Genomic DNA, 56,330 nt, shown 5'->3' with positions numbered 1-56,330 from the left:
TCGGGCCGCTGCTGCCCGGTAGCGCCATCTACTTCGGGCTGATCGGCATCGCCCAGGGGGACCTGGACCACGGTCTGCCGAACCTGTCCAGGGCCGCGGCCCTGGCGCTGGCGATCGCGATCGGCGTCAACCTGGGGAACGAACTGGCCCGCCTGTTCATCAAGACGCCGGGCCGGGAGGCCCCGCTGCCGGGGCGGCGCGCGGCCAAGCGGACCCGCGGCTTCTGATCCCGGCCCGTGCGGGCGGGGCACGCCCGCACGACGGGGCACCGCGCCGCGAACGGGCACGTCCCGGAAACGGTCCGTGCCCCGGGGCGTACACGGCACGGCGGCCGCGTACGCCCCGGGGCACGGGGAGCCGGACCGGGTCCGCCCGCGGCGGACCCGGCGGGCTCAGTGGTGGCCGCCGCCCGAGGCCTCCAGGCGCTTGATCGATGCCTCGACCTCGGCCTCGGCGTCGGCACGGCCGACCCAGTCCGCGCCCTCGACGGACTTGCCGGGCTCCAGGTCCTTGTAGACCTCGAAGAAGTGCTGGATCTCCAGCCGGTCGAACTCGCTCACGTGGTGGATGTCGCGCAGGTGCTCCATGCGCGGGTCGGACGCGGGCACGCACAGCAGCTTGTCGTCGCCGCCGGCCTCGTCCGTCATGCGGAACATGCCGATCGCCCGGCACTTGATGATGCAGCCGGGGAAGGTCGGCTCCTCCAGCAGCACCAGCGCGTCCAGCGGGTCTCCGTCCTCACCCAGGGTGTTGTCGACGAAGCCGTAGTCGGCCGGGTACACGGTGGAGGTGAACAGGTGCCGGTCGAGCCGGATGCGACCGGTCTCGTGGTCCACCTCGTACTTGTTCCGCGAACCCTTCGGGATCTCGATGACGACGTCGAACTCCAAGGGAGACTCCTCCGTATGCTTCAGCACTCGTCAGTGGCCCGGGGGCTTCCCCCGGAGAGCGGCGATGTGGTGGTTAAGTGTCCCTCACGCAGGTGTGTGGTCGCGAAAGGGGCTGGTCCGAGGTGCGGGACACATGGCGGGTGGTGGCCGGTTCCGCCGCCGCCGGACTCGCGGTCGCGGTGGCGGCTGTGGCCGTCGCCGGACCCTGGGACTCCGGCCAGCGTACGGCCGAGCGGGCCCGCGCCGCCTCCTGGGACCGCGGCAGTGGCGCGGACCACACGGGAGGGGGCCTCGCCGGCGGCCCCGCCCCGGCGCCCAGCGCCGCCGAGGTGCTCACCGCCCTGGGCGCCACCCCCGCCGGGGAGGGCCGGGACGGCAGGGGCGGCCGGGGAGAGGAGGCCGCCGGCAAGACCGGGCCGGAGCCGGGCGAGGCGCCCGCCCCCGACCCCGCCGCGCTCGCCGAAGCGCTCCGGCCACTGCTGGAGGACGGCGTCCTGGGCACGCTCCGTACCGCCTCGGTGGTGGACGTGGCCACCGGGCGGGAGCTGTACGGCGCCCGGGCCGGCCGGGGCGTCGCGCCCGCCTCCACCGTGAAGATCGCGACGGCGGTCGCCGCCCTGTCGGCCCTCGGGCCGGACCACCGCATCCCCACCCGGGTGGTGTGGGACGCGGACGCAGAGCGGGTCCTCCTGATCGGCGGCGGCGACCCCACGGTCACCCCCGCCGCGCTGCGGCGGCTGGCCGACGCCACCGCCCGGGAGCTGAGGGAGCGCGGTGTGAAGCGGGTCGAGCCGGCCTACGACGTCTCGCTCTACTCCGGGCCCGCCCGCCACCCGATCGGGCCGAACGAGAACATCGCGCCGGTCAGCGCGCTGATGGTGAACGAGGGCCGCCTCGACGACAGCACCCGCGGGCCCGCCCCCCGCTCCGGCGACCCGGCCCGGGACGCCGCCGTGATCTTCGCCGACCGCCTGCGCGAACGCGGCGTCGGAACCGAGGGTCCCGGACACCCCGGCCGCGCCCGCAGGGCGCCGCGGGGCGCCGAGGAGCTGGCCGTCCACCGCTCCGCGCCGCTGGCGGAGCTGGTGGAGCGGATGATGCTCCACAGCGACAACGACATCGCCGAGGCCCTCTTCCGGCAGACCGCCGTCGCGCGCGGCGAGCCCGCGAGCTTCGCCGGAGCCGGACGGGCGGTGCGCGCGCAGCTCGCCGGGTACGACCGGACGCTGCCGCTGAAGGGCGCCCGCTTCGCCGACGGCAGCGGGCTGGACCGGTCCGGCAGGGTCTCGGCCGGCCTGCTGACCCGGCTGCTGGTCCTCGCGGCCGATCCCGCCCGCCCCGAACTGCGGTCCGCGCTGACGGGGCTGCCCGTGGCCCGTTTCAGCGGCACGCTCGGCGGCCGCTACGACGACGGGGCGACCCGCACCGGAGCGGGCCTGGTCCGCGCCAAGACCGGCACGCTGACCGGGATCAACACCCTGGCGGGCACGGTCGTGGACGCCGACGGCAGGCTCCTGGCCTTCGCGTTCACGGCGTCGGGCACCACCGACCGCTACGGCGCCCACGAGGCCCTGGACCGGCTCGCCGCCACCCTGGCCGGCTGCGGCTGCCGCTGACCGGCCCGGCCGCTCCGCCCCGGGCCCCTCCGGAATCCACCCGGCCCGTCACGGCCCCCGCCCCCCGGGCAGGCGTGACGGGCCGCCCGCGCGGGCACCCTTGCCCGGGCACCGGTCCGCTCCCGTTCGGGGGCACCGGCACGTACGGTGAAGTCATGACGAGCCTCGGTGGTGTGGAGATGGTCGACTGGAATCTCGCGGTGGCGACCGCGACCCGGCTCGTGAAGCCCGGGCCCGAAGTGAGCCGCGAGGAGGCACGGGAGGCCGTCGCCGAACTGCGGCGGCACGCCGCGGCGGCCGAGGAGCACGTGCGCGGCTTCACGCGGATGACGCCCGACGGCGCGGCGGACACCCCCGTGCTCGTCGTGGACCGGCCCGGCTGGATCCGGGCGAACGTGGCGGGCTTCCGCGAGCTGCTGTCGCCGCTGCTGGACAAGATGCGGGCGCGGCGCGGCGCCGGCCCCGGCAACGCGGTGCTCGGCGCGGTCGGCGGCAAGGTGACCGGCGTCGAGGTCGGGATGCTGCTGTCGTTCATGGCCTCGCGCGTCCTGGGCCAGTACGAGACCTTCGCCCCGCCCACCCGCGACCTGCCGGGGGCCCCGGGGGAGGGCGGCGGGCGGCTGCTGCTGGTCGCGCCGAACATCGTGCACATCGAGCGGGAGCTGGACGTCGACCCGCACGACTTCCGGCTGTGGGTGTGCCTGCACGAGGAGACGCACCGCACCCAGTTCTCCGCCGTCCCCTGGCTGCGCGACCACATCGAGGGGGAGATCCACGCCTTCCTGGGGGAGACCGACATGGAGCCCTCAGCGCTGCTGGAGCGGCTGCGCGAGGCCGTCCAGTCGCTGGCCGGGAGCGGCCGCCCGGAGCCCGGCGAGGGCGGGGAGCCGGACGGGGGGCACAGCCTCGTCGAGCTGGTGCAGACCCCCGCGCAGCGCGAGGTCCTGGGCCGCATCACCGCGGTGATGTCGCTGCTGGAGGGGCACGCGGACTACGTGATGGACGGCGTCGGCCCCCAGGTGGTGCCGACGGTCGCCGAGATCCGGGAGAAGTTCCAGAAGCGCCGCGCGGCCGGCGCGGGCCGCCTCGACCAGGCGCTGCGCAGGCTGCTGGGGCTCGACGCCAAGCTGCGCCAGTACCGCGACGGCGAGCGGTTCGTGCGGGTGGTGGTCGAGGAGGTCGGGATGGACGGCTTCAACCGTGTGTGGACCTCCCCCAACACGCTGCCCACCAGGGCGGAGATCGCCGAGCCGGCGGAGTGGATCGCGAGGGTGCACCGGAAAGCGGACTGATGACCGCCGGACGCCGGGACAATCACTCTTACGAGGGACCGTGGGCGGCGGGTGCGCGTGCGATGCTCAGGGATACGGCACTTCTCTGTCACCATCGACGCACTCAGCGTAGTCATCGACTGCGCGGCCACGACTCCCCGAGGAAGTGAACGGACATGGGTCCCCACCCCGCGGTCGCCGCGATACGCCTGGCGGTTCGCCGCACACTCCGTGACGTACTCCAGGACGCCCCCGGCGCCCCGGCCGGTCCCTCCGCCCCGCGCCGGCGCCCTCCGCTCGTACTCGTCGCCTGCTCCGGCGGCGCCGACTCGATGGCGCTCGCCTCCGCCCTCGCCTTCGAGGCTCCCCGCCTCGGCCTGCGCGCCGGGGGCCTCACCGTCGACCACGGCCTGCAGCCCGGCTCCGGTGACCGGGCCCGGGAGGTCGTCTGCCGCCTCGCCGAGCTCTCCCTCGAACCGGCCGAGGCCCTCACCGTGGCCGTCGGCCGCGAAGGCGGCCCCGAGGCCGCCGCCCGCACCGCCCGCTACACCGCCCTCGACGAGGCCGCCGACCGCCTCGGCGCCGCCGCGGTCCTCCTCGGGCACACCCGCGACGACCAGGCCGAGACGGTGCTGCTCGGCCTGGCCCGGGGCTCCGGCACCCGCTCGCTGTCCGGAATGGCCGCCGTGTCCGGCTCGCCGGCCGGGCGCCGGGATCTCGGGCACCGCTATCTGCGGCCGTTCCTCACCGTGGACCGGCAGACCACCCGCAAGGCGTGCATGGTGCAGTCGCTGCCGGTCTGGGACGACCCGCACAACGCCGATCCCGCGTTCACCCGCTCCCGGGTGCGCCACGACGCACTGCCGGCCCTGGAGAAGGCGCTCGGCAAGGGCGTGGTCGAGGCCCTGGCCCGCACCGCGCAGCTCTCGCGGGACGACGCCGACGCCCTCGACGCCTGGGCCCGCGACGCCGAGCGGGAGGTCCGTGCGGAGCTTCCGCCCTCCCGGCGGACGCCCCGGCCGGCGGCTCGGACCGGCGGGGGCGGCGATGTCGCGAATGTCGCGGATCTCACAGGGGAGTCCGGATCCGCCCTCGACGCCGCCCGGCTCGGCGCCCTGCCGCCCGCCGTCCGCCGGCGTGTGCTGCGCCGCGCGGCGGTCGCGGCCGGTTCCCCGGCGGGCTCGCTGTTCGCCCGCCACATCGAGGAGATGGACCGGCTGGTCACCGAGTGGCACGGCCAGCGGGCCATCAGCCTGCCCGGCCGGGTGGCCGCCCGGAGGCAGGGTGGCACACTGGTCATCCGGCAAGTGTGATCCCCGACCGAGAGCAGCAGGGTGGACGACAAGGACATGGGCGCCGACCTCAAGTCGGTGCTCATCACCAAGGAAGAGATCGACGCGAAGCTGGCCGAGCTGGCGGAGGCGATCGACGCGGAGTACGAGGGTGAGGACCTGCTCCTGGTCGGGGTCCTCAAGGGCGCGGTGATGGTCATGGCGGACCTCGCCCGGGCCCTGTCCTCGCCGGTCACCATGGACTGGATGGCGGTGTCGTCCTACGGCGCGGGCACCCAGTCCTCCGGCGTGGTCCGCATCCTCAAGGACCTGGACACCGACATCAAGGGGCGGCACGTCCTGATCGTCGAGGACATCATCGACTCCGGCCTGACGCTGTCCTGGCTGCTGTCGAACCTCGGCTCGCGCGAGCCCGCCTCGCTGAACGTCTGCACCCTGCTGCGCAAGCCGGACGCGGCGAAGGTGGCGATCGACGTGAAGTGGGTCGGCTTCGACATCCCCAACGAGTTCGTCGTCGGCTACGGGCTGGACTACGCGGAGAAGTACCGCAACCTGCCGTTCGTGGGGACGCTGGCGCCGCACGTCTACGGAGGCTGACGGGCCGGGACGGGCCCGGGGTGCCGTCCGGGAACGTTCGGGGGGTCCCCCGGCGTTGGAACGGGCGGACGGGGATGTTGCCCACCGTCCGCCGGCGGCACCCGCCTCGGCAGTGCTTCGGGCCGTGATCCTGGGGTACCGTCCGAAGGTCGGTCTGTTGGGGCAATCCGTTCGTAGGCCGAGCAAGCCGGAGTAATACACCGTACGCACAGGCGATCTCACCCGAGGTCGCGGTGCCTCACTGTGGCAGGAGGGACGGGGCGCGCGCCGCCCCGTGTGGATGGACGTGAAGCGCTACTTCCGTGGTCCCGTCATGTGGATCGTGCTGGCAGCCCTCGCCGTGGTCGTGTTGATGAACGTCGTCGGCTCGTCCGGCGGCTACAAGACGGTGGACACCGGCCAGGTCGTGCAGGCGATCAACGAGAACAAGGTCAGGTCCGCCGAGCTGACGACCGGCGACGAGCAGACCGTCAAGGTCGAGCTCACCGAGGGCACGAAGATCGAGGGCAGCGACAAGATCAAGGCCAGCTACATCGACCAGCAGGGCGTCGATCTGGCCAAGCAGTTGCAGTCCAAGTACCAGGACGGGCAGATCAAGGACGGTTACACCGTCTCGCCGCAGAAGCAGAACCCGTTCCTCGGGATGCTGCTCTCGCTGCTGCCGTTCGTACTGATCGTGATCGTCTTCCTGTTCCTGATGAACCAGATGCAGGGCGGCGGCTCCCGGGTGATGAACTTCGGGAAGTCCAAGGCGAAGCTGATCACCAAGGACACCCCCAAGACGACCTTCGCGGACGTCGCCGGCTCGGACGAGGCGGTCGAGGAACTCCACGAGATCAAGGAGTTCCTCCAGGAGCCCGCCAAGTTCCAGGCCGTCGGCGCGAAGATCCCCAAGGGCGTGCTGCTCTACGGCCCGCCCGGCACCGGCAAGACGCTGCTCGCGCGCGCCGTCGCGGGCGAGGCGGGCGTCCCGTTCTATTCGATCTCCGGCTCCGACTTCGTCGAGATGTTCGTCGGCGTCGGCGCCTCGCGGGTGCGCGACCTGTTCGAGCAGGCCAAGGCGAACGCCCCGGCGATCGTCTTCGTCGACGAGATCGACGCCGTCGGCCGCCACCGCGGCGCCGGCATGGGCGGCGGCCACGACGAGCGCGAGCAGACGCTGAACCAGCTGCTGGTCGAGATGGACGGCTTCGACGTCAAGGGCGGCGTCATCCTGATCGCCGCCACCAACCGCCCGGACATCCTCGACCCGGCGCTGCTGCGCCCGGGCCGTTTCGACCGGCAGATCGCCGTGGACCGCCCCGACATGCAGGGCCGTCTGGAGATCCTCAAGGTGCACGCCAAGGGCAAGCCGATGGAGCCCGACGTGGACCTGTCCGCGGTCGCCCGCCGCACCCCCGGCTTCACCGGCGCGGATCTGTCCAACGTGCTCAACGAGGCCGCGCTGCTCACCGCGCGCAGCGACAAGAAGCTGATCGACAACCACTTCCTGGACGAGGCGATCGACCGCGTCGTGGCCGGACCGCAGAAGCGGACCCGGATCATGAGCGACAAGGAGAAGAAGATCACCGCGTACCACGAGGGCGGTCACGCCCTGGTCGCGGCGGCCTCACCGAACTCCGACCCCGTCCACAAGATCACCATTCTCTCCCGCGGCCGGGCGCTGGGCTACACGATGGTCCTGCCCGACGAGGACAAGTACTCCACCACGCGCAACGAGATGCTCGACCAGCTCGCTTACATGCTGGGTGGGCGCGCGGCCGAGGAACTGGTCTTCCACGACCCGACCACCGGCGCCGCCAACGACATCGAGAAGGCGACCGCCACGGCCCGCGCCATGGTCACGCAGTACGGCATGACCGAGCGGCTGGGCGCGATCAAGTTCGGCTCCGACAACTCCGAGCCCTTCCTGGGCAAGGAGATGGGCCACCAGCGCGACTACTCCGAGGAGGTCGCCGGGCTGGTGGACGAGGAGGTCAAGAAACTGATCGAGACCGCCCACAACGAGGCGTGGGAGATCCTCGTCGAGAACCGGGACGTCCTGGACAACCTGGTGCTGGCCCTCCTGGAGAAGGAGACCCTCGGCAAGGAGGAGATCGCCGAGATCTTCCGGCCGATCGTCAAGCGCCCGCCGCGCCCGGCCTGGACGGGCTCCGCGCGCCGGATGCCCTCCACCCGCCCGCCGGTCTCCACCCCCAAGGAGCTGGCCCTGACCAACGGCACGCAGCCCGGTCAGGAGAAGGGCAAGGAGATCGGCCCGACGGACACCGCGCTCTCCAAGGAGACCCGCCTGCCGTCCGACGAGCCCCGGCCGGAGAGCTGACACAGGCTTTCGGCGCCGGCCCCCGGGCCGGTGGTGAACGGACCCCGAGGAATGCCCGCCGCGCCCCTCCGGTTGACTACCGGAGGGGCGCGGCTTTTCGCCATCCGCAATCGAGAAAGAGGACCACATGATCGACCCGGTGACGCTGGAGGGCGAGGGCTCCGTCGGAGAGTTCGACGAGAAGCGTGCCGAGAACGCCATACGGGAGCTGCTCATCGCGGTCGGCGAGGACCCCGACCGCGAGGGCCTGCGCGAGACGCCGGCCCGGGTGGCCCGGGCGTACCGGGAGATATTCGCGGGCCTGCGGCAGCGGCCGGAGGACGTGCTGACCACCACCTTCGACCTCGGTCACGACGAGATGGTGCTGGTCAAGGACATCGAGCTGCTGTCCTCCTGCGAGCACCACCTGCTGCCCTTCCACGGGGTGGCGCACGTCGGCTACATCCCGGCCGACTCCGGCAAGATCACCGGCCTGTCGAAGCTCGCCCGGCTGGTGGAGGTCTTCGCCCGCCGCCCCCAGGTCCAGGAGCGTCTGACGACGCAGATCGCCGACTCCCTGATGGAGATCCTGGAGGCGCGCGGCGTGATCGTCGTCATCGAGTGCGAGCACATGTGCATGACGGTCCGCGGCGTCCGCAAGCCCGGGGCCAAGACCATCACCTCCGCGGTCCGCGGCCAGCTCCGGGACTCCGCCACCCGCGCCGAGGCGATGAGCCTGATCATGGCCCGCTGACCGCTGATCCCGGCTGACCACTGACCCCCCGGCCGGCCGCTGACCGGCCCCGGTCGGCCGCGCGCCGCCCGACGGGGCGGTGGCGGGGAGGCGCCCGCGGAGCGCCTACGCTGGAGCGCATGAGTACCTTGCGCGTCCCCCGCGGGGAAGTGGCCGGACTGCCGGCATGGGACCGGTGCGCGGTCATGGGCGTGGTGAACGTCACGCCGGACTCCTTCTCCGACGGAGGCCGCTGGTTCGACACCGGGGCCGCGGTCAAGCACGGTCTGGCCCTGGTCGCCGAGGGCGCCGACCTGATCGACGTGGGCGGCGAGTCCACCCGGCCCGGCGCGACCCGTGTGGACGAGGCCGAGGAGCTGCGCCGGGTCGTCCCGGTGGTGCGCGAACTGGCCCGGGAGGGCGTGGTCATCAGCGTGGACACCATGCGGGCGTCCGTCGCCGAGCGGGCGGTGGAGGCCGGGGCCCGGCTGGTCAACGACGTCAGCGGCGGGCGCGCGGACCCGCGCATGGTCCCGGTGGTCGCCGCCGCCGGGGTGCCGTACGTGGTGATGCACTGGCGTGGCCAGAGCATCGACATGAACGACCGGGCCGTATACACCGACACCGTGACCGAGGTGATCGGCGAACTGCGCGCCGCTCTGGAGCAGGCGGTGGCCGGCGGGATCGCCTCGGAGCGGATCGTCGTCGACCCCGGGCTGGGCTTCGCCAAGCAGGCCGCCCACGACCTGGCCCTGGTGGACGCCACCGCCCGGCTGCGCCGGGAGCTGGGACGGCCGGTGCTGGTCGCCGCCTCCCGGAAGCGGTTCCTGGGCCGGGTGCTGGCGGGCGAAGGCGGCGAGGTGCCGCCCGCCCGGGAGCGGGACGCGGCCACCGCCGCGGTCTCGGCGCTCGTGGCGCGCGAGGGCGCCTGGGCGGTACGGGTGCACGAGGTGCGGGCGAGCGCGGACGCGGTCCGGGTGGCCCGGGCCCTGGAGGGAGCCAGGTGAGCGGAGAGGCCCGTACGGACGTCGAGGCCGTGGAGGCGGCCAACGCCGCGCTGTACGACGCGGTGGAGCGCGGCGATCTGGACGCCCTGGCCGAGACCTGGCTGCACGACGACGTCAGCGTCGTGCACCCGGGCTGGCCGGTGCTCACCGGACGCGACGAGGTGCTGCGCTCGTACGCGCTGATCATGGCCAACACCGAGTACATCCAGTTCTTCCTGACCGACGTCGGGGTCTCCGTGGCCGGCGACACCGCCCTGGTCACCTGCACCGAGAACATCCTCAGCGGCGGCCCCGCCGAGGAGGACGGCTCGGCCGGGCCCCTGGTCGGCGGGCTGGTGGTCGCCACCAACGTCTTCCGCAGGGCCGAGGACGGCCGGTGGCGGGTGTGGGCGCACCACGGCTCCCCGGTGCTCGTCGAGGACGAGGACGACGACGAGGACGGCGGGGGCGAGGGGATCGACGGCGAGGGCGGGACCCTGCTCTGAGCGCCGGTCTGAGAGAGTGGCTCCCGTGTCCGGCGGGACCGGCGCCGGCAAGGATCCGGCGCCGGTCCCGCCGGACACCGGGGTGCGGGGCGTGGACGCCGCCGGCCCGCCGCCGCATCCGTACGACCGACGGGAGTGAGAGCGCGTGGACCGTGTCGCGCTGCGCGGACTGAGGGTCCGCGGGCATCACGGGGTGTTCGAGCGGGAACGGGAGCAGGGACAGACTTTCGTGGTGGACCTGGCGATGGGCCTGGACACCCGCCCCGCGGCCGCGGACGACGACCTCACGAGGACGGTGCACTACGGCATCGTCGCCGAGGAGGTCGCCGCGATCGTCGGCGGCGAGCCTGTCGACCTGATCGAGACCCTCGCCCAGCGGATCGCCGACCAGTGCCTGACGCACGAGGCGGTGCGCGAGGTGGAGGTCACCGTCCACAAGCCCGAGGCCCCCGTCACCGTCCCGTTCGACGACGTGACCATCACCATCAAGCGGAGCCGCGTATGACGCCGAACAGCGACCCGACCGTACAGCCGGTGCCCGCCTCGGTGGTGCACCAGGTGGACGCCGCCGATGTGACCCTGCACAACCCCAAGCGCGCCGTCGTGGCGCTCGGGAGCAACCTGGGCAACCGCATGGAGACGCTCCAGGGGGCGGTCGACGCGCTGGAGGAGACCCCGGGGGTGCGGGTCAAGGCCGTCTCCCCGGTGTACGAGACCGAGCCGTGGGGCGTGGAGCCGGGCAGCCAGCCCTCCTACCTCAACGCCGTCATCCTGCTCAAGACCACCCTGCCGCCCGGTTCGCTGCTGGAGCGGGCCCACGCCATCGAGGAGGCCTACGCACGGGTCCGCGACGAGCGCTGGGGTCCGCGGACGATCGACGTGGACATCGTGGCGTACCAGGACGTCGTCTCCGACGACCCGGAACTGACCCTGCCGCACCCCCGGTGCCATGAGCGCGCCTTCGTCCTGGCGCCGTGGCACGATGTGGACCCCGGGGCCGAGGTCCCCGGGCGCGGCCCGGTGGCCGGCCTGCTGGACGCCGTGGGCCGGGAGGGCGTGGCACGCCGGGAGGACCTGGAACTGAGCCTGCCGGACTGACCGGCGGGGGCCGCCGGGGCCTGCCGGGGCCGGCGGGTCCGGGAGTGTGGACGGTGCCGTACGGGCAAGGTTCCTCAACGGCCGTAACGGCGGCCGCAACGGCTTCGACGCGGTTTCGACGGTGCTGTTTGGACGGTGCCCCCTCGGGGAGCGCCGAGTGACGTGGGGAGTCCCGTGAGGGAACTACGGATCAGAACGCTGGCCGGCATCTTCGCGCTCGCGCTGGTGCTGTCCTGGGCAGGGGCCCGGATGTGGGACGCGCTGGGCACCCTGCCCGCCGTGCCCGTCGCGGCCCCGATCGTGCTCGCGGTGATCGCCACGGTCCTGACCGCCACCGCGCTGTCGATCCGGGCCCGGCTGCGCGCCCAGCGCGAGCGGCGGCCCGGCGCGAAGGGCGTGGAGCCGATGATGGCCGCCCGCGCCGTCGTCCTCGGGCAGGCCAGTGCGCTGGTGGCCGCCCTGGCCGCGGGCGCGTACGGCGGCGCGGGCGTCTATCTGCTCTTCGGCGCCATGGACGTGCCCGCACGCCGGGACCAGGCGGTCTACGCCGGCCTGTCGGTGCTGGCGGGCGCGGCGGTGGTGGTGGCGGCCGTCTTCCTCCAGCGGGTGTGCAGGCTCCCGGAGGACGACGAGGAGCCCCCGCCCCCGGCGGCCGCGGCGGCCTGAGGGATCCGGAGGGCCCGGGGTCCGGGAGGCTTGGGAGCCGAGGGCCCGGGGTTGAGGATCCGGGAGCCGAGGATCCGGGAGCCGAGGATCCGGGGGCCGGTGATGGACGGGGAGACATACGCGGGGCTGCCGGCGGTGGCGATCGCCGGCGCGGTGGCGCGGCGCGAGGTGTCCGCCGCCGGGGTGGTGGAGGCGGCGCTGGGCCGGATCGCACGGCTGGAGCCGTCGTTGCGCGCCTTCCGCGAGGTGTGGGCCGACCGGGCGCGGGCGCGTGCGGCCGAGGTGGACCGCCGGGTCGCGGCGGGGGAGCGGCTGCCGCTGGCCGGGGTGCCGGTCGGAGTGAAGGCGGGGGCGAAGGACGCCGCCGCCCGACCGGCCCGGGCGTCCGCCGGGCCGGTCGGGCGGCTGCTGGCGGCCGGATGCGTACCGGTCGGGGCGACCTCCGTGCCCGGGCCCGGTACGCCGTGGCGGACCTGGGGCCTGGGCGCGGGCGGCCGTACCGCCAACCCCTGGCGGCCGGACCGGTCGCCGGGCGGGTCGTCCGCCGGTTCGGCGGCGGCGGTCGCGGCCGGGATGGTGCCGGTGGCCACCGGGGTCGACGGCGCCGGTTCGGTGCGCATCCCGGCGGCGTGGTGCGGGGTGCTCGGGCTGAAGACCACCAACGGGCTGCTGCCCGTGGCGGACCGTTCGGGCCTGGCCGCGCCCGGTGTCCTCGTCCGGTGCGCCGCGGACCTCGCGGCATGGCTGGAGTGCGTGGCCGGTGTGCCCGTCCGGAGCGCCGGTGAGAGCGCCGGAGGGCCGGTGGCCGCGGTGTGGTCGCCGGATCTGGGGTTCGCGGAGAGCGACCCGGAGGTCGCCCGGGTGGCGAGGGCGGCGGTGGACGGTCTGATCGAGGCGGGCGCCGTACGCCTGGAGCCGCCGGTGGCTCGGGCCGTGCTGCTGGATCCGGGCCCGGCGTGGTTCGCCCTGCGAAGCTCCGGCGGGGGCCGGACGGCGGCGGGGCGGACGACGGCGGACCGGACGACGGCGGAGCGGACGCGGGCGGAGAACGACGCGCGCCTGGACGCGCTCCTCGCCGGCGGCCGGCTGCTGCTGACCCCGGCCACCCCCAACCGGCCCCACGGCCACGACGGGCCGGGAGACCGGTACAGCACGGCACTGACCTGGGCCTTCAACCTCAGCGGCCACCCGGCGGTCAGCGTTCCGGCGGGTTTCACCGGTGACGGCTGCCCGGCCGGGCTCCAGATCGTGGCCGCCAGGGGAGGGGAGGCGCTGCTCGCCTCGGTGGTGCGGGCGGCCGAGGGCGCGGGTCTGGTGGTACGGGCGCCCGGCAGGGCGTGAACCGGTACCGTGGGCGCCATCTGCCCAACGGCGCGCGCCCCCGGTTATGGTCCGTGTATGGAGGACATCCTGGAACCACCGGACCTGAAGGCCGAGGCCCACCCCAGCCGCCGCTTCCAGGAGCGTCTGCTGGAGAACCCGGAGGACCGGGCCGCGTGGCAGGGCCTGCGCGCCTCCTACGACCGGATGGCCGAGGAGTGGCGGGAGTGGACCGACGAGCAGCGCGGATACGACCTCCCCGTCCGCGAGGGGCTGCGCCGCGTCCGCCCCGCCCAGTGGGCGGTGGAGATCTGCTGCGGCACCGGTGAGGCGACGGCGGCGGTCGCCTCGGCCGTGCCGTCGGTGGTCGCCTGCGACCTGAGCCTGGAGATGCTGCGCCGCCGTGTGGAGGTGCCCGGGGTGCGCTGGGTGGCGGCCGACGTACGGTCACTACCCCTGGGAACGGGGCGTGTTCCCTTGGTAGTGTCGCTCAACGGGGTCTTCAACCCCTCCGAGATCGTGCGGGTGCTCAGGCCCGGCGGCCAGCTGCTGTGGTGCACGTCCTTCCGCGCGGGGACGCCGCTGTACGTGCCGCCCGGGCGGATGCACCGGCTGCTGGGCGAGGGGTGGACGGCCGAGGAGGGCCGCGCCGGGCACGGGGAGTGGACGCTGTTCACCGCACCCGGGTGAGCCCCGGCCGTACGCGCCGGGCATGTCGTACGCGCGGTCCGGACGCGGGCGGGTGACACAGGAGTGACACGGGGGGTCCTGGCGTCGTGCAGGTGGTACTCATCGCACCGTTCCTCATGCGGTTCCGGCTGTGCGCCAACACCTTCGGGGGCGAGGTCGGCAGGGCGCTGAGGGAGGCGGTCACGGCGGCCGTGCCGGGCTTCTCGCCCCAGGCCGACGGGCCGGACTCCCCGCTGCTGTTCGACTACCACATGTCCACCGGCGGCTCCCGGCTCAGCGGCAAGAGGACCGTCGGCACGGTCGACCTGGAGGGCGCCGGGCTGCTGTGGTGCCGCTTCGAGCCCAGCGGCTACTGCTATGTCATGCAGACCGTGGAGGTGCCGGACAAGGAGGAGATGCACCGCCGCGAGCGCGAGCTGGTGGAGCGGGTCAACCCGCACGTGGCGCGGTGGACGGAGAGCGTCTCGGAGCACATGCTCGCCACCGGGCTGGTCGATCCCGTGGACGGGGCGGAGATGGACCCCGGCCGGCTGCTGTGGTGGCACCGGGTCCTGACGGACCCGCCGCGCGGCCAGGAACCGGGCGCCACCCGCGTCTACGGTGTGGAGCGCCGCATCCACGACGACGCGTACGTGCGCTTCGGCGACGGCTTCACCACCCTCGTCCGCCTGCCCCGGCACCGGGTCAACGAGGTGCTGGAGGGCGTGATGGCGGCCACCAGCGAGTGGATCGCGGTGGACGAGGCCAACCGCCTGGTGTCGGCCCGGATGCTCGGGCTCAACGACACCCGCTGGAACCGGGTGGCGGACGTGGACCGGCAGTTCACCGCCTCCCTCAAGCTCAGCAAGGACCTGGCCCTGCGCGACATGGTGCGCCTGGAGGAGAGCCGCTACACCGTCAACGCGGGCGCGGTGGTGGTGGACGCGGCCATGGAGCGGTGGGCGATGGAACGCGAGCGCGGAGTGCTGGAGGTCCAGCTCCAGTCGCTGCGCGACATCCTCGACTTCCACCGCAACATGACGCAGTACCGGCGGGACGAGCGCCGCAACCGGCTGCTGTTCGTCTTCACGGCGATCGCGCTCTTCCAGTCCGTGCTGGTCTGGTACGACTTCGCCCACGAGTCCAACAACACCCTGGGCCCGGCGGAGCGGTTGGCCGTGGTCAGCGCCATCGCCGTGCTCACCGTGGTCGTGGTGGTCTCCTCGCTGGCGGTCCGGCGCCGGGAGTGAACCCGGGCCGTCCGGTGCCCGTCGGCCCCGGGGCGCGGCCGTGACGACCGGTGCCCCTCCGATAACGAATGGGGGACGGACGGTGCCTCGGGAGGCGGCATACAAGGTAAATTCCAGGCCATGCCACGAGGACGCCACCGCCACGCGCCGCCCCTGCACCGGATGCTCGTGCCGTCCGCCGTGGCGGCCGTCGCGCTCGCCAGCGCCGCGGTCTCCTGGCTGATCGGCGACGCGAGTGACCCGGAGGCGGTGGCCCTGCGCCTCCTGGCCGCCGCGGCCGCGGCGGCCGCCGTCACCGGGGCCGTGCTGCTGCGGCGGTGGGACCGCCAGGCCGGCCGGCGGGTCGGCGAGGTCAGGGCGGCCAAGGCCACGGCCGAGTGGCGGGCCGAGGAGCGCCAGGCCGAGCTGGAGACCGAGCTGGAGGAGTCCCTGGAGATCCACCGGAAGGCGGAGGACACGCTCCGGAGCAAGCGCGCCGAGCTGGAGAGGCTGCGCACCGAGCATGCCGCGCTGCTGCGCCGGTACGCCACCGCCGAGACCGAGCGGGCCAGCGCCCTGGAGGGGCGGCGGCAGCTCGCACTGGAGGCCGCCGGGCCCGCGAAGGCGCTCACCACCGGGGCCGCCGACCACCGCAGGGCGTCCGGCGCGCCCACACCGCTCACCTATCTCCAGGCGGACGAGGCGCTCAGGCGGCTGCGGCTCAACGCCGCCCGGCAGCGGGAGCGCGAGGCGGGGGAGGAGCGGGACGGGGCCGCGGCCGTACCGGCTCCTGAGCCGGGCGCTTCCCAGCCGGCACCGCAGACCCGGCAGGCCGGGCAGTCTCAGCAGCCCCAGCTGACCCGGCCGGAGCAGGCGACGCGGCAGGCACCGCGGCCGCCGCGGCAGGGCGGTACGGCGGGGGCGGGGGAGCCGCACGGGCAGGGGCAGAGCCCCGAGAGCCGCGGAAGCGGCGCCCCCAGGCGCGGCGGATTCGACTTCTTCGGCACCCAGGGCACTCAGGGCGCCCGGAAGCGGCGCAGGACGCCGGGGACGCAGGGCCCCGCGGCCGGACCGTCCTCCGACCAGGAGGAGGACCCGGCCAGCCCGGGCGACCCCGGTGACGCCCCCCTTTCCGGCACCGCCCCCGAGGCCCCGGCCCGCACCCCCGCGCCCGCGGTCGCGGGCAAGGTCATCGACCTGGGCGAACCCGGCGACGAGGAGAGCGGGGACGAAGGCTCCGCCCCCACCGCCGGGAACGGCGGTACGGGCGCCGACGGCAAGGGAGCCGAGGGCAGGAGGGCCGGCGGCAGGGGAGCGGGCGGCACGCCGCGGACGGCGGGCCCGCTCAGGGGCCTGCGCCGCGCCCGGTCCGCCTGATCCGCCCGCCGCGTCCCGCGCCTCCCGCGTCTCCTGTGCGCCCGCCCGGCGCGCCTACGTGAGCCAGCGCTCCGGGCGCGCCCGGCGGCGCCCGGTACGGGAGCGCCCCGCCTGGGCGGCCACCACCGCACGGGCCTCCTCCACCGCCCGCAGCCGGGCCGCCACCGTGCCGTTCGCGCCGTGGTCGACGTGGACGTCCGCCAGCCCGAAGGCCCGGTCCCAGGGGCCCTGGGTGAGGCGGACGCTCTGCACCTTGGCGTGCGGGACCAGCGACAGCGTGCGGCACAGCAGCCCCTTGCGGGAGGCGAACACCGTCTGCGTCACCCCGTGGCCGTATCCCCGCCACCACAGCGGGACGACCCAGCGGGCCCGGCGCGGCACCGGCGCCAGTGACGCCGCCGCCTCGGCCGGGTCGAGGCCGGGAAGCACCCGCGCCAGTACGCCCCGGGCCGTCTCACGGGTGGCGACCGGCAGCAGCAGGCCGCCCTCGTTGCCCCCGGCGGCCACGTCCAGCTCCACCCGGACCCAGCCGCGCCGCCGCCACAACCACGGCTCGACGATCCGGACGGCCTGGACGCGGCCGGGCGGGACGGTGGCGTGGGCGCGGTCCAGCAGCCCGTGGTCCAGCCGTATCCCGTCCGGCGACTCGGCGACGGCCCAGTCGAACTCGGTGAGGAAGCGGCCCACACCGCTGCGCCACACACCGCTGAGCAGCGGAACGGCCACCGCCAGGGCGGGCCAGAGGCTGCCGCTCGCCCACCAGATCAGCGCGGGCACGGCCACCGCCGCGGCCAGCGAGCCCCAGACGCTGCCGAGCAGCAGCAGTGAGACCACCAGCATCCGCGTGCCGACCCGCACCAGCTCCCGGGCGGGCGCCTCGCCCGCCTCCGCGGCCGCCTCGGGCGCGATCCCCGCGGCCCGCGCCAGCAGCTCGGCGCGGAGCTCGACGGCCTCCCGCTCGCCCAGGAACGCCAGCTCGTCCTTCTTGTCCGCGCCGACCACGTCCAGCTTGAGCTTGGCCACGCCCACGACGCGGGCCAGCAGGGGACGCCCCACGTCGATCGCCTGGAGGCGGTCCAGGCGGATGTGGGCCACGCGCCGGAACAGCAGGCCGGTGCGGATGCGCAGCTCCGTCTCGGTGACCGTGTAGCTCGTCATCCACCAGGACAGGAAGCCGTACGCGGCCGCCGCGGGCAGCACCAGCGCCAGGGCCGCCAGCAGCCGGCCGGCCGTCAGCGACTCCACGCCCTGCCGGGCCCGCTCCGGGTCCTGCGCGGCGAAGGCGAACAGCGCGGCCAGCGGCGCCCACGCCCGCCGCCACGGGGTGACCGGGTGCAGCCGCCTGCCCTCGGGGCGCTGGAGCAGTGCCATCACAGCCCCCTCGCGGCCGGGCCCGTCACAGCCCCGCCGAACGGGCCTCGCCCAGCTCGGTGAGCCGTTCGCGCAGCCGCTCGGCCTCCTCCGGGGCGAGCCCGGGTATGTGCGCGTCGGTCGTCGCCGCGGCGGTGTGCAACTGCACCCGGGCCAGTCCGAAGTGCCGCTCCAGAGGCCCCGAGGTGACCTCCACCAGCTGCATCCGGCCGTAGGGCACGACGGTCAGTTCGCGCCACACCACCCCGCGTTCGATCAGCAGGTCGTCGTCGCGCTCGGAGTACCGCCAGGAGGCCCAGTTGCGGGCGACGGCCCGCCACCCCCACAGCGCCACCGCCGCCGGCGCCGCGGCGAGTACGGCCCACCACGGACCGGCGGTCAGCCACAGGACCGGGCCCAGCACCACGACGAGCGGCACGGACACGGCCGTCAGCAGCGTCCTGCGCATCCGCAGCAGCCCGCGCTCGACGCCGCGCCACCGCCCGGCGTCCCCGGGCCTTCCGGTCTCCCCGGCCTCCCCGGTGTGTCCGGCCCGCCCGGTCCCCTCGCCGGCCGGTCCCCCTGTCAGCTGACTCATACGGCAAGGGTAGGCGGCGGTGGTGACAGCGCGTATCCACCGCGGGGAGGAGAGGGAGGCAGGAGAGGGGAGAGGGCGGCGCCCCTCCCGGCGGAGCTGCCGGACTGCCAGACTGGTGGCCATGAGCGATCCCGGTACCACCGCCGAGTCCGCCGTGCCCGCCGAGCGCCCCGGGTCCGCCGGGAGCACCGCGGCCGTGACCACCGTCGGCGTCGGCGGCGCGGCGGAGAGCACCGACATGGTGCTCAACATCGGCCCCCAGCACCCCTCCACCCACGGCGTGCTGCGGCTCAGGCTCGTACTGGACGGGGAGCGGATCGGCTCGGCCGAGCCGGTGGTCGGCTACATGCACCGGGGCGCGGAGAAGCTGTTCGAGGCGCGCGACTACCGGCAGATCATCGTCCTGGCCAACCGCCACGACTGGCTGTCGGCCTTCTCCAACGAACTCGGCGTCGTCATGGCCGTCGAGCGGATGCTGGGCATGGAGGTCCCCGAGCGGGCGGTGTGGGCGCGCACCCTGCTGGCGGAGCTGAACCGGGTCCTCAACCACCTGATGTTCCTCGGCTCCTATCCGCTGGAACTGGGCGCCATCACGCCCATGTTCCACGCCTTCACCGAGCGCGAGGACCTCCAGCGCGTCATGGAGGAGGTCTCCGGCGGACGCATCCACTACATGTTCAACCGGGTCGGCGGCCTCAAGGAGGACCTTCCGGCGGGCTGGCTCGGCCGCACCCGGCAGGCGGTGGCCGCCGTCCGCGCGAAGCTGGGCACCTACGACCGGCTCGTCCTGGGCAACGAGATCTTCCGCGGCCGCACCCGCGGCGTGGGCGTGCTCGACCCCGCGGCCGTCCACGCCTACGGGGTGAGCGGTCCCATCGCCCGCGCCTCCGGCGTGGACTTCGACCTGCGCCGCGACGAGCCCTACCTGGCGTACGGGGAGCTGGCGGACGTGCTGCGGGTCGTCACCCGCACCGAGGGGGACTGCCTGGCCCGCTTCGAGGTGCTGCTGGAGCAGACCCGCAACTCCCTCGACCTCGCCGACGCCTGCCTGGACCGCCTCGCCGGGCTGCCGCCCGGCCCGGTCAACCAGCGACTGCCCAAGGTGCTCAAGGCCCCGGAGGGCGCCACCTACGCCTGGACGGAGAACCCGCTGGGCATCAACGGCTACTACCTGGTCTCCAGGGGGGAGAAGACCCCGTACCGGCTCAAGCTCCGCTCGGCCTCGTACAACAACGTCCAAGTGCTCTCCGAGCTGCTGCCGGGCACGCTGGTGTCCGACATGGTGGCGATCCTGGGATCGATGTTCTTCGTCGTCGGCGACATCGACAAGTGAGACGGCAGGCGGCGGGGGCGGCAGGAGGAACGGCGAAAGGCCCGCGACGCTGGCGGGAGGCGGCCGGGGAGGCGCTCTACGGCCCGGAGGGCTTCTTCGTACGCCACGCCCCCGCCGCCCACTTCCGCACCTCCGTGCACGCCTCGCCGCTGTTCGCGGGCGCGGTGGCCGAGCTGCTGCGGCGCGTGGACGAGGCGCTGGGGCACCCCGCCGAACTGGCGCTGATCGACTACGGCGCCGGCCGCGGCGAACTGCTGACCGGCGTACTGGCGGCGCTGTCCGGGCAGCCCGGCGATCTGGCCGCACGGGTGCGCCCCCACGCCGTCGAACGCGCTCCCCGGCCGGAGGGGCTCGACCCGGCCGTCGCCTGGTCCGCCGACCCGCCGCGCGGCGTGAGCGGGCTGCTGTTCGCCAACGAGTGGCTGGACGACGTCCCCCTGGACATCGCCGAGACCGGCGGGGACGGCGTCCCCCGGTACGTCCTGGTGGACGCCGACGGCACCGAGCACCCGGGCGGGCCGGTGCGCGGCGAGGACGCCCGGTGGCTGGCCCGCTGGTGGCCGCTGCCGCCCGAGCCGGGACTGCGCGCGGAGATCGGCCGCCCCCGCGACGCGGCCTGGGCGCGGGCGGTGTCCTGCCTGGAGCGCGGGCTGGCCGTCGCCGTCGACTACGCCCACACCCGCGCCGCCCGCCCCCCGCTGGGCACCCTCACCGGCTACCGGGAGGGCCGCGAGGTGCGGCCCGTCCCCGACGGCCGGTGCGACCTGACCGCCCATGTCGCCCTCGACGCGTGCGCGGCGGAGGCCGAGCGCGCCGGGGCCCCGGCGACCGGCCCGGGTCTGCCGCTGACCCAGCGCGAGGCGCTGCGCGCCCTGGGCGTGAGCGGCGCGCGGCCGCCGCTCGCCCTGGCGTCGAAGGACCCGGCCGCGTACGTACGGCTGCTGGGCCGCGCCGGCGAGGCCGCCGAGCTGACCGATCCGGCGGGCCTGGGCGCCTTCACCTGGCTGCTCCAGCCCCGCGGGATCCCGCTGCCTCCACCCTGGGGAGTACACGGGGAGGCGGGGGATCGGCCGTCCGGTTGACCCCCGCGCGTACCCGGTCTGTTTACGCTGGGTTATGTGCACCGGCTCTACGAGTTCCTACGCAGGCACCCCACCCTCGTCGACGGGGCGTGGGCCGCCGTCCTGCTGGTGCTGTCGGCCGGTTGGCTCGTGGGGATCATGACGCATCCGCCGTCGGCCCGGTCGCTGGGGCAGGGGGACGTGCAGCAGGCCGCCTCCGTCCCGATCGTCCTGGCCCTGTGCGCCGTGGTGGCCCTGCGGCGCCGGGCGCCGGAGAAGATGCTGCTGCTGGCCGCCGGGGCGGGACTGGCGGAGGTGGTGACCGGCGCGTTCCCGGTGCCGGCCAACTTCGCCCTGCTGGTGATCGTCTTCACCAGCGCCTCCCGCAACGTCCGCTGGGCCTCCCGCTTCGCGCTCGCCGGCGCGCTGGCCGCGCCCACCGTCCACACCCTGCGCTGGCCCAACGAGGGCCAGGGCACCGCCGCCGCGGTGCTGGGCACGGTCTTCCTCACCGCCACCTTCCTGCTGGCCTGGGTGATGGGCGACTCGCTGCGCACCCGGCGCGCCTACTACGCGCAGCTGGAGGAGCGGGCCGCCCGCCTGGAGCGCGAGCGCGAGGCACAGGCCAAGGTCGCCGTCGCCGCCGAGCGGGCCCGGATAGCGCGCGAGCTGCACGACGTGGTCGCGCACAACGTCTCGGTGATGGTCGTCCAGGCCGACGGCGCCGCCTACGTCATGGACACCGCGCCCGAGCAGGCCCGGCAGGCGCTGGAGACCATCTCCGGCACCGGGCGCCAGGCGCTGTCGGAGATGCGCAGACTGCTGGGCGTGCTGCGCACCGGGGAGCACTCCGAGGGCGGCGAGTACGTGCCCCAGCCCGGTGTCGAGCAGCTCGCCGACCTGGTGGAGCAGGTGCGCGGCGCGGGCCTGACCGTGGACTTCCGCATCGAGGGCACCCCCCGCCCGCTGCCCAGCAGCGTCGAGCTGACCGCGTACCGCATCGTGCAGGAGGCGCTGACCAACACCCGCAAGCACGGCGGCCCCGACGTCGGCGCGACGGTGCGGCTGACCTACGGCGCCGACGATCTGACCCTGCTGGCCGAGGACGACGGCCGCGGCGCGCAGCGGGAGCTGTACGAGGTCGGCGGGCTGGACGGGCTCGGCCAGGGACTGATCGGCATGCGCGAGCGCGTCGGCATGGTCGGCGGCAGCCTGGACGCCGGGCCCCGGCCCGGCGGCGGCTTCCGGATCAGCGCGGTGCTGCCGCTGAAGAGCACCGCGTGAACGGCCCCGCGCGGAGCGCGCCCCCTGCCACTGCCGCCGTCCCGCCCTCACCCGCCCCGCCCTCACCCGCCCCGCCTCAGGAAACCGCCTCAGGGGAGACCATGACCGTCCGTGTGATGCTCGTCGACGACCAGGCGCTGCTGCGCACCGGCTTCCGCATGGTGCTGGACGCACAGCCGGACATGGAGGTCGTCGCCGAGGCCGGGGACGGCGCCGAGGCGCTGGACAGGCTCCGTGCCACGGCCGTGGACGTGGTGCTGATGGACGTGCGGATGCCCCGCCTCGACGGGGTCGAGGCCACCCGCCGCATCTGCGAGGGGGGCGAGGGCGGGCCCGGCAGCCCCCGGGTGCTGATCCTGACCACCTTCGACCTCGACGAGTACGCCTTCTCCGCCCTGCGGGCCGGAGCCGGGGGGTTCCTGCTCAAGGACGTGCCGCCGGGCGAGCTGCTGGCCGCGATCCGCGCCGTCCACAGCGGCGACGCGGTGGTCGCCCCCTCCACCACCCGCCGCCTTCTCGACCGCTTCGCCTCCCTGCTGCCCGCCGCCGCCGACCGCTCCGCACCCAAGGAGCTGGAGCGGCTGACGGACCGCGAGCACGAGGTGCTGCTGCTGGTCGCCCAGGGGCTGTCGAACGGCGAGATCGCCCGGCGCCTGGTCCTCTCGGAGGCCACCGTCAAGACGCACGTGGGCCGCATCCTCACCAAGCTGGAGCTGCGCGACCGGGTGCAGGCGGTGGTGCTGGCGTACGAGACGGGGCTGGTGCGGGCGGGCGGCAAGGGCGCCTGAGCGGCCGGGGCCTCATTCGGGGATCAGCCCCGTTCCGGGACGCGGGCGAGGAAGCCGTACAGAGCGTCGCGCACGTCCCGCGGCCCCCAGCGCAGCCCCGGAGCGCTCACCGTCACCTCGGCCACGGCCGTTCCGGGCGGGCCGGGCGTACCCGGCGCCTCCCAGACGCGGAACAGCACCGTCCCCTCCTCCTCCGCCTGCCGTACCCCCGCCTCCGTCAGCCCGTCGGCGCCGTACGGCAGCCACACCTGGAACTGGTGGGTGTGCGGCTCGGCCGGATGGACCCGGAACCACGGCACCCCGGCCTCCGCCAGCCCCTCCCGCAGCGCCGCCGCGACCATCTTGGCCTGTGCGACGTACCCCGGCAGCCGGGGCAGCTCCCTATCCAGTCCCACCAGGGCGGACAGCGCGGCGGGCCACTGCTGGAAGAGCTGCCCGCCGTAGCGGTGCCGCCAGGCGCGCGTCTGCGCCACGAAGTCGGCGGGACCGGCCAGGGCGGCGCCCGAGAGGCCGCCCAGGGACTTGTAGAAGGAGACGTACACGCTGTCGGCCAGGGCGGCGATCTCCGGGAGCGTACGCCCGAAGTGCGCGGCGCACTGCCACAGTCGCGCTCCGTCGAAGTGCACCACCGCGTCCCGCTCCCGCGCGGCCTCGGTCACCGCCACCAGCTCGTCCCAGGTGGGCAGCACGAAACCGGCTTCCCGCAGCGGGAGTTCGAGCATCAGCGTGCCGAAGGGCTCCTCCAGCTCCCGCACCTCCCCGGCGGTGGGCGGGCGCGGCTCGGTGGTGGGGTGCACGGTGCTCAGCCCGCTCAGCAGCCCCAGCGCGCCCCGCTCGTGGCGCTCGGGGTGTGCCATCGGGTGCAGGGCGACGACCGGGTTGCCGGTGCGGCCCGCCCAGCAGCGCAGGGCGACCTGCTGGGCCATGGTGCCGGTGGGGAAGAACGCGGCGGCCTCATGACCCAGCACGGCGGCGGTGCGCTCCTCCAGGCGGGCGACGATCCCGTCGCCGTAGATGTCGGGGCTGCCGTCCAGGTCGAAGACCTCGGCGCCCTCCTGCGCGAGCCGGGCCAGCCGGCCGGCGATCGTCCCATCCACCGGGCCGTCGGACAGCTTCCGCCGCGCCGCGGTCCACGCCGCGAGCCTGCGGGCCCGCTCGGCATCGGCGTCCACGGCGGACTCGGCTTCCACGGCAATCCCGGCGGACTCGGCTTCGAAGTCCCCGCGCGCTTCCCCTGCTTCCCCGGTTCCCTCATCGGCTGTCATGCCCCCGATGATCCCGCACCGCGCGGGTCCGGCGCCGGTCTTTTCCCCACCGGTTTGGCGGGGACTTCAGCGCAGCACCGCCTCCAGGAAGTCGCTGCCCAGCCGCGCCACGACGGTGACGTCCAGACGGTGCTGCACGTACCGCCCGTGCCGGCGCGTCGTCAGCAGGCCCGCGTTCCGCAGCACCTTCAGGTGCCGGGAGACCTCCGGAGCGGTGATCCCCAGCCCGCTCGCCAGCTCGCCCGTGGTGTACGGGGCGCGGGCCAGACTGCGGCACAGCCGGACCCGCACCGGGTGGGCCAGGGCCTCCAGCCGGCGCTCCATCACCTCCACCGAGTCCGGGCCCGCGCGCAGCTCGCGCGAGGCGACCGGGTACTCGATCACCGGCCGCCAGCCGGGGGCGTGCAGCACCACCAGATGGGGCCGGCCGAAGGCGGTGGGCACCAGGGTCACCCCCGGCCCGACCGCCGGATCCACGGCCGTCGTCCGGCTCTGCGCCAGCTTGTCGACGACCAGGCGCCGCCCGCCGCCGTCCTCCTCCACGGCGATCGCGGGGGACGCGGCGGCCAGCGCCTCGGCCGGCCCCCTGCGCCGCAGCAGGTCCGTCTTGTGCCGGGCGTCGGCGGCGAGCTGCCCGCGCACCCGCTGCCAGGTGTCGGCGAAGAACGCCCGGTCGCAGTCCTCCAGCAGCCGCCGTATCCAGATCCGCACGGCGGGCGGGTCCGCGAGCAGGTGCCGTACGAAGTCGAGCTGTCCCGGCCCGCGCGCGGCGGCCCGCTCCAGGGCCCGCCGGCGGGCCTCCTCGTCGACCAGTGGGGAAGGCCCGCCCTCGCTGTAGTCGGCGGAGCAGTTGATCTCCAGCGCGGCCCGGACGTACCGCTCGTCGTCCATCGCGTCGACGTGGTCCAGCTCCTCGGCGAGCGTGGCGCCGGGCCGGGGGCGGCTGGGCAGCAGGATGTCGGAGCGGGTGGAGCGCCACAGGATGTCCGCCTCGGAGAGCCGCCCGGCGAGGTCCGGCTCCAGCCCGGCGAGCGTCGTGGTCGTCCAGCCGTGCAGCCAGGGGTGGTGCGAGGGCTCGGAGAGGGCGTGCAGGGCGGCGCTGAGCTCCGCCAGCGGGGAGGGGGAGAAGACGAAGTGCTCGTCGGGCAGGCCGGTGATGTCGATGACCACGCTCATGCGGTCATCCTGCCCTCCGGCGGCGGCCCCGGGCCGTCGATTGACGGCCGGGGTCAATCCGCGTGCCCGGCGGCCGCGGACGGGCGCAGCGTGAGGGCATGAGCCTCCACACCGAGTACGCACTCGCCCAGTACCGCGCCGCCGCGCAGGGGCAGGAGCCGCCGCCCCTGCCCGGCCTGGCCGACCCGCGCGCCGCCCGGGAGTTCCGGGACGCGCTCCTGGACGCCCGGGCCGTCCGCCGCCCCGCCGTACCGCTCCTTGCGCGCCTGCGCCGGGCGCTGCCGGCCCGGCGCAGGCGCGAGCCCTGCTGAACCGGCCGCCGGCCGGCGGGCCCGGGGGCCGCCCCGTCTCGCCCCGTCCCGCCCCGCGGGCGGGCGGAACGGGAAACCGGCGAGTCCGCGTAGCATGGCGGTAATCGTCCGGTACCGGGTCCTGCGGACTGGAACGGAAGGCCGAAACCACGTGAACCAACCCCCCTCCGGCGCCGCCGGGGACCGTCCCGCGCGCCTGACCGTCGGCGTCGTCGGCGCGGGCCGCGTCGGCCCCGCCCTGGCCGCGGCCCTCGCCCTGGCCGGGCACCGCCCGGTGGCCGCCTCCGGCGTCTCCGACGCCTCCCGCCGCCGGGCCGAGGCCCTGCTGCCGGGGGTGCCGCTGGTGGAGCCCGCCGAGGTCCTGGCCCGCGCCGACCTCGTCCTGCTCACCGTCCCCGACGACGCCCTGCCCGGCCTGGCCGCGGGCCTGGCCGAGACCGGCGCCGTACGCCCCGGCCAGCTCCTGGCGCACGCCTCGGGCCGCTACGGCACCGCCGTCCTCGCCCCCGCCACCCGTGCCGGGGCCCTGCCGCTGGCTCTGCACCCGGTGATGACCTTCACCGGCACTCCTGTGGACGTACAGCGGCTGGCGGGCTGCTCCTTCGGCGTCACCGCGCCCGAGGAGCTGCGGCTGGCCGCCGAGGCGCTGGTCATCGAGATGGGAGGGGAGCCCGAGTGGGTCGCCGAGGAGGCCCGCCCGCTCTACCACGCGGCCCTGGCCCTCGGCGCCAACCACCTGGTCACCCTGGTCGCCCAGGCCATGGAGCTGCTGCGCACCGCCGGGGTCTGTGCGCCCGACCGGATGCTCGGCCCGCTGCTCGGCGCGGCCCTGGACAACGCCCTGCGCTCCGGCGACGCCGCGCTGACCGGCCCGGTCGCCCGGGGCGACGCCGGCACGGTCGCCGCCCACATCACCGAGCTGCGCCGCCACGCCCCGCAGACGGTGGCGGGCTACCTCGCGATGGCCCGCACCACCGCCGACCGGGCCCTGGCCGGCGGACTGCTCAGGCCGGAACTGGCCGAGGACCTGCTGGAGGTCCTCTCCGACGGGGACACCCGGTGACCGGACCGACCGCCGACCACAGGAGCCCAGCCGTGCCCGCACCCACGCCCGTGCCCGTCCTGCGCACCGCCGCCGAGCTGCGCGCCCTGCAGCGCCGGGGACGGCGGGCGGTGGTGATGACGATGGGCGCCCTGCACGAGGGCCACGCGGTCCTGGTCCGCGCCGCCCGCGAGAAGGCCGGGCCCGAGGGGCAGGTTGTGGTCACCGTCTTCGTCAACCCGCTGCAGTTCGGCGCGGGCGAGGACCTGGACCGCTACCCGCGCACCCTGGACGCGGACGTCGTGGTGGCCGCGGGCGCGGGCGCCGACGCCGTCTTCGCGCCGCCGGTGGAGGAGGTCTACCCCGGCGGGGAGCCGGAGGTGAGGATCGGCGCGGGCCCGATGGGCGAGCGCCTGGAGGGCGCCAGCCGCCCCGGCCACTTCGACGGGATGCTCACCGTCGTCGCCAAACTGCTCCACCTCACCGCCCCCGACCTGGCGCTCTACGGGGAGAAGGACGCCCAGCAGCTCGCCCTGATCACCCGGATGGTCCGCGACCTGAACTTCCCCGTGGAGATCGAGGGCGTGCCCACCGTGCGCGAACCCGACGGGCTGGCCCTCTCCAGCCGCAACCGCTACCTGTCGGACGCCGAGCGCACCACCGCTCTGGCCCTCTCGCGCGCCCTGTTCGCCGGACGCGACGCGGTGGCCGCGGGCGGGGCGGGCCCGCGCGAGGTACGTCAGGCCGCCGAGGCCGTACTGGCGCAGGCCGGGCGGGCACGGCCTCCGCTGGAGCTGGACTACCTGGCGCTGGTGGACCCGGACCACTTCACGGAGGTCCCGGCCGAGCCCGGCGCGTACGAGGGCGAGGCCGTGCTCGCGGTGGCGGCGCGGGTGGGCACCACACGACTGATCGACAACGTCCGGCTGCGCCTCGGACGCCCCGGAGGGGTTCGGTGAACGGGATGACAGGCCTGCGGCTGGACGCGCCGCGCTCCGGCTGGGCCATCGCGGCGGACGTGGTGGTGGTCGGCTCCGGGGTGGCCGGCCTGACCGCCGCCCTGCGCTGCGCGGCCTCCGGCCGGAAGACGGTGATCGTCACCAAGGCCCGGCTGGACGCCGGCTCCACGCGCTGGGCGCAGGGCGGGATCGCCGCCGCGCTCGGCGAGGGCGACACCCCGGGCCAGCACCTGGACGACACCCTGGTCGCCGGCGCGGGCCTGTGCGACGAGGAGGCGGTGCGCACCCTGGTCACCGAGGGACCGGACGCGGTACGGCGGCTGATCGGCGCCGGGGCGCGGTTCGACACCTCCGCCGAGACCGGCGAGATCGCCCTGACCCGCGAGGGCGGCCACCACCGCCGCCGCATCGCCCACGCGGGCGGCGACGCGACCGGCGCGGAGATATCCCGCGCCCTGGTGGCGGCCGTACGCGACGCCGGGATAGAGACGGTGGAGAACGCCCTCGTCCTGGACCTGCTCAAGGACGCCGGCGGGCACGCCGCGGGCGTCTCCCTCCATGTGATGGGCGAGGGGCGGCACGACGGGGTGGGCGCCGTCCACGCCCCGGCGGTGGTGCTGGCCACCGGCGGAATGGGCCAGGTGTTCTCCGCCACCACCAACCCGCCGGTCTCCACCGGCGACGGCGTAGCCCTGGCGCTGCGGGCGGGCGCGGAGGTCTCCGATCTGGAGTTCGTCCAGTTCCACCCGACCGTGCTCTACCTGGGCCCGGACAGCGAGGGCCAGCAGCCGCTGGTGTCGGAGGCCGTGCGCGGCGAGGGCGCGTACCTCGTCGACGCCGACGGTGAGCGCTTCATGGCCGGGCGGCACGAACTGGCCGAGCTGGCCCCGCGCGACATCGTCGCCAAGGGCATCATGCGGCGGATGCGCGAGCGGGGCGCCGACCACATGTACCTGGACGCCCGGCACTTCGGCGCACGGATGTGGAGCGAGCGGTTCCCCACCATCCTCGCCGCCTGCCGCGCCCACGGCATCGACCCGGTCACCGAGCCGGTCCCGGTCGCGCCCGCCGCGCACTACGCCTCCGGCGGGGTGCGCACCGACCTGGCGGGCCGCACCACCGTGCCCGGCCTGTACGCGTGCGGCGAGGTCGCCTGCACGGGTGTGCACGGCGCCAACCGGCTGGCCTCCAACTCCCTGCTGGAGGGCCTGGTCTTCGCCGAGCGGATCGCCGCCGACATCGCCCGCACCCCCGCGCGCGTCCCGGTGCCCGCCGAACCCGGCGACCCGGCGGACACGCGGACCGTTGCGCTGCCGCCGGCCGAGGCGCGGTACGCGCTCCAGCGCACCATGACCGCCGGGGCCGGGGTGCTGCGCTCCGCGGACAGCCTGGCGCGGGCCGCGCGGGAGCTGGCGGCCCTGGCCCCGGGCGAGGCCGGGGGCAGGGCCGGCAAGCCGGCCGAGCCCGGGGTCGAGACCTGGGAGGCGGCCAACCTCCACCTCGTCGCCGGTGTCCTGGTCGCCGCCGCCCTGCGCCGTACCGAGACCCGCGGCTGCCACTGGCGCGAGGACCACCCCGAACGGGACGACGAGACCTGGCGCCGACATCTGGTCGTCGCCCTGCGCCCCACGGTGGAGGGCTCCGAACTCGTCGTCCGTACGACCGACTCGACGGCGTTTCCCCCGGTCATGGACGGGGGGACCCCGTGAGCGTCGCGCACGCGGCCACCGGGCCGCGGACGACGGGCGGAGCCGCGCCTTCGTGCCGTGTGGGCGGAGAAGCTCACGAGAAGGCGGTGCGCGTCGCGCACGCGGCCACCGGGCCGCATGTCATCACAGAGCCTGCGCTGTGCCGCGTGGGCGGAGAAGCTCACAAGGAGATGCAGTGACCAGCCCCACGCCCGACGAACTTCCGCTGCTCCAGATCGGTTTCGGCCGTCCCGGCGAGGCGGTGAACGGCACCGGCGGGGGCTGCGGCGACGCCTGCGGCTGCGGCGGCGCGGACGACGGACCCGACCTGGACCCGCTGGAGTGCGGTCTGGACCCGGACCTGGCCGCGCTGCTCGCGGACGCCGGCCTGGACCCGGTGCAGGTCGAGGACATCGCGCACATGGCGATCGAGGAGGACCTCGACCAGGGCGTGGACGTCACCACCGTCGCGACCATCCCCGAGGACGCCGTCGCCACCGCCGACTTCACCGCCCGGGAGGCGGGCACCGTCGCGGGGCTGCGGATCGCCGAGGCGGTGCTGTCGGTGGTCTGCACCGAGGAGTTCGAGGTCGAGCGGCACGTCGAGGACGGCGACCGCGTCGAGGCGGGACAGCGGCTGCTGTCGGTGCGTGCCCGCACCCGCGACCTGCTCACCGGTGAGCGCAGCGCGCTCAACATCCTGTGCCGGCTGTCCGGTGTCGCCACCGCCACCCGCGCCTGGGCCGACGTGCTCCAGGGCACCGGCGCGGCCGTCCGCGACACCCGCAAGACCACTCCGGGGCTGCGCGCCCTGGAGAAGTACGCGGTGCGCTGCGGCGGCGGGGTCAACCACCGGATGTCGCTGTCGGACGCCGCGCTGATCAAGGACAACCACGTGATCGCCGCGGGCGGGGTGGCCGAGGCGTTCAAGCGGGTGCGCGAGGAGTTCCCCGGCGTGCCGATCGAGGTGGAGGTGGACCGGCTGGACCAGATCGAGCCCGTCCTCGCCGAGGGCGCCGACCTGATCCTGCTGGACAACTTCACCCCCGAGCGGACGGCCGAGGCGGTCGCGCTGGTCGCCGGCCGGGCGAAGCTGGAGTCCTCCGGCCGCCTCACCCTGGCGAACGCCCGCGCGTACGCGGACACCGGCGTGGACTACCTGGCGGTCGGAGCGCTCACCCACTCCTCCCCGATCCTCGACATCGGCCTTGACCTGCGTGACGAGACCCGCGGCGGTGCGGGCGGACAGGAGCGCGACTGATGCTGCTCACGATCGACGTCGGCAACACCCACACCGTCCTCGGCCTCTTCGACGGCGACGAGATCGTCGAGCACTGGCGGATCTCCACCGAGGCCCGCCGCACCGCCGACGAGTGGGCCGTCCTCCTCCAGGGGCTGATGGGCATGCACCCGCTGCTCGGCGAGGACCTGGGCGACGGCATCGACGGCATCGCCATCTGCTCCACCGTCCCCTCCGTCCTGCACGAGCTGCGCGAGGTGACGCGCCGCCACTACGGCGACATCCCCTCCGTCCTCGTGGAGCCGGGTGTGAAGACCGGGATGCCGGTCGTCACGGACAACCCCAAGGAGGTCGGCGCGGACCGGATCATCAACGCGGTGGCCGCGGTGGAGCTGTACGGCGGGCCGTGCGTCGTCGTGGACTTCGGCACCGCCACCACCTTCGACGCGGTCTCCGCCCGGGGCGAGTACACCGGCGGCGCCATCGCACCGGGCATCGAGATCTCGGTGGAGGCGCTCGGTGTGCGCGGTGCGCAGCTGCGCAAGATCGAGCTGGCCAGGCCGCGCAGCGTCATCGGCAAGAACACCGTCGAGGCGATGCAGTCCGGCATCCTCTACGGCTTCGCCGGACAGGTGGACGGTGTGGTGGAGCGGATGGCCCGCGAACTGGCCGACGACCCGGACGACGTGACCGTCATCGCCACCGGGGGCCTGGCCCCGATGGTGCTGGGCGAGGCCGCGGGGATCGACGAGCACGAGCCGTGGCTGACGCTGATCGGGCTGCGCCTGGTCTACGAGCGGAACATGGCACGGGGATGAGCACAGGCCCGTCCCCGGCGTGCCGCCGGGCGCTCCCGGCCTGAGGTGCGGGCTCCCGCTCTCCCGGCGCGCACGGCCGCGCCCCGGGGCCTCGCGAGGGCCCGGGGGAGCCGCCGGTACGCTGGAGGTCCGGTATCCAAGGAGGCTGATCCGGCATGGAGTACGTCGCCGCACTCACCCCGTCCGTGGTGATGGCCGTGGCCTTCACCGCTCTCATCGTGACGATCGTCAAGAGCCAGGGCGGTGCCAACAAGTCCAAGGAGGACGCCGCGGTGGACAGGGCCCTGGCGCAGGCCGAGGCCGAGGCCGCGCGCGCCGCGTCGCCGGCGGACGGCGCGCCCAGGAGCTAGTGCCGCGTACCGCCGGGCGGCGGATGCCGCGACGGCGCGGGAGCGCACACCGGGAGGCCCACCTCCCCGGTGTGCGCTCCTCTTTGTTTACCGCCCGGCCAAAACAAAGTGCTCAATGCCGTTCAAATGCGGCTATCGTTCTTGGTGTGCCTCGGCCACTGGGAGAGCTGGAAGACGCGGTGATGACGCGGGTATGGCAGTGGAACCGCCCGGTCACGGTGAGAGAAGTGCTCGACGACCTACGGCGTGAACGGCCGATCGCCTACACCACGGTCATGACCGTAATGGACAACCTGCGGGAGAAGGGATGGCTGCGGCGAGAGCGCGAGGGGCGGGCCTATCGATATGAAGCCGTCTCCACCCGGGCCGCCTACTCCGCGGCACTCATGAACGAGGCCTGGGCGGCGAGCGACAACCCCGCGGCCGCACTGGTGGCCTTCTTCGGGATGATGTCGCCGGAACAGACCGAAGCGCTGCGGGACGCCTTGCGTGTCGCGCATCTCGACGACACGCGCCCCGGCGCCCCCGCCGGGGGGCGGGGTTCTCCGGAACGATAGCGTCCCCGGCATGCCAGAAGCCGTAAGCCGCGTAAGCCCCGCGAACCCCGTAAGCGAGGTCACCGTCCGCAGGGCGAGAACCAGTGATGTGCGCACCGTGCGCCGTCTCATCGACGCCTACGCGCGCGACCGCATCCTCCTCGACAAAGCGACGGTGACGCTTTACGAGGACATCCAGGAGTTCTGGGTCGCCGAACGCGACCACGACGGCGAGGTCGTCGCCTGCGGGGCCCTCCACGTGATGTGGGAGGACCTGGCCGAGGTGCGCACGCTCGCGGTCGATCCCGCGCTCAGGGGCACGGGAGTGGGTCACCTGGTGCTGGAGAAGTTGCTGCAGACCGCGCGCTGGCTGGGAGTCCGGCGCATTTTCTGCCTCACCTTCGAAGTGGACTTCTTCGCCCGGCACGGCTTCACCGAGATCGGCGAGACGCCGGTGGACGGGGATGTCTACAGCGAGCTGCTGCGTTCCTATGACGAAGGTGTAGCCGAGTTCCTGGGTCTCGAACGAGTGAAACCCAACACCCTGGGCAACACGCGCATGCTGCTGCACCTATGAGGCACTCGCTCCGTGCGCCCTATGTCCGAAAGATCCCTCCAATCCGGCCGGACCGGCTCGGCAATGTTCCCGGAGGGTTTGTGTTTTCCCGGGAAAAGCGGTTTGCTTTCACCGTCAGTATCAGTAATCGGTTTTCGGTGGCTGACCACACACGACGAATGGGAGTAACCGGTGGCGCAGAAGGTTCAGGTCCTTCTTGTCGACGACATCGACGGCGGTGAGGCCGACGAGACCGTGACGTTCGCTCTCGACGGCAAGACCTACGAGATCGACCTCACCACCGCCAACGCGGACAAGCTCCGCGGTCTGCTGGAGCCTTACGTCAAGAACGGCCGTCGCACCGGTGGCCGTTCGGCTCGTGGCAAGTCCCGTCCGTCCGCCGGCGGCGGCGGCGGAAGCCAGGACACCGCGAAGATCCGCGCCTGGGCGAAGGAGAACGGCTACGAGGTCAACGACCGCGGCCGTGTCCCCGCCAACATCCGCGAGGCCTACGAGAAGGCGAACGCCTGAGCCGCGCGGGCGAGCCGCGCGTGGCGGTACCCCGTCGCCGCCGCGCCCACCGGACCGGCGGGAGGCCCTTACGCCCCGTCCGGGAGGCCGCAGCCGTGCAGCGGCCTCCCGGGGACGTGTGCGGCCGGTACGGCCGGGCCCGGCCCGCTCCGGGCGGTGCCGGCCCGCGTCCCGCCGCGCCGTACCCACCACGCCGCGCCCGCCGCGTCATGCCACCGCGCCGCGCCCTCCGGGCGGTCGCCGGGCGCCTTCCGGGGGCGCCCGTGCGCGTCGTGTGCGTCACACACGCCACCCGGGCCGCGATCACCGGCCCGCGTGCCGGCCTGCCGCGCCGGTCACTCGAAGTGGTGATCCGCTACCGTGCGTGCCCGGCCGGCGGGTGGGGAAGGCGTGCCGCGCCACGCAAGAGTGTTCGCCAGTAGCGGATGCACCCACCCCGCCCGGCATGGACTGTCAGTGTCCCGGGGTAGGAAGTCGGTGAAGAAATCCCACGTGGAACGGGGGTGCGGCACCGGCGATGGAGCGGTGGACGGACGTGGCGGCCCAGGAGCGTTCGCCGTCGGCGTAGTGGAAGCGGGCGGATATGTCTGGCCTGCGGGAACATCGTCTCGCACCATCGGGTTGGAACTGTTGTCGGCTGTTCGGGACGAGGGCGAGAGGTAACGGGCTCTCCTCCCCCGCCAGCGCGGGAGCGATCCGGACGGGTGTCGGCAGTTGGAATGAGCGGTCCCCGCTTGCGGGACTAAGCTGCGGAAGGACAGGGAGGGGACCGACCCCTTACTGCCTGACCGCTCTGAGGAGCGATTAACGATGTTCGAGAGGTTCACCGACCGCGCGCGGCGGGTTGTCGTCCTGGCTCAGGAAGAAGCCCGGATGCTCAACCACAACTACATCGGCACCGAGCACATCCTCCTGGGCCTGATCCACGAGGGTGAGGGTGTCGCCGCTAAGGCACTGGAGAGCCTCGGGATTTCGCTCGAGGCGGTCCGCCAGCAGGTGGAGGAGATCATCGGCCAGGGCCAGCAGGCCCCGTCCGGCCACATCCCCTTCACCCCCCGTGCCAAGAAGGTCCTGGAGCTGTCGCTCCGCGAGGCCCTTCAGCTCGGCCACAACTACATCGGCACCGAGCACATCCTGCTCGGCCTGATCCGCGAGGGCGAGGGCGTCGCCGCCCAGGTCCTCGTCAAGCTCGGCGCCGACCTCAACCGGGTGCGGCAGCAGGTCATCCAGCTGCTCTCCGGCTACTCCGGGGGCAAGGAGGCGGCCACCGCCGGCGGCCCCGCCGAGGGCACCCCCTCGACCTCCCTGGTGCTGGACCAGTTCGGCCGCAATCTCACCCAGGCGGCCCGCGAGTCCAAGCTCGACCCGGTCATCGGGCGCGAGAAGGAGATCGAGCGGGTCATGCAGGTGCTGTCCCGCCGCACCAAGAACAACCCGGTCCTCATCGGCGAGCCCGGCGTCGGCAAGACGGCGGTCGTCGAGGGCCTGGCCCAGGCCATCGTCAAGGGCGAGGTGCCCGAGACGCTCAAGGACAAGCACCTGTACACGCTGGACCTGGGCGCCCTGGTCGCCGGGTCCCGCTACCGCGGTGACTTCGAGGAGCGCCTGAAGAAGGTCCTCAAGGAGATCCGCACCCGCGGCGACATCATCCTGTTCATCGACGAGCTCCACACCCTGGTGGGTGCGGGCGCCGCCGAGGGCGCGATCGACGCCGCCAGCATCCTCAAGCCGATGCTGGCCCGCGGGGAACTCCAGACCATCGGCGCGACGACGCTGGACGAGTACCGCAAGCACCTGGAGAAGGACGCGGCCCTGGAGCGCCGCTTCCAGCCCATCCAGGTCGCCGAGCCGTCGCTGCCGCACACCATCGAGATCCTCAAGGGTCTGCGCGACCGCTACGAGGCGCACCACCGGGTGTCCATCACGGACGCCGCCCTGGTGGCCGCCGCGCAGCTCGCCGACCGCTACATCTCGGACCGCTTCCTGCCGGACAAGGCGATCGACCTGATCGACGAGGCCGGCTCCAGGATGCGCATCCGCCGCATGACCGCACCGCCGGACCTGCGCGAGTTCGACGAGAAGATCGCGAACGTGCGCCGGGAGAAGGAGTCCGCGATCGACTCGCAGGACTTCGAGAAGGCGGCCTCCCTCCGCGACACCGAGAAGCAGCTCCTGGCTGCCAAGGCCAAGCGGGAGAAGGAGTGGAAGGCCGGCGACATGGACGTCGTCGCCGAGGTGGACGAGGAGCTGATCGCCGAGGTCCTGGCCACGGCCACGGGCATCCCGGTCTTCAAGCTCACCGAGGAGGAGTCCTCGCGCCTGCTGCGCATGGAGGACGAGCTGCACAAGCGCGTCATCGGGCAGGAGGACGCCATCAAGGCGCTCTCCCAGGCCATCCGCCGCACCCGGGCGGGTCTGAAGGACCCCAAGCGCCCCGGTGGCTCGTTCATCTTCGCCGGCCCGTCCGGCGTCGGTAAGACCGAGCTGTCCAAGACGCTGGCGGAGTTCCTCTTCGGCGACGAGGACGCCCTGATCTCCCTCGACATGTCGGAGTTCAGCGAGAAGCACACCGTCTCGCGGCTCTTCGGCTCGCCCCCCGGCTACGTGGGGTACGAGGAGGGCGGCCAGCTCACCGAGAAGGTCCGCCGCAAGCCGTTCTCGGTCGTCCTGTTCGACGAGGTCGAGAAGGCCCACCCGGACATCTTCAACTCGCTGCTGCAGATCCTGGAGGACGGTCGCCTGACCGACTCCCAGGGCCGGGTCGTGGACTTCAAGAACACCGTCATCATCATGACGACCAACCTCGGCACCCGGGACATCTCCAAGGGCTTCAACCTGGGCTTCGCCGCCCAGGGCGACGTCAAGACCGGCTACGAGCGGATGAAGGCCAAGGTCAACGAGGAGCTCAAGCAGCACTTCCGGCCCGAGTTCCTCAACCGTGTCGACGACACCGTCGTCTTCCACCAGCTCACCGAGGAAGACATCATCCGGATCGTCGACCTGATGGTCGCCAAGGTGGACGAGCGGCTCAAGGACCGCGACATGGGCATCGAGCTCAGCGGTGACGCCAAGAAGCTGCTCGCCAAGAAGGGCTACGACCCCGTCCTGGGCGCCCGGCCGCTGCGCCGGACGATCCAGCGGGAGATCGAGGACGTGCTGTCGGAGAAGATCCTCTTCGGCGAGCTGCGCCCCGGTCACATCGTGGTCGTCGACTCCGAGGGCGAGGGCGAGGCGAAGAAGTTCACCTTCCGCGGCGAGGAGAAGTCGGCCCTGCCGGACGCCCCTCCGGTGGAGTCGGCGGCGGGCGGCGGCCCGAACCTCTCCAAGGACGCCTGAGGCACACGGCGCCACCGAGCCGGCCACACGGCAGACACACGGGCGCGCGGGGACGTCCGGGCCGCCGCAGGCGGAGGCCGGCTCAGCGCGCGATGATCCGGATGCCCTCCGGGACCCCGCCGACCCGGGGCAGCCGCGGGTTCACCCGGATGGTGTGCAGCCGCGGAAAGGCGCTCAGCCACCCCATGTCCACCCCGAGGTCGTAGGCGAGCCACAGGTGCGTGAGCCGGTCGCGCACCGTGCCGTGCAGCAGTTCCTCCGGAGTGAAGCCGCCCGCGATCTGGACGCGGTCCCGGCCGCCCATGTCGCGCAGCGCCCGCAGCTCGGAGAGGTCGGAGACGGGGAAGTACAGCCCCTCCGGATCCAGCCGGGAGACGATCTCGCGGGCGTAGCGGGCGGTGTCGAAGTTGCGCCAGGCCCGTGCGAGCTCCGCCCGCACCCTCAGCGACGACCGGTCCCGCAGCCGCACCAGGTAGTCGACGGCCGCCTCGTCCCGCACCCGTGTCGCCGTGACGGCGAGCAGATACGCCTTGTCGTCCGGAACGGTCGCCGGATCGGGCAGCAGCTCCAGCACGACGGGCCCGATCCACCCCAGGTTGCGGGCGCCCAGCGGATCGGTGGGGTTGACGATCTTCTCGGTGCGGTCGCGCACCAGCTTCCGTGTCTGAGGGTCCAGCTCGGTGACGTGTTCCAGACAGGCCGCCGCCATCAGCCTGCGGTGCTTGGTCTCGGAGGTCTTCAGATGCCCGCAGGGGGCCAGCAGCCGTTCGATGAAGCGCGCGCACTCGTCGGGCCGGGCGTGGGCCGCGGCCATCCGGACGATCTCTTCCCATCCCGCCTCGTGGGCGTGGTCCACCAGATCCTCGAACCGCCCCCGCGACACGATCTCCTTGGCGCTCAGATAGTCCTGGAAAGTCCGGTGCACGAACTCCACCCGGCCGTCGTCCGACTCGCGCAGCAGCCCGGTGCGGTGCAGCAGATGGCCGAAGATCTTCTCCGCGTCCCCCTGGCTCCGGGCGGCCGGAATGGCGGGCAGATGGCGATCGAGCACGGCGACGGCGGTCTCCCGGTCCAGGTCCGCGCGGTCCTCGGTCAGCATCCGGTGGGCGAGCTTCCGCAGCAACCGCTCGCGCGGCGCGCGCTGCAGCTCGACGTCGTCGGCGTGCAGCACGTCGCGCTCCGGGTCGCGGCGCTGGAGCAGCATGTCCATGGCCGCGTCGTACAGTTCCTTGCGGCCCTGCGGGAGCGTCCCGGCCCGGTCCCTGTTCAGCGCGCAGATCAGACCGCACATCAAGGGGTTGGTGGCCAGCCGGCGCAGTTCCCGGTAGACCCGCACCGAGTGCAGCAGCCGCTGCTCGTAGCCGTCCAGCCGGTCCCGGTCCCCGCCGCCGTCGCGCCGGGCGGCCCGGTGCCAGTGGCGGATGAAGCCCGCCACCTGGTCGCGGCTCATCGGCGCCAGCATCAGCTCGCCGAACCCCTCCCGGGCCAGCCAGTCGGGCTCGACGGCCGACGGCCGGGTGGTGACCAGGCAGACCGTGCCGGGATGGATGTGCAGCAGCCTGCGCAGCCCCGCCCGCAGCTCCTCCCGGCGGGCCTCGGGCGCCTCGTCGATCCCGTCCACCAGCAGCAGCGCCCGCCCCTCGACCAGCACCCTGACGGCCCAGCCGGGGGGCTCGCCGGCCGTCAGGGCCGCCTGGCAGCGCCCCACGGACAGGAACTCCCCGGGCGCCGGGAAGCCCTCGCGCGCGAAGTGCCGCACGGGCAGTACGAAGGGCACCCGGCCGCGCAGCGCGGCCAGCTCCCCGGGCAGGTCGTTGCGGGCGACCGCCACGGCCAGCCACTGCACCAGCGTGGTCTTCCCCGATCCCGCCACCCCGCGCAGCAGCACCCGCTCCTGTCCGGCCAGGGCGCGGTCGGCGGGCAGCGCCGGCTGCCCGGAGGACCCCTCGACGGGGGTGGCGAACTCGGCGCCCAGGCTCAGGTAGGTGGCGTCCAGCGGCCAGCTTCCGGGGGCGTTGGGCAGGTCGATGCCGTGGATGGTCAGGCGGTTGTGCCGCCGGACGAGGAAAGCGGCGTACTCCTCCTCGAAGGCGAGGTCCTCGGGGGAGGGCCGGGGGCGGCGCACGGCGTCGGCGTCGTTGAGGTCGACGAGCTGCCGTATGCGGTGGCTCTGCTCGGCCAGGCGCCCGGCGATGTACGGCGAGTGGCGGACCAGGAAGTGCAGGATGTGCAGGCAGACGTTGTCCAGCAGCTGGTCGTGGAACCGGGCCTGCTCGCCGGTCAGCTCCCGGTCGGCGCCGGGGACGGCCCGGCGCAGCCGCCGCGCGCAGTCCTGCGGCCCCATACGGACGGCCGCCACGTCGTCGAGGTCCAGCTCGCCCAGCGCGGCCAGGGTCCGCCCCAGCACCAGGGCCACGGGCCGGTCGGCCGGGTCCTCCGGCGCCCTGCCGCCGCCACCCGGCCGGGCGAGCCGCACCAGCTCCCGGGCGATCCGCGCCACGTCGTCGTACGTCCGCTCGGGCCGCAGGCCCCGGAACGAGACCAGCCCGGCCAGCAGCCGGGGGCCGTCGCAGGACGGCGGGAGGCCGGCGAACAGCTCGCGGATCAGGGGCGCGGCCCTGTTCGAGGGGATTCTCGCGACGGCTTCTTCCATTCGGCCCTCCCCCGACGGCCCCGCGGTCCGGTGATGCGGTCCGGCGGGCACTCGTCCCGCCCGCCTCGCCCGCTCCCCAGGCTAGGCCAACTCTCCTGACACGTAAGGGTTTTCGCGGATCGCACCGCGGTGCCGCCCCGCACTGTGGACGGACCGCCGCGCACGGCGCGATCCTGGAGGGACGGGCCGGTGGGCGTGCTGCCCACGGTGGGGCCGCACGTCCGCGACCACGGGAGGCACCATGATCAGGGGTCTGGCCGCAGCCACCGTCTGGTCCACCGACCAGGAGCGGGATCTGAGGTTCTTCACCGAGAAGCTCGGCTTCGAGGTACGCGGCGACGTCACCGAGGACGGAACGCGCCGGATCACCGTCGGGGTCAGGGGCCAGCCGGACGTCGGGCTGACGCTGGTGCCGGCGTACGGTCCCGGCATCGACCCCGAGTCGGCCAGGGCACTGGCCGGGCTGGTCCGCAAGGGGGTCCTGGGAGCGGGTGCGCTGCGGACGGACGACTGCCGCTCCGCGTACGAGTGGCTGGTGGAGCGGGGCGTGGAGTTCCTCCGGGCGCCGAGCGAGGGGCCGTACGGCACCGAGGCGGTCTTCCGGGACGAGTCCGGCAACCGGTACTCGCTGACCGAGGAACGGGCGAGCGGACCGGTCCTGAGCCGGGAGTGGTCGGAGGTCTGCGACTGACCCCCGGGGCCGCCCCGCCGCGGTACGGCGGGGCGGGTGCGGCGGTCACGGCCGCCGCACCCCGCCTCACACGGCCGGGCCCCGGCCCTGGGGCAGCCGGTAGACGCCGTTCTCCAGCGGCTCGACCAGCCCGTCGGCGACCAGCCCGTCCAGCGCGCGCGCCCGCTGCACCGGCTCGTCCCACACCGCGTCCAGCGCGGCCTGCGGCACCGGCCCCACGGCCTCGCGCAGCACGGCCAGCAGTCTGCCGCGCACCTGGCGGTCGGTGCCCGCGTAGCTCTGGCCGCGGCGCGGGGGGCCTTCGTGCGCGGGCGAGCCGGCGCGGCGCCAGGCGCACAGGTCCATGATCGGGCAGTTCCCGCAGTCGGGTTTGCGGGCCGTGCACACCAGGGCGCCCAGCTCCATCGTGGCCGCCGCCCAGCGCGCCGCCGTCGCCTCCTCCTCGGGCAGGACGGTCCGGGCGAGTCTGCGCTCGGCGGCGGTGGTGGCGGTCGGGGGGAACTCGCGGCCGCCGAAGGCGCGGGCGAAGACCCGCCGGACGTTGGTGTCCAGCACCGCGTGCCGCTGCCCGTAGGCGAAGGAGGCCACGGCCGCGGCCGTGTACTCGCCCACCCCGGGCAGTGCCAGGAGCTGTGCGTGTTCCTTGGGCACGTCGCCGCCGTGCCGTTCCGCTATGGCGGCGGCGGCGCCGTGCAGCCGCAGGGCCCGGCGGGGGTAGCCCAGCCGGCCCCAGGCGCGCACCGCCTCGCCGGGCGGCTCGGCGGCCAGGTCGGCGGGGCGCGGCCAGCGGGCGAGCCACTGCTCGTACACGGGCAGCACCCGGCTGACGGGCGTCTGCTGGAGCATGAACTCGCTGACCATCACACCCCAGGCGCCCGCCTCGGGGCGGCGCCAGGGCAGGTCGCGGGCGTGTTTTCCGAACCAGTCGATGACCGGTCCGTGGAGGTCGGAGGGGGCGGGGGACTCGGGGGGAAGGAGGCCGGTCGCGGTCAGACCGGTGGCGCTGTGCTCGGATGTGGTCGCAGTCATGGCACTTCCGATCCTGACACGGAGGGGCGCGTCGGCGAAGCGGCCCGCGCCGATGGGCGGCAGGCACCACCCGTCCCGATGTGTCCCTTTCGTCCGGAGGGGGTGTCGCCCGGTTCCGGCGCGGAGGCGGACCGGGGCGGCCGCCGCCTACGAGGCGGGGCTGGTGTGGCCGAGCCTGGTCCGCACCCGGTCCGTCAGCGCGGTCGCGGGCCCGGCCGCCGAGCGGGTCACCAGCAGCACCGCGGCCGCGCCCAGCAGTGCGCCCGCCACCACGTCGTGCGGGTAGTGCACCCCGAGGAACACCCGGGAGAAGGCCGTCAGCGCCGCCAGCGGCAGCGCCAGCCAGGCCATCGCCCGCCAGACCAGTAGGACGGCCACCGCGGCGGCGGCGGCGATGGTGGCGTGGTTGCTGGGGAAGGACCAGTCGCCCGGCTCCGGGCAGGGGGCGATCGGGGCCGGCGCGCCCGCCACGGCACGGCACGGCCGCTCCTCCCGCACGACCAGCTTGACGGCCTCGCTGACGCCGTACGCCACCGCCACCGCGGCCCCGCCCAGCAGGGCCCGCGCGAGAACCCCCGGCTCGGCGCGCCGGACCCGCCAGCACGCCGCCGCCAGCAGTGCGGCGAGGATCAGCAGCCCGCCCCCGGTGCCGTATCCGGCGAGTGAGTGCAGCCAGTCCGGGGTGTCGCGGGCGAAGCCGGTGACGTCCCGGTAGAGGTCGCCGAGGAGGCCGTCCGGGGGAGTGTCCGCCGTGGAGCCCGCCGTGGAGCCCGGGGGAGCGCCGGGGGGATCGCTTCGAAGATCGCTGCTCATGTGTGAACGGTACGGAAGGGAGGTGCTCCGTCACCGTCCGCGACGGCCGGGTGTCACCCCGGATGACTGCCGGGCCCTGTCGGGCCGTTCATCATAAAAGTTGGTCTTCTGTGCGGCGGGTAAGACCGTATGGGGCACATGATGTCTCGTAAGGTTTGCGCGTGGGATCTCTGCGCAATCCGGTTGGGCCCCTTCCCTCCTCCATCTACTGGAGGCGAAGGGCGGTCGTGCTTGCGCTCCTGCTGGTCCTGGCACTGCTCGCCGTATGGGCCGTCAGGTCCGGGGGGCCGGGCAGAGGCGGCGGGAGCGACCAGGGCGGGAAGCAGGGCGGCGGTGAGGTACCGGGCACCATCACACCCGGGCCCTCCTCGTCCGAGTCCCTCATCAGCGAACGCCCCGGCGGGCGCGAGGAGTCCGACGGCGGTTCGGGAGGTTCCGGTGGTTCGGGCGGCCCCGGGGGCTCCGGCGGCGACACGGAGGGATCCGGCGGCTCCGGGTCCGGCGGCGGAGGCGCGGACGGCGAGGGCGAAGGCGGTGCGAACGGTTCCGGTTCGGGTGGTCCGGGTGCGGCGGGAGCGGGCGGCGGATCCGCCGGCGCCGCCTCGGGCGGGGTCGAGGCCGTGCCGGCCGACTCCACCCTCCCCGACTGCCGCCCCGGCTCGGTCGAGGTGACACTGGACAGCGAGAAGAACCGGTACGCGCCCGGCGAGGAGCCCGTCTTCCGGCTGACCGTGCGGAACGAGGGCGGCGGCGCCTGCAAGGTCGACTTCGGCACCGGCGCCACGGCCTTCACCATCGTCGAGACCGAGGACGGCGACGAGAAGGTCTGGAAGTCCGGGCACTGCCCGAAGAGCGCCCGCTCGGCCCACTACAAGGTCCCGGCAGGCGGTACGGCCGTCCGCACCCTGGAGTGGGACCGCAGGCACAGCACGCCCGAGTGCGGTACGCCGGGCGCCGAGGCGAAGGCCGGCACCTATCTGGTCGAGGCCGAGGTGGAGGGCCTGGGGAAGAAGCGCGTCTCGTTCGTCCTCGCCAAGGACTGAACCGGGGACCGGACCGTCCGCGCAGCCGGCGGCCCCGGCACCCGGCGGCGGCGCGAACGCCTCAGACGTACCGCTCCAGGATCGACGACTCCGCCAGCCGCGACAGGCCCTCGCGGACCGACCTGGCCCGTGCCTCGCCCACCCCGTCGACGGTCTGCAGATCGTCCACGCTCGCGGCCAGCAGCTTCTGCAGCCCGCCGAAGTGCTCGACCAGCCGCTCGATCACGGCGTTCGGCAGTCGCGGCACCTTCGCCAGCAGGCGGTAACCGCGCGGCGAGACGGCCGAGTCCAGCGTCTCCGGCGACCCGCTGTACCCCAGCGCCTTGGCCACCGTGGGCAGTTCGAGCAGCTCGGTGTGGGTCAGCCGGTCCAGCTCGGTCAGCGCCTCGCCTACGGTGCGGGACCGCTTGGCGGTCGGCTCGGGCACGTAGTCGCGGGCGACCAGCTCGCGCTCGGGCTCCACACCCGCGATCAGCTCGTCGAGCTGGAGGGAGAGCAGCCGCCCGTCCGTGCCCAGCTCCACCACGTACTCCGCGATCTCCGTGGCGATCCGCCGCACCATCTCCAGCCGCTGCGAGACGGCGGAGACGTCCCGGACCGTCACCAGGTCCTCGATCTCCAGCGCGGAGAGCGTGCCCGCCACCTCGTCCAGCCGCAGCTTGTACCGCTCCAGCGTCGCCAGCGCCTGGTTGGCCCGGGACAGGATCGCCGCGGAGTCCTCCAGCACGCGCCGCTGGCCGTCCACGTACAGCGCGATCAGCCGCATCGACTGGCTGACCGACACCACCGGGAAGCCGGTCTGGATCGAAACCCGCTGCGCGGTGCGGTGCCGGGTGCCCGTCTCCTCCGTCGGGATCGAGGCGTCCGGCACGAGCTGTACGCCCGCCCGCACGATCTTGGTGATGTCCTTGTCGAGGATCAGCGCGCCGTCCAGCTTGCACAGCTCGCGCAGCCGCGTCGCGCTGAACTCCACGTCCAGCACGAAACCGCCCGAGCACAGGGCCTCGACGGTCCTGTCCATGCCCAGGACGATGAGCCCGCCGGTGTTCCCCCGCAGCACGCGCTCCAGGCCGTCGCGCAGGGCCGTACCAGGCGCGACCGCGCTCAGTGAGGCGCGCAACAGGCCGTCGGCGCCGGTTGCTGCCCGGTCGTTGGCTGCCACGGCACTCCTTCGGGTCATGCGTACGTACGGGCGAGACCAGGGCAAAGTCTACCGGCGGTGTCAGCCCTCGTGTGGCGTGCTCCGATCGGCCCCGTCGCGGTCGGACCGCTCGGAGCGGCCCGACCGGGCCGGCCGGGCGGGCAGGACCCGCAGCGCCTCCCCTATGTCCGCCACCTCCCGCACCCGCATCCCCGGCGGCACCTTGCCCGGATCGGTGGGCACCAGGGCGTGGGTGAAGCCCAGCCGCGCCGCCTCCGCCAGCCGGCGCTGCACCCCCGTCACCCGCCTGACCTCGCCCGCCAGACCCACCTCGCCGATGGCCACCAGATTCTTCGGGAGCGGCGTGTCGCTGGCGGCGCTGGCCAGCGCGAGCGCCATCGCCAGATCGGCGGCGGGCTCCGACAGCCGCACCCCGCCGACGGTGGCCGTGTAGACGTCCCGCTTGCCCAGCGCGTTGATCCTGCCCCGCTGCTCCAGCACGGCCAGCATCATCGACACCCGCGAGGTCTCCAGCCCGGACGTGGTGCGCCGGGGGGAGGGGATCTGCGAGTCCACCGTCAGCGACTGCACCTCGGCCACCAGCGGGCGGCGGCCCTCCAGGGTGACGGTCAGACAGGTGCCGGGCACGGGCTCGTCCCGGCGGGTGAGGAAGAGGCCCGACGGGTCGGCCAGACCGGTGATGCCCTCGTCGTGCAGCTCGAAGCAGCCCACCTCGTCGGTGGCGCCGTAGCGGTTCTTCACCCCGCGCACCAGCCGCAGCCGGGCGTGCCGGTCGCCCTCGAACTGCAGCACCACGTCCACCAGGTGCTCCAGCAGGCGCGGACCGGCGATGGCGCCGTCCTTGGTGACGTGGCCCACCAGCAGCGTGGACATCCCGCGCTCCTTGGAGGCCCGGATCAGCGCCCCGGCCACCTCCCGCACCTGCGCCATGCCGCCGGGCGCGCCGTCGATCTCGGGGGAGGCGACCGTCTGCACCGAGTCCAGGACCAGCAGCGAGGGCTTCACCTCGTCCAGATGGCCGAGGACGGCCGACAGGTCCGTCTCGGCCGCCAGGTACAGGTGGTCGCTTATCGCCCCGATCCGGTCCGCCCGCAGCCGCACCTGCCCGGCCGACTCCTCGCCGGTGACGTAGAGGGTGCGGCGGTCGGCGTCGGCCGCCTTGGCCGCGACGTCCAGCAGGAGCGTGGACTTGCCCACCCCCGGCTCGCCCGCCAGCAGCACCACCGCGCCCGGCACCAGACCGCCGCCCAGCACCCTGTCCAGCTCCGGCACACCCGTGCTGCGCGCGGTGGCCACCTGCCCGTCCACCTGGCCGATGGGCAGCGCGGGGGAGGAGACCCGGCCGGGCGCGGTGGTACGGACGGCCGGGGTGCCGCCGGTCTCCTCGACGGTGCCCCAGGCGTGGCACTCCGGGCAGCGGCCGAGCCACTTGGCGGTGGTGTAGCCGCACTCGGTGCAGCGGTAGGCGGGGCGGTCCTTGGCGGACGACTTGCGGGCAGCCATGGGCCTCACGGTAGCCGGAGCCTGTGACATCCGGGCCCGGGCGGGCACGGGGGCGGTGCGCGAGACGGGCGCGAGACGGGCGCGGGGCGGTCACGAGGCGGGGCGGACGCCGTACCGGCCCGGCCCCCGTGCGCCCTCGCGCACCCCCCTGCCACCCACCGCTGAGCGTTTGTGCGTTTTACCGCAGATCGTCACCCGTAAGGGTTAAACCCACGCAAGCATCACCAGTGATGCCCGGCCTTCCGCCTACGGTCGGCTGGGTGATGAGCACTCGGCGCGAGCACCCCACGCACACCACCGGCGTACACCGGGCGCACCGTGGCACGCACCGCGCCGCGGCCCGGCCGCCGGTGCCCGTCGATCCCTACCGGGACCACCTGGACGGGCTGTTCACCTACTGCCTGTCCGTCATGTGCGAGCACGAGGCGGCCGTCTCCGTCCTCGGCGAGGCCCTGGCCGTCGCCGAGCGGCAGCGCCGCCGCGGCCGCACCCCGGCAGACACGGCGCTGCACCGGCCCTGGCTGTACGCACTGGCCCGCTGGTCCTGCCTGCGGCTCCTGGCCGAGCGCCAGGGCGTGCGCCCCGAGCCCCCGGAACTCCCCGGCCCCCTGGCCACCGCGCGCCGCCGCGAGCTGGCCGCGCTCGCCTGGCCGGAGGCCGCCGGCACCGGCCCCGAGCAGCGCGAGGCCCTGGAACTGGCCGTACGCCACCATCTGCCGGTCCACGAGGTCGCCGCCGTCCTCGGCACGGACCACGACGGCACCGAGCTGCTGCTGTCCAGCGCCGCCTGCGAGGTGGAGCGCACCCGCACCGCGCTCGCCGTCGTCGACCGGGGCGGCTGCCCGGCCGTCGCCCGGCTCGCCGGGGACCGGGAGGTGCTGCTGGGCAGCGCGCTGCGCCGGGAGCTGGTGCGGCACGTGGACGAGTGCCCCGAGTGCCGCCGCACCGCCGAACGGGTGCTGGCGGGCGGCCCGTGGCCGGGCACCGCCCCCGCGGACGTCGGCGCGCTCACCGTGCTGCCCGCCCCGCGGGCGGACGTGCACGCCGCGATGCTCGCCGCGCAGCGCGCGAGGGTCCAGCACACCCCGCGCTTCGACCGGCGCGGTTTCCCCGTCACCGTCCGCGACCGGGCCGAGCGCTTCGACCGGCTGCGCAGCCGCGCGGTGACCACCACGGTCGTGGCCACCGTCGTCGCCGCCCCGCTGCTGGCGCTGTGGGCCGCGTACCGCGGCGCGCCGCTGGCGGACGGCGGCCCGGGCGGCGCCCCCGTCCCGGCCTCCGAGCGGCAGGACCCGGGCAGTGCGTACGGCGGCCCCCGGGGCGACGGGAGCCGTACGGGGGGCACCGGCTCCTCCCGCGACGGATCCGGCGTCCGTATCGACGTGGCCGGCGCGGACGGCGGGGAAGGGCGGGGCGCCCCCTCCTCCGGCGCGGAAGGCCCGGACGGGGCGGACGAGGAGGGCCCGTCGCGCGGGGACACCGGCAAGGGGCCGGGCCGGCTGACGGTCGAGGCCCAGCCGTCCGGGGACGCCACCGTCGTCACCCTTCTCGCCTCCGGCGGCTCCCCGGTCGACTGGACGGCCTCGGTGGACGCCTCCTGGCTGCGGCTGGACCGTACGCACGGGACACTGCGGCCCGGCGAGTCGGCCGCCTTCACCGTCACCGTGGACCGGTCGCGGGAACCGGCCGGCGCGTGGACCGCACGGATCTCGATCGCCCCGGCGAAGGCGGTGATCACCCTGCGCGGGTACGGCTCGGAGGCACCCGCCCGGCCGCGCCCCTCCGAGCCCCAGGAGCCGGAGCCCGGGCCGTCCGAGCCGCCCGCGCCCGAACCGACCCCCGAGCCGCCGTCGAGCACACCGCCGGAGGAGTCCTCGCCGCCTCCGGCGGGGCAACCGGACTAGCGTCCGCGCCGGCCGGGGCTCACCCCGGCATCGTGTGCCCCGGCTCCGCGTACCCCGGCTCGGCACGGCCCGCGGGCGGCCCCGCGGCACCCGCGGCGGGGCCGCCCGCGGGCCCGTCCGCCGGGTGCGGCGCCACCAGCGGCAGCTCCGAGGCCAGCCGCTCCTCGCACAGCTCGGCCAGCCGCGCGTACCCGGCCGGACCCATCAGCTCCGTCAGCTCCGGCCGGTACGAGACGTACACCGGCTCGCCCGCGCCGTGCGCCGACGGCGCGCCGGTGCACCACCAGTGCAGGTCGTGCCCGCCCGGACCCCAGCCGCGGCGGTCGTACTCGCCGATCGACACGTACAGCCGCTGCTCGCCGTCCGGCAGCTCCACCCATTCGAACGTCCGCCGGACCGGCAGCTGCCAGCACACGTCCGGTTTGGTCTCCAGCGGCTCGCGCCCCTCCTCCAGGGCCATCGTGTGCAGCGCGCAGCCGATGCCGCCGGAGAAGCCGGGGCGGTTGAGGAAGATGCACGCGCCCTGGTGCAGCCGGGTCTGGCGCTCGCCGTCCTCGTTCACCTCGACCCAGCCGCGCCCGGAGGAGCCCTCCGCGTGGAACTGCCAGCTCTCGGGCGTGAGCCGTGCCACGTGCGCCGCCACGCGCTTCTCGTCGTCCTCGTCCGAGAAGTGCGCGCCCAGCGTGCAGCAGCCGTCGCTCGCGCGCCCCGCGCTGATGCCCTGGCACCCCTGGCCGAAGATGCAGCCCCAGCGGGAGGTCAGCCAGGTCAGGTCGCACCGGAACACCTGCTCCTCGTCCGCCGGGTCCGGGAACTCCACCCACATCCGGGCGTGGTCCAGCTCCACCTCGTCGCCCGCGGCCCGCCGCCGCTCCCCGCCCGTGTTCGCCTCTTTGCCCGGCTTCGCCGTTTTCGTCTTCGCCACGCACACAGGGTATGCACCACGGGCCGGGCTCCGGACCACCGTCCCGCCGCAGTAGCGTGGCTCCCCATGAGACTCGGTGTCCTCGACGTGGGTTCCAACACCGTTCACCTGCTGGTGGTGGACGCACACCGGGGTGCCCGCCCCCTGCCCGCCTACTCCCACAAGGCGGAACTGCGCCTGGCCGAACTCCTCGACGAGGACGGCTCCATAAGTCCGGCGGGCGTCGAGAAACTCGCCGCGACCGTCCGGGAGGCGATGGTCGTCGCCGAGGACAAGGGGGTGGAGGACCTGCTGCCGTTCGCCACCTCGGCCGTACGGGACGCCGCCAACGCCGACCACGTGCTGGAGCGGGTCGCCGCCGAGACGGGCGTGGAGCTGAAGGTGCTCTCCGGCGAGGACGAGGCCCGGCTCACCTTCCTCGCCGCCCGCCGCTGGTTCGGCTGGTCGGCCGGACGGCTGCTGGTCCTGGACATCGGCGGCGGCTCGCTGGAGATCGCGTACGGCATCGACGAGCAGCCCGACGCCGCCGCCTCGCTGCCGCTGGGCGCGGGCCGCCTCACGGCCTCCTGGCTGCCCGGCGACCCGCCCGACCCGGCCGACGTCCGCGCGCTGCGCCGCCATGTGCGGCACAAGATCGCCCGGGTCGTCGGGGACTTCAGCCGGCTGAGCGCCCCCGACCACGTGGTGGCCACCTCCAAGACCTTCAAGCAGCTCGCCCGGCTGGCGGGCGCCCCCCGCTCCGCCGACGGCCCCTACGCGCAGCGCGAGCTGGTACGCGCGTCGCTGGAGGAGTGGGTGCCCAAGCTGGCCGCCATGCCGGCCGCCGAACGCGCCGGCCTCCCCGGTGTCTCCGAGGGCCGGGCCAGGCAGCTGCTGGCGGGGGCGCTGGTGGCGGAGGGCGCGATGGACCTGTTCGGCGTGGAGCGGCTGGAGGTCTGCCCCTGGGCGCTGCGCGAGGGCGTCATCCTGCGCCGGCTGGACACCCTGTCGGGCAACGGGACTCCGTGACCTTCCCCACACCCCGGCCCGCGGGCCCCGCGACGGCCTCCGTAACGCACTCCCGGTCGCCGTAGGCTGTTGTGCGTGGTCGATCCAGAGCTGTCCCTTCCGGCACCGAAGGTCGCCCTCTCCACGGCCTCCGTCTACCCGGAGACCACGGCGACGGCCTTCGAGATCGCCGCACGCCTCGGTTACGACGGGGTGGAGGTGATGGTGTGGACCGATCCGGTCAGCCAGGACATCGAGGCGCTGCGCAGGCTCTCCGACTTCCACGGCGTCCCGGTCCTCGCCGTCCACGCCCCCTGCCTGCTGATCACCCAGCGCGTGTGGTCCAAGGACCCCTGGACCAAGCTCCAGCGCTCCCGAGAGGCCGCCGAGAAGCTGGGCGCGAGCACTGTCGTGGTGCACCCGCCGTTCCGCTGGCAGCGCTCCTACGCCCGGGAGTTCATCCGCGGCGTGTGGCGCATGGCGGACGAGACCGACGTCCGCTTCGCCGTCGAGAACATGTACCCCTGGCGCTACCGCGACCGCGAGATGCTCGCCTACGCCCCCGCCTGGGATCCGACCGAGGACGACTACCGCCACTTCACCCTCGACCTCTCCCACACCGCCACCGCCCGCAACGACACCCTGGCGATGGTGGACCGCATGGGCGACCGCCTGGCGCACATCCACATCGCCGACGGCACCGACTCCGCCAAGGACGAGCACCTCGTCCCCGGGCGTGGCGACCAGCCGTGCGCGGAGGTCCTGGAGCACCTGGCGGCGAGCGGCTTCGACGGGCACGTGGTGGTCGAGGTCAACACCCGCCGGGCGATGTCGTCGGCCGAGCGCGAGGCCGACCTCGCCGAGGCACTGGCCTTCACCCGCCGCCACCTGGCCTCCGTGCCCCGCAAGGCCGGGCCGTGAGCGGGCGGGACGCCGGCGCCCGGCCCGCGCCGGACCCGGCGCGGGCCGCGCAGCCCGCGCAGGAGACCGGGAGCGCCCCGCGCCCCGCCCGCCGCCGCGGCCGCCCCGCCTCGGCCGACCGCGCCGCGGCCGGGGAGGCGGCACGCGACCGCATCCTGGCCTCGGCCCGCGCGGAGTTCGCCGGGCGCGGCTACGACAAGGCGTCCATCCGCTCCATCGCCCGCGGTGCCGGGGTGGACCCGGCCCTGGTCCACCACTACTTCGGGACCAAGGAGCAGGTCTTCGAGGCCGCCGCCGAGGTCTCCTTCGCCCCCGCCGCCGAGGGCCTGGGCCACCTCGCCCCGCACGGCCCCGACGGCCTCGGCGAGGAACTCGTCCGCTTCTTCCTGGGCGTCTGGGAGAACCCGGCCAGCCGCGCGCCCCTGCTGGCCGTCGTCCGCTCGGCGCTCAGCAACGAGACCGCCGCCCGGATCCTCCGCGGCATGGTGACGCGGCAGCTGATGGCCCGGGTGGCGCGCCGCCTGGAGGCCCCGGACCGGGAACTGAGGGTGGAGCTGGCCGCCGCGCAGATGGTGGGCACGGCGATCATGCGGTACGTCCTGGAGATCGAACCGCTGGCCTCCGCGGAGCCGGAGGAACTGGTGGCCCGCCTCGCCCCGGCCGTCCAGCACCATCTGACCGGGCTCGCCGGACCCGTCGGCGAACACTCGCGCGGAGGGTGAATCCAGCGCCCCTCATGTCTTACGATCCGGACTTTTCGTCCAGATCTTGAGCGGGAGGCGTACGCTCGGCAGCCATGGCCCGAAGACCGCGCCCGACGGTCTTCCCACGGTTCACGAAGGAGTGGAGCACCATGCCCCAGCTGAGGTCCCGCACCGTCACCCACGGCCGCAACATGGCGGGCGCCCGCGCCCTCCTGCGGGCCGCCGGCGTAGCGCGCGAGGACTTCGGCAAGCCGATCATCGCGGTGGCCAACAGCTTCACCGAGTTCGTGCCCGGGCACACCCACCTCCAGCCGGTCGGCCGGATCGTCAGCGAGGCGATCAAGGAGGCGGGCGGCGTCCCGCGCGAGTTCAACACCATCGCCGTGGACGACGGCATCGCCATGGGACACGGCGGCATGCTCTACTCCCTGCCCTCCCGCGACCTGATCGCGGACTCCGTGGAGTACATGGTCGAGGCCCACTGCGCCGACGCCCTGATCTGCATCTCCAACTGCGACAAGATCACCCCGGGCATGCTGATGGCCGCGATGCGCCTGAACATCCCCACGGTCTTCGTCTCCGGCGGGCCGATGGAGTCCGGCCGTACCACCCTCGTCGACGGCACGGTCCGCAAGCTCGACCTGATCAGCGCCATCGCCGACTCGGCCAACGACGCCGTCTCCGACGAGGACATGGCCCTCATCGAGGAGAACGCCTGCCCCACCTGCGGCTCCTGTTCGGGCATGTTCACCGCCAACTCGATGAACTGCCTCACCGAGGCCATCGGCCTCTCCCTGCCCGGCAACGGCTCGGTGCTGGCCACCCACACCGCCCGCCGGGCGCTGTACGAGAACGCCGGCCGCACGGTCGTGGAGATCACCAGGCGCCACTACGAGCAGGACGACGCGACCGTCCTGCCGCGCGCCATCGGCTCCCGCGCCGCCTTCGAGAACGCCATGGCCCTCGACATCGCCATGGGCGGCTCCACCAACACGATCCTGCACCTGCTCGCCGCCGCCCAGGAGGCCGGGCTGGACTTCGGGCTGACCGACATCGACGCCATCTCGCGCCGCGTGCCGTGCCTGTCCAAGGTCGCGCCCAACGGCTCGTACTACATGGAGGACGTCCACCGGGCCGGCGGCATCCCCGCCATCCTGGGCGAGCTGTACCGCGCGGGCCTGCTCAACGAGGACGTCCGCACCGTCCACTCCGACTCCCTGGCCGAATGGCTCAAGACCTGGGACATCCGCGGCGGCTCCCCGTCGCCGGAGGCCGTCGAGCTGTTCCACGCCGCCCCCGGCTGCGTCCGCTCCGCCAGCGCCTTCTCGCAGTCCGAGCGCTGGGAGTCCCTGGACACCGACGCGGCCGGCGGCTGCATCCGCGACGTGGAGCACGCCTACTCCAGGGACGGCGGACTGGCCGTCCTCCACGGCAACCTCGCCGCCGACGGCTGCGTGGTGAAGACCGCCGGCGTCGACGAGTCCATCCTGACCTTCACCGGCCCGGCCGTGGTCTGCGAGTCGCAGGAGGAGGCCGTCGAGAAGATCCTCGGCAAGAAGGTCAAGGAGGGCGACGTCGTCGTCATCCGCTACGAGGGTCCCCGGGGCGGCCCCGGCATGCAGGAGATGCTCTACCCGACCTCCTTCCTCAAGGGCCGGGGCCTGGGCGCCAAGTGCGCGCTGATCACCGACGGCCGCTTCTCCGGCGGCACCTCGGGCCTGTCCATCGGCCATGCCTCCCCGGAGGCGGCCGCGGGCGGCACCATCGCCCTGGTCGAGGACGGCGACCTGATCAGCATCGACATCCCCGCCCGCACCATCGAGCTGAAGGTCGACGAGGCCACCCTCGCCGCCCGCCGCGAGGCGCTCGGCGGCCGGTACGCGCCGGCGGCGCGCGACCGCAAGGTCTCCGCCGCGCTGCGCGCCTACGCGGCCATGGCCACCAGCGCCGACAAGGGCGCGGTGCGGGACGTCACCAAGCTCGGCTGACCCCGCCCCGGGCAGCTCCCGTGCGGCCGCCCGCATAATCGACACCATGAGCGAGAAGCGGGAGCGCCCCGAACCCGAGCCGATCCGGTTCTACGGCACCACCTGGGTGGACCACTCCGGTGGCTACCTCCTGCGCCGGATCGCACTCGGACTCGGGGCGCTGCTGCTGGCCGCCGCCGGGGCCTGGGTACTGCGGCTGGCGTACGAGGGCAGCACCTTCGCGGACGGCGGTGTGATCGGCGTCCTGCTCGTGGTGGCCCTGGCCGTGTCCAGCTCCATGGCATTCAGCCGCACCCTCACCGACTACACCCGCGAGCCCGGCGAGGCCCGCTCCGACGACGCGGCGATGCGCCCGGTCAAGATGATCGGCTTCCTCGGCGTCCTGCTCGCCTACGCAGCGCGCAGCCTGGTCGAGGCCCCCGGCGAGAAGCTGCGGCGCGCCGAGTACGACCGGGCCGTCGCGCGGCACGAGCGCCGTGGCGCCGCCCGTGCCGCGCGCCGCGGCAACCCGGCCGCCCGCCGCGGCTCGGGGAAGTCCGGCCGCAGACGCTGAGGAAGCCGGGGAGAGCGGGCCGAGGCGCCCGCCCCGCGACACCACCCGCGACACCCGACCGCAACGCCTTTCCGCAACGCCCCCGTCCGTCCCGGACGGGGGCGTCGGCATGTCCGGGCCCGCCCCGCCTGACGCCCGGCCCCGCGCGGGAGCAATATTCAACGCATGATGAATTCTGCTGCGGGGCCGGCTGTCAGAGCCGACGGCCTCACCGTCGTCCGCGGTGGCCGCACCGTCGTCGACGACCTCTCCTTCGACGTCCCGCGCTCCACCGTCACCGGCCTGCTGGGCCCCAGCGGCTGCGGCAAGACCACCCTGATGCGCGCCATCGCCGGCACCCAGGCGAAGGTCACCGGCACCCTCGACGTGTTCGGCCGGCCGGCCGGAGCCGCACCGCTGCGCTCCCGCGTCGGATACGTCACCCAGGCCGCCTCCGTCTACACCGACCTGACCACCCGCCAGAACCTGGAGTACTTCGCCTCCGTCCTCGGCCTGCCCCGCGCCGACCGCCGCGCACAGGTCGAACGCGCCCTCGCCGACGTCGACCTCACCACCCACGCCGACGCCCTCGCCGGCAACCTCTCCGGCGGACAGCTCTCCCGGGTCTCCCTGGCCGTCGCCCTGCTCGGCTCCCCCGAACTGCTGGTCCTCGACGAACCCACCGTCGGCCTCGACCCCGTCCTCCGCCGCGACCTGTGGGGCCTCTTCCACCGCCTCGCGGCCGAACGCGGCACCACCCTGCTCGTCTCGTCCCACGTCATGGACGAGGCCGACCGCTGCGACCGCCTGCTGCTGATGCGCGCCGGCCGCCTCCTGGCCGACGGCACCCCCGACGCCCTGCGGACCCGCACCCGCACCCGGACCGTCGAAGACGCCTTCCTCCACCTGGTCGACACCGCCCGGGAAGAGGACGAGAGGACCGAGGAGGAGACCCGGTGAGCGCGCTCCGGACCCTGGCCACCGCCCGCCGCGTACTGCGCCAGCTCGCGCACGACCCCCGCACGATCGCGCTGCTGCTGCTCGTCCCCGTGCTGCTGACGGTCCTGCTGTACTACGTCTACGCCGACGACCGCGAACTCTTCGACCGCATCGGAGCCTCGCTGCTCGGCATCTTCCCGATGATCACGATGTTCCTGGTCACCTCCATCGCCACCCTGCGCGAACGCACCTCGGGCACCCTGGAGCGCCTGCTGTCCATGCCGCTGGGCAAGGCCGACCTGATCCTGGGCTACGCACTGGCCTTCGGCCTGCTGGCCGTCGCCCAGGCGGCCCTGGCCACCGGGGTGACCATCTGGTTCCTGGACCTGGACTTCGCGGGCTCCCCCTGGCTGCTGCTGCTCATCGCCCTGCTCGACGCACTGCTCGGGACCGCGCTGGGCCTGTTCGTCTCCGCCTTCGCCGCCACCGAGTTCCAGGCCGTCCAGTTCATGCCCGCACTGATCCTCCCGCAGCTCCTGCTCTGCGGCCTGCTCACACCGCGCGACACCATGCAGCCCGTCCTGGAGGCCGTCTCGAACGTCCTGCCCCTGTCCTACGCGGTGGACGGCATGAACGAGGTCCTGCGCAGCCCCGACGTCACCGGCGACCTCGTCCGCGACATCGCGATCGTCGCCGGAAGCGCCCTGCTCGTCCTCCTCCTCGGAGCGGCCACCCTCCGCCGCCGCACCCCCTGACCGCCAGATGGACGAACCGGCGGCACCGTCGCCGTGAGTGCGAGGATTGCAGCGCAGCACACATGCACGCACACGCACATACACAAGCGCAGCACGCACGTGCCGGACCCGGACAAGGTGAGCCGTCCCATGACCCAGAAGATCGCCGTACTCGGAACCGGCAAGATCGGCGAGGCCCTGCTGTCGGGCATGATCCGCGCCGGCTGGTCCCCGTCCGACCTCCTGGTCACCGCCCGCCGGCCGAAGCGCGCCGAGGAACTGCGCTCCCGCCACGGCGTCACCGCCGTCACGAACGCCGAGGCGGCCAAGACCGCCGACACGCTCATCCTGGCGGTCAAGCCACAGGACATGGCGGCCCTCCTCGGCGAACTGGCCCCCCACGTCCCCGCCGACCGCCTGGTCGTCAGCGCGGCCGCCGGAATTCCGACGGCCTTCATCGAGGAACGCCTGACCCAGGGTGCTCCGGTCGTCCGCGTCATGCCCAACACCCCGGTACTGGTGGACGAGGGCATGTCCGTCATCTCGGCCGGCACCCACGCCACCGAGGCCCACCTCGTCCGCACCGAGGAGATCTTCCAGCCCGTCGGCAAGACCCTGCGCGTCCCGGAGTCCCAGCAGGACGCGGCCACGGCGCTCTCCGGCTCGGGCCCGGCGTACTTCTACTACCTGGTGGAGGCCATGACCGATGCGGGCATTCTGCTCGGCCTCCCCCGGGACAAGGCGCACGACCTGATCGTCCAGGCGGCCGTGGGTGCCTCGGTGATGCTCCGGGACAGCGGTGAGCACCCGGTCAAGCTCCGCGAGGCGGTCACCTCCCCGGCGGGCACCACGATCAGCGCCATCCGCGAGCTGGAGCGCCACGGCGTACGGGCCGCACTCATCGCGGCCCTGGAAGCGGCCCGCGACCGCAGCCGCGAACTGGCCTCCGGCGGCAACGGCTAGGGCTGTTTGATGGACCGCTCACGGTCGTGTACTGTTCTCCGAGCTGCCACGGAGTCGATCCGACA

53 protein-coding genes (1 of these 53 running past the window's edge) are annotated in these 56,330 nt (G+C 74.3%); 42 read left to right on the top strand and 11 right to left on the bottom strand.

The genetic code is table 11. The features are described from left to right. A protein-coding gene (locus tag ACW69E_RS22615; protein WP_457500109.1) for a threonine/serine ThrE exporter family protein crosses the window boundary here: on the top strand, window positions 1–227 show its final stretch. It extends 1,498 nt beyond the left edge of the window; the window shows 227 of its 1,725 coding nt (coding positions 1,499–1,725); its start codon lies beyond the left edge, outside the window; its stop codon occupies window positions 225–227. 165 nt (window positions 228–392) lie between these two features. Here the strand turns inward: ACW69E_RS22615 and ACW69E_RS22610 are convergent, their stop codons facing one another. After that, window positions 393–890 (bottom strand): inorganic diphosphatase, encoded by a 498-nt coding sequence (locus ACW69E_RS22610; protein ID WP_093657646.1) that lies wholly within the window; start codon window positions 888–890, stop codon window positions 393–395. Window positions 891–1,012: 122 nt separating this feature from the next. Between ACW69E_RS22610 and dacB the strand changes: the two genes are divergently transcribed. The 15 genes from dacB to ACW69E_RS22535 all read left to right on the top strand — a co-directional run bounded on the left by dacB (window position 1,013) and on the right by ACW69E_RS22535 (window position 16,552). Beyond that, a complete protein-coding gene (gene dacB / locus ACW69E_RS22605) occupies window positions 1,013–2,506 on the top strand; it encodes a D-alanyl-D-alanine carboxypeptidase/D-alanyl-D-alanine endopeptidase (protein ID WP_457500108.1) in 1,494 nt (497 codons plus the stop codon). 155 nt (window positions 2,507–2,661) lie between these two features. After that, on the top strand, window positions 2,662–3,798 hold the full coding sequence (locus ACW69E_RS22600; protein ID WP_457500107.1) for a zinc-dependent metalloprotease: 1,137 nt from the start codon (window positions 2,662–2,664) through the stop codon (window positions 3,796–3,798). A 155-nt stretch (window positions 3,799–3,953) separates the two neighbouring features. Next, complete coding sequence (gene tilS, locus ACW69E_RS22595; protein WP_457500106.1) at window positions 3,954–5,090, top strand: tRNA lysidine(34) synthetase TilS; 1,137 nt, start codon at window positions 3,954–3,956, stop codon at window positions 5,088–5,090. 36 nt (window positions 5,091–5,126) lie between these two features. Further along, complete coding sequence (gene hpt, locus ACW69E_RS22590; RefSeq protein WP_093657861.1) at window positions 5,127–5,666, top strand: hypoxanthine phosphoribosyltransferase; 540 nt, start codon at window positions 5,127–5,129, stop codon at window positions 5,664–5,666. 280 nt (window positions 5,667–5,946) lie between these two features. Continuing rightward, window positions 5,947–7,989 carry an ATP-dependent zinc metalloprotease FtsH gene (gene ftsH / locus ACW69E_RS22585; RefSeq protein ID WP_457500105.1) on the top strand — a complete coding sequence of 681 codons (2,043 nt, stop codon included), beginning with the start codon at window positions 5,947–5,949 and terminating at the stop codon, window positions 7,987–7,989. Window positions 7,990–8,116: 127 nt separating this feature from the next. Next, window positions 8,117–8,722, top strand: coding sequence for a GTP cyclohydrolase I FolE (folE, locus tag ACW69E_RS22580; protein WP_410537312.1), 606 nt, complete (start codon window positions 8,117–8,119; stop codon window positions 8,720–8,722). A 119-nt stretch (window positions 8,723–8,841) separates the two neighbouring features. Beyond that, window positions 8,842–9,708, top strand: coding sequence for a dihydropteroate synthase (gene folP / locus ACW69E_RS22575; RefSeq protein WP_457500104.1), 867 nt, complete (start codon window positions 8,842–8,844; stop codon window positions 9,706–9,708). Then, window positions 9,705–10,193 carry a nuclear transport factor 2 family protein gene (locus ACW69E_RS22570; RefSeq protein ID WP_457500103.1) on the top strand — a complete coding sequence of 163 codons (489 nt, stop codon included), beginning with the start codon at window positions 9,705–9,707 and terminating at the stop codon, window positions 10,191–10,193. Before folP ends, ACW69E_RS22570 begins: the two co-directional genes overlap by 4 nt. A gap of 145 nt (window positions 10,194–10,338) precedes the next feature. After that, window positions 10,339–10,698 (top strand): dihydroneopterin aldolase, encoded by a 360-nt coding sequence (gene folB, locus ACW69E_RS22565; RefSeq protein WP_457500102.1) that lies wholly within the window; start codon window positions 10,339–10,341, stop codon window positions 10,696–10,698. Beyond that, on the top strand, window positions 10,695–11,291 hold the full coding sequence (gene folK, locus ACW69E_RS22560) for a 2-amino-4-hydroxy-6-hydroxymethyldihydropteridine diphosphokinase (protein ID WP_457500101.1): 597 nt from the start codon (window positions 10,695–10,697) through the stop codon (window positions 11,289–11,291). Before folB ends, folK begins: the two co-directional genes overlap by 4 nt. A 174-nt stretch (window positions 11,292–11,465) precedes the next feature. Further along, window positions 11,466–11,957: a DUF3180 domain-containing protein gene (locus ACW69E_RS22555; RefSeq protein ID WP_279950828.1), complete on the top strand. Its 492-nt coding sequence runs from the start codon at window positions 11,466–11,468 to the stop codon at window positions 11,955–11,957. A gap of 102 nt (window positions 11,958–12,059) precedes the next feature. After that, window positions 12,060–13,298, top strand: a complete 1,239-nt coding sequence (locus ACW69E_RS22550) for an amidase family protein (RefSeq protein WP_457500100.1) — start codon at window positions 12,060–12,062, stop codon at window positions 13,296–13,298. 57 nt (window positions 13,299–13,355) lie between these two features. Further along, on the top strand, window positions 13,356–13,967 hold the full coding sequence (locus ACW69E_RS22545; RefSeq protein ID WP_457500099.1) for a class I SAM-dependent methyltransferase: 612 nt from the start codon (window positions 13,356–13,358) through the stop codon (window positions 13,965–13,967). Window positions 13,968–14,053: 86 nt separating this feature from the next. Next, window positions 14,054–15,196: a hypothetical protein gene (locus ACW69E_RS22540; protein ID WP_457500098.1), complete on the top strand. Its 1,143-nt coding sequence runs from the start codon at window positions 14,054–14,056 to the stop codon at window positions 15,194–15,196. A gap of 120 nt (window positions 15,197–15,316) precedes the next feature. After that, complete coding sequence (locus ACW69E_RS22535) at window positions 15,317–16,552, top strand: hypothetical protein (protein ID WP_457500097.1); 1,236 nt, start codon at window positions 15,317–15,319, stop codon at window positions 16,550–16,552. A 54-nt stretch (window positions 16,553–16,606) separates the two neighbouring features. On the opposite strand, the gene ACW69E_RS22530 is transcribed toward ACW69E_RS22535, so the two are convergent. Together ACW69E_RS22530 and ACW69E_RS22525 are read right to left on the bottom strand one after the other, a co-directional pair. Beyond that, window positions 16,607–17,923 carry a PH domain-containing protein gene (locus ACW69E_RS22530; protein WP_457500096.1) on the bottom strand — a complete coding sequence of 439 codons (1,317 nt, stop codon included), beginning with the start codon at window positions 17,921–17,923 and terminating at the stop codon, window positions 16,607–16,609. Between the two features lie 25 nt (window positions 17,924–17,948). Further along, entirely contained in the window at window positions 17,949–18,500 is a 552-nt protein-coding gene (locus ACW69E_RS22525; protein ID WP_457500095.1) for a PH domain-containing protein, read from the bottom strand. A 238-nt stretch (window positions 18,501–18,738) separates the two neighbouring features. Here ACW69E_RS22525 and ACW69E_RS22520 point away from each other — a divergent pair, with 238 nt between their 5' ends. The 4 genes from ACW69E_RS22520 (at window position 18,739) to ACW69E_RS22505 (ending at window position 22,966) form a co-directional block, all read left to right on the top strand. Next, on the top strand, window positions 18,739–19,833 hold the full coding sequence (locus ACW69E_RS22520) for an NADH-quinone oxidoreductase subunit D (protein WP_457500140.1): 1,095 nt from the start codon (window positions 18,739–18,741) through the stop codon (window positions 19,831–19,833). Then, a complete protein-coding gene (locus ACW69E_RS22515) occupies window positions 19,830–20,915 on the top strand; it encodes an SAM-dependent methyltransferase (protein WP_457500094.1) in 1,086 nt (361 codons plus the stop codon). Before ACW69E_RS22520 ends, ACW69E_RS22515 begins: the two co-directional genes overlap by 4 nt. 36 nt (window positions 20,916–20,951) lie before the next feature. Beyond that, window positions 20,952–22,178, top strand: a complete 1,227-nt coding sequence (locus tag ACW69E_RS22510; protein ID WP_457500093.1) for a sensor histidine kinase — start codon at window positions 20,952–20,954, stop codon at window positions 22,176–22,178. 101 nt (window positions 22,179–22,279) lie between these two features. Continuing rightward, window positions 22,280–22,966 carry a response regulator gene (locus tag ACW69E_RS22505; RefSeq protein WP_457500092.1) on the top strand — a complete coding sequence of 229 codons (687 nt, stop codon included), beginning with the start codon at window positions 22,280–22,282 and terminating at the stop codon, window positions 22,964–22,966. Window positions 22,967–22,989: 23 nt separating this feature from the next. Here ACW69E_RS22505 and ACW69E_RS22500 read toward each other — a convergent pair whose 3' ends face one another. Continuing rightward, a complete protein-coding gene (locus ACW69E_RS22500; protein ID WP_457500091.1) occupies window positions 22,990–24,231 on the bottom strand; it encodes a threonine aldolase family protein in 1,242 nt (413 codons plus the stop codon). Window positions 24,232–24,297: 66 nt separating this feature from the next. Further along, the gene (locus ACW69E_RS22495) at window positions 24,298–25,407 is read right to left on the bottom strand and encodes a DUF5937 family protein (RefSeq protein WP_457500090.1); all 1,110 of its coding nucleotides are present in this window, start codon (window positions 25,405–25,407) and stop codon (window positions 24,298–24,300) included. A gap of 98 nt (window positions 25,408–25,505) precedes the next feature. On the opposite strand from ACW69E_RS22495, the gene ACW69E_RS22490 reads away from it, so the two are divergent. From ACW69E_RS22490 to ACW69E_RS22440, 11 genes are all read left to right on the top strand, one after another. Further along, entirely contained in the window at window positions 25,506–25,718 is a 213-nt protein-coding gene (locus ACW69E_RS22490; protein ID WP_457500089.1) for a hypothetical protein, read from the top strand. A gap of 151 nt (window positions 25,719–25,869) precedes the next feature. Then, window positions 25,870–26,781, top strand: a complete 912-nt coding sequence (locus ACW69E_RS22485; protein WP_457500088.1) for a Rossmann-like and DUF2520 domain-containing protein — start codon at window positions 25,870–25,872, stop codon at window positions 26,779–26,781. 32 nt (window positions 26,782–26,813) lie between these two features. Continuing rightward, a complete protein-coding gene (gene panC / locus ACW69E_RS22480) occupies window positions 26,814–27,719 on the top strand; it encodes a pantoate--beta-alanine ligase (RefSeq protein ID WP_457500087.1) in 906 nt (301 codons plus the stop codon). Window positions 27,720–27,724: 5 nt separating this feature from the next. Continuing rightward, the gene (locus ACW69E_RS22475) at window positions 27,725–29,428 is read left to right on the top strand and encodes an L-aspartate oxidase (protein ID WP_457500139.1); all 1,704 of its coding nucleotides are present in this window, start codon (window positions 27,725–27,727) and stop codon (window positions 29,426–29,428) included. Between the two features lie 175 nt (window positions 29,429–29,603). Then, entirely contained in the window at window positions 29,604–30,668 is a 1,065-nt protein-coding gene (gene nadC, locus ACW69E_RS22470; protein ID WP_457500086.1) for a carboxylating nicotinate-nucleotide diphosphorylase, read from the top strand. After that, window positions 30,668–31,465 (top strand): type III pantothenate kinase, encoded by a 798-nt coding sequence (locus ACW69E_RS22465; protein WP_206351977.1) that lies wholly within the window; start codon window positions 30,668–30,670, stop codon window positions 31,463–31,465. Before nadC ends, ACW69E_RS22465 begins: the two co-directional genes overlap by 1 nt. A 155-nt stretch (window positions 31,466–31,620) precedes the next feature. Next, a complete protein-coding gene (locus ACW69E_RS22460) occupies window positions 31,621–31,815 on the top strand; it encodes a hypothetical protein (protein WP_457500085.1) in 195 nt (64 codons plus the stop codon). A gap of 146 nt (window positions 31,816–31,961) precedes the next feature. Continuing rightward, window positions 31,962–32,372 carry a BlaI/MecI/CopY family transcriptional regulator gene (locus tag ACW69E_RS22455; protein ID WP_206351983.1) on the top strand — a complete coding sequence of 137 codons (411 nt, stop codon included), beginning with the start codon at window positions 31,962–31,964 and terminating at the stop codon, window positions 32,370–32,372. A 10-nt stretch (window positions 32,373–32,382) separates the two neighbouring features. Further along, window positions 32,383–32,928, top strand: coding sequence for an amino-acid N-acetyltransferase (locus ACW69E_RS22450; RefSeq protein ID WP_206351980.1), 546 nt, complete (start codon window positions 32,383–32,385; stop codon window positions 32,926–32,928). Window positions 32,929–33,099: 171 nt separating this feature from the next. Beyond that, window positions 33,100–33,438: a histone-like nucleoid-structuring protein Lsr2 gene (locus tag ACW69E_RS22445; RefSeq protein ID WP_206351981.1), complete on the top strand. Its 339-nt coding sequence runs from the start codon at window positions 33,100–33,102 to the stop codon at window positions 33,436–33,438. An 810-nt stretch (window positions 33,439–34,248) separates the two neighbouring features. After that, window positions 34,249–36,774, top strand: coding sequence for an ATP-dependent Clp protease ATP-binding subunit (locus ACW69E_RS22440; protein ID WP_457500084.1), 2,526 nt, complete (start codon window positions 34,249–34,251; stop codon window positions 36,772–36,774). A gap of 82 nt (window positions 36,775–36,856) precedes the next feature. On the opposite strand, the gene ACW69E_RS22435 is transcribed toward ACW69E_RS22440, so the two are convergent. Next, window positions 36,857–39,427 carry an NACHT domain-containing protein gene (locus tag ACW69E_RS22435; RefSeq protein WP_457500083.1) on the bottom strand — a complete coding sequence of 857 codons (2,571 nt, stop codon included), beginning with the start codon at window positions 39,425–39,427 and terminating at the stop codon, window positions 36,857–36,859. A gap of 241 nt (window positions 39,428–39,668) precedes the next feature. Here ACW69E_RS22435 and ACW69E_RS22430 point away from each other — a divergent pair, with 241 nt between their 5' ends. After that, complete coding sequence (locus ACW69E_RS22430) at window positions 39,669–40,118, top strand: VOC family protein (protein WP_457500082.1); 450 nt, start codon at window positions 39,669–39,671, stop codon at window positions 40,116–40,118. 66 nt (window positions 40,119–40,184) lie between these two features. On the opposite strand, the gene ACW69E_RS22425 is transcribed toward ACW69E_RS22430, so the two are convergent. Then, window positions 40,185–41,147, bottom strand: coding sequence for an A/G-specific adenine glycosylase (locus ACW69E_RS22425; protein WP_457500081.1), 963 nt, complete (start codon window positions 41,145–41,147; stop codon window positions 40,185–40,187). 147 nt (window positions 41,148–41,294) lie between these two features. Continuing rightward, on the bottom strand, window positions 41,295–41,960 hold the full coding sequence (locus ACW69E_RS22420; RefSeq protein WP_457500080.1) for a phosphatase PAP2 family protein: 666 nt from the start codon (window positions 41,958–41,960) through the stop codon (window positions 41,295–41,297). 227 nt (window positions 41,961–42,187) lie between these two features. Between ACW69E_RS22420 and ACW69E_RS22415 the strand changes: the two genes are divergently transcribed. Further along, window positions 42,188–43,003: a hypothetical protein gene (locus tag ACW69E_RS22415; protein WP_457500079.1), complete on the top strand. Its 816-nt coding sequence runs from the start codon at window positions 42,188–42,190 to the stop codon at window positions 43,001–43,003. Window positions 43,004–43,064: 61 nt separating this feature from the next. On the opposite strand, the gene disA is transcribed toward ACW69E_RS22415, so the two are convergent. Continuing rightward, a complete protein-coding gene (disA, locus tag ACW69E_RS22410) occupies window positions 43,065–44,165 on the bottom strand; it encodes a DNA integrity scanning diadenylate cyclase DisA (protein WP_372445249.1) in 1,101 nt (366 codons plus the stop codon). Window positions 44,166–44,225: 60 nt separating this feature from the next. Further along, a complete protein-coding gene (gene radA, locus ACW69E_RS22405; protein ID WP_457500078.1) occupies window positions 44,226–45,668 on the bottom strand; it encodes a DNA repair protein RadA in 1,443 nt (480 codons plus the stop codon). Between the two features lie 263 nt (window positions 45,669–45,931). On the opposite strand from radA, the gene ACW69E_RS22400 reads away from it, so the two are divergent. Continuing rightward, a complete protein-coding gene (locus tag ACW69E_RS22400) occupies window positions 45,932–47,572 on the top strand; it encodes a BACON domain-containing protein (RefSeq protein ID WP_457500077.1) in 1,641 nt (546 codons plus the stop codon). Between the two features lie 19 nt (window positions 47,573–47,591). On the opposite strand, the gene ACW69E_RS22395 is transcribed toward ACW69E_RS22400, so the two are convergent. After that, window positions 47,592–48,497 carry a hypothetical protein gene (locus ACW69E_RS22395; RefSeq protein WP_457500076.1) on the bottom strand — a complete coding sequence of 302 codons (906 nt, stop codon included), beginning with the start codon at window positions 48,495–48,497 and terminating at the stop codon, window positions 47,592–47,594. Window positions 48,498–48,563: 66 nt separating this feature from the next. Here ACW69E_RS22395 and ACW69E_RS22390 point away from each other — a divergent pair, with 66 nt between their 5' ends. From ACW69E_RS22390 to proC, 8 genes are all read left to right on the top strand, one after another. Next, window positions 48,564–49,505 carry a Ppx/GppA phosphatase family protein gene (locus tag ACW69E_RS22390; protein ID WP_457500075.1) on the top strand — a complete coding sequence of 314 codons (942 nt, stop codon included), beginning with the start codon at window positions 48,564–48,566 and terminating at the stop codon, window positions 49,503–49,505. A 75-nt stretch (window positions 49,506–49,580) separates the two neighbouring features. Continuing rightward, a complete protein-coding gene (locus tag ACW69E_RS22385; RefSeq protein ID WP_457500074.1) occupies window positions 49,581–50,405 on the top strand; it encodes a sugar phosphate isomerase/epimerase family protein in 825 nt (274 codons plus the stop codon). Then, a complete protein-coding gene (locus tag ACW69E_RS22380; protein ID WP_457500073.1) occupies window positions 50,402–51,127 on the top strand; it encodes a TetR/AcrR family transcriptional regulator in 726 nt (241 codons plus the stop codon). The genes ACW69E_RS22385 and ACW69E_RS22380 overlap by 4 nt, the downstream gene beginning before the upstream one ends. A 131-nt stretch (window positions 51,128–51,258) precedes the next feature. Next, window positions 51,259–53,097 carry a dihydroxy-acid dehydratase gene (gene ilvD, locus ACW69E_RS22375; protein WP_457500072.1) on the top strand — a complete coding sequence of 613 codons (1,839 nt, stop codon included), beginning with the start codon at window positions 51,259–51,261 and terminating at the stop codon, window positions 53,095–53,097. A 46-nt stretch (window positions 53,098–53,143) separates the two neighbouring features. Further along, window positions 53,144–53,650 (top strand): hypothetical protein, encoded by a 507-nt coding sequence (locus tag ACW69E_RS22370; protein ID WP_457500071.1) that lies wholly within the window; start codon window positions 53,144–53,146, stop codon window positions 53,648–53,650. Between the two features lie 165 nt (window positions 53,651–53,815). Then, window positions 53,816–54,589 (top strand): ABC transporter ATP-binding protein, encoded by a 774-nt coding sequence (locus ACW69E_RS22365; RefSeq protein ID WP_457500070.1) that lies wholly within the window; start codon window positions 53,816–53,818, stop codon window positions 54,587–54,589. Beyond that, the gene (locus ACW69E_RS22360) at window positions 54,586–55,323 is read left to right on the top strand and encodes an ABC transporter permease (protein ID WP_206351895.1); all 738 of its coding nucleotides are present in this window, start codon (window positions 54,586–54,588) and stop codon (window positions 55,321–55,323) included. The genes ACW69E_RS22365 and ACW69E_RS22360 overlap by 4 nt, the downstream gene beginning before the upstream one ends. Window positions 55,324–55,452: 129 nt before the next feature. Then, window positions 55,453–56,265 (top strand): pyrroline-5-carboxylate reductase, encoded by an 813-nt coding sequence (proC, locus tag ACW69E_RS22355; protein WP_457500069.1) that lies wholly within the window; start codon window positions 55,453–55,455, stop codon window positions 56,263–56,265. Window positions 56,266–56,330: the final 65 nt, after the last annotated feature.

This window comes from Streptomyces sp. SS8 (assembly GCF_054072955.1).
The sequence above is the reverse complement of the archived record's forward strand: the minus strand, read 5'-3'. Positions and strand labels throughout refer to the sequence as shown.

What these genes read in the sequence shown, in the direction of transcription:
- ACW69E_RS22425 (WP_457500081.1), bottom strand. Translation starts at nt 41,147, where the DNA reads ATGACTGCGACCACATCCGAGCACAGCGCCACCGGTCTGACCGCGACC.
- ACW69E_RS22550 (WP_457500100.1), top strand. Translation starts at nt 12,060, where the DNA reads ATGGACGGGGAGACATACGCGGGGCTGCCGGCGGTGGCGATCGCCGGC.
- ACW69E_RS22430 (WP_457500082.1), top strand. Translation starts at nt 39,669, where the DNA reads ATGATCAGGGGTCTGGCCGCAGCCACCGTCTGGTCCACCGACCAGGAG.
- ACW69E_RS22475 (WP_457500139.1), top strand. Translation starts at nt 27,725, where the DNA reads ATGACAGGCCTGCGGCTGGACGCGCCGCGCTCCGGCTGGGCCATCGCG.
- ACW69E_RS22535 (WP_457500097.1), top strand. Translation starts at nt 15,317, where the DNA reads ATGCCACGAGGACGCCACCGCCACGCGCCGCCCCTGCACCGGATGCTC.
- ACW69E_RS22505 (WP_457500092.1), top strand. Translation starts at nt 22,280, where the DNA reads ATGACCGTCCGTGTGATGCTCGTCGACGACCAGGCGCTGCTGCGCACC.
- radA (WP_457500078.1), bottom strand. Translation starts at nt 45,668, where the DNA reads ATGGCTGCCCGCAAGTCGTCCGCCAAGGACCGCCCCGCCTACCGCTGC.
- tilS (WP_457500106.1), top strand. Translation starts at nt 3,954, where the DNA reads ATGGGTCCCCACCCCGCGGTCGCCGCGATACGCCTGGCGGTTCGCCGC.
- ACW69E_RS22460 (WP_457500085.1), top strand. Translation starts at nt 31,621, where the DNA reads ATGGAGTACGTCGCCGCACTCACCCCGTCCGTGGTGATGGCCGTGGCC.
- ACW69E_RS22365 (WP_457500070.1), top strand. Translation starts at nt 53,816, where the DNA reads ATGATGAATTCTGCTGCGGGGCCGGCTGTCAGAGCCGACGGCCTCACC.
- folK (WP_457500101.1), top strand. Translation starts at nt 10,695, where the DNA reads ATGACGCCGAACAGCGACCCGACCGTACAGCCGGTGCCCGCCTCGGTG.
- ACW69E_RS22545 (WP_457500099.1), top strand. Translation starts at nt 13,356, where the DNA reads ATGGAGGACATCCTGGAACCACCGGACCTGAAGGCCGAGGCCCACCCC.
- ACW69E_RS22440 (WP_457500084.1), top strand. Translation starts at nt 34,249, where the DNA reads ATGTTCGAGAGGTTCACCGACCGCGCGCGGCGGGTTGTCGTCCTGGCT.
- folP (WP_457500104.1), top strand. Translation starts at nt 8,842, where the DNA reads ATGAGTACCTTGCGCGTCCCCCGCGGGGAAGTGGCCGGACTGCCGGCA.
- ACW69E_RS22390 (WP_457500075.1), top strand. Translation starts at nt 48,564, where the DNA reads ATGAGACTCGGTGTCCTCGACGTGGGTTCCAACACCGTTCACCTGCTG.
- ACW69E_RS22600 (WP_457500107.1), top strand. Translation starts at nt 2,662, where the DNA reads ATGACGAGCCTCGGTGGTGTGGAGATGGTCGACTGGAATCTCGCGGTG.
- ACW69E_RS22400 (WP_457500077.1), top strand. Translation starts at nt 45,932, where the DNA reads ATGAGCACTCGGCGCGAGCACCCCACGCACACCACCGGCGTACACCGG.
- ACW69E_RS22450 (WP_206351980.1), top strand. Translation starts at nt 32,383, where the DNA reads ATGCCAGAAGCCGTAAGCCGCGTAAGCCCCGCGAACCCCGTAAGCGAG.
- ACW69E_RS22530 (WP_457500096.1), bottom strand. Translation starts at nt 17,923, where the DNA reads ATGGCACTGCTCCAGCGCCCCGAGGGCAGGCGGCTGCACCCGGTCACC.
- hpt (WP_093657861.1), top strand. Translation starts at nt 5,127, where the DNA reads ATGGGCGCCGACCTCAAGTCGGTGCTCATCACCAAGGAAGAGATCGAC.
- ACW69E_RS22525 (WP_457500095.1), bottom strand. Translation starts at nt 18,500, where the DNA reads ATGAGTCAGCTGACAGGGGGACCGGCCGGCGAGGGGACCGGGCGGGCC.
- ACW69E_RS22420 (WP_457500080.1), bottom strand. Translation starts at nt 41,960, where the DNA reads ATGAGCAGCGATCTTCGAAGCGATCCCCCCGGCGCTCCCCCGGGCTCC.
- proC (WP_457500069.1), top strand. Translation starts at nt 55,453, where the DNA reads ATGACCCAGAAGATCGCCGTACTCGGAACCGGCAAGATCGGCGAGGCC.
- ACW69E_RS22495 (WP_457500090.1), bottom strand. Translation starts at nt 25,407, where the DNA reads ATGAGCGTGGTCATCGACATCACCGGCCTGCCCGACGAGCACTTCGTC.
- ACW69E_RS22435 (WP_457500083.1), bottom strand. Translation starts at nt 39,427, where the DNA reads ATGGAAGAAGCCGTCGCGAGAATCCCCTCGAACAGGGCCGCGCCCCTG.
- ACW69E_RS22520 (WP_457500140.1), top strand. Translation starts at nt 18,739, where the DNA reads ATGGTGCTCAACATCGGCCCCCAGCACCCCTCCACCCACGGCGTGCTG.
- ftsH (WP_457500105.1), top strand. Translation starts at nt 5,947, where the DNA reads ATGGACGTGAAGCGCTACTTCCGTGGTCCCGTCATGTGGATCGTGCTG.
- ilvD (WP_457500072.1), top strand. Translation starts at nt 51,259, where the DNA reads ATGCCCCAGCTGAGGTCCCGCACCGTCACCCACGGCCGCAACATGGCG.
- ACW69E_RS22370 (WP_457500071.1), top strand. Translation starts at nt 53,144, where the DNA reads ATGAGCGAGAAGCGGGAGCGCCCCGAACCCGAGCCGATCCGGTTCTAC.
- ACW69E_RS22490 (WP_457500089.1), top strand. Translation starts at nt 25,506, where the DNA reads ATGAGCCTCCACACCGAGTACGCACTCGCCCAGTACCGCGCCGCCGCG.
- folE (WP_410537312.1), top strand. Translation starts at nt 8,117, where the DNA reads ATGATCGACCCGGTGACGCTGGAGGGCGAGGGCTCCGTCGGAGAGTTC.
- ACW69E_RS22500 (WP_457500091.1), bottom strand. Translation starts at nt 24,231, where the DNA reads ATGACAGCCGATGAGGGAACCGGGGAAGCAGGGGAAGCGCGCGGGGAC.
- ACW69E_RS22465 (WP_206351977.1), top strand. Translation starts at nt 30,668, where the DNA reads ATGCTGCTCACGATCGACGTCGGCAACACCCACACCGTCCTCGGCCTC.